50 protein-coding genes and 1 pseudogene (2 of these 51 only partly in view) are annotated in these 57,671 nt (G+C 61.6%); 30 read left to right on the top strand and 21 right to left on the bottom strand.

Annotation, left to right across the window (positions count from 1 at the left end; genetic code table 11):
- The 9 genes from H559_RS0102700 to astE form a co-directional block, all read left to right on the top strand.
- Positions 1 to 441, top strand: the 3' portion of a protein-coding gene (locus H559_RS0102700) for a dihydrofolate reductase (RefSeq protein WP_028451426.1). The gene continues 45 nt to the left of window position 1, outside the view; 441 of the gene's 486 nt are visible here — the last part of the coding sequence; its start codon lies off the left edge, out of view; it ends in the stop codon at positions 439 to 441.
- Between the two features lie 134 nt (positions 442 to 575).
- On the top strand, positions 576 to 2,069 hold the full coding sequence (locus H559_RS0102695) for an amino acid permease (RefSeq protein WP_028451425.1): 1,494 nt from the start codon (positions 576 to 578) through the stop codon (positions 2,067 to 2,069).
- Positions 2,070 to 2,494: 425 nt separating this feature from the next.
- Positions 2,495 to 3,586 carry a porin gene (locus tag H559_RS0102690; protein ID WP_028451424.1) on the top strand — a complete coding sequence of 364 codons (1,092 nt, stop codon included), beginning with the start codon at positions 2,495 to 2,497 and terminating at the stop codon, positions 3,584 to 3,586.
- A gap of 280 nt (positions 3,587 to 3,866) precedes the next feature.
- On the top strand, positions 3,867 to 4,937 hold the full coding sequence (locus tag H559_RS0102685) for a porin (RefSeq protein ID WP_028451423.1): 1,071 nt from the start codon (positions 3,867 to 3,869) through the stop codon (positions 4,935 to 4,937).
- 229 nt (positions 4,938 to 5,166) lie between these two features.
- Positions 5,167 to 6,246, top strand: coding sequence for a porin (locus H559_RS0102680; RefSeq protein WP_028451422.1), 1,080 nt, complete (start codon positions 5,167 to 5,169; stop codon positions 6,244 to 6,246).
- A 144-nt stretch (positions 6,247 to 6,390) separates the two neighbouring features.
- Positions 6,391 to 7,452, top strand: coding sequence for an arginine N-succinyltransferase (gene astA / locus H559_RS0102675; RefSeq protein WP_028451421.1), 1,062 nt, complete (start codon positions 6,391 to 6,393; stop codon positions 7,450 to 7,452).
- Positions 7,453 to 7,474: 22 nt separating this feature from the next.
- Entirely contained in the window at positions 7,475 to 8,950 is a 1,476-nt protein-coding gene (gene astD / locus H559_RS0102670; RefSeq protein ID WP_051278834.1) for a succinylglutamate-semialdehyde dehydrogenase, read from the top strand.
- 2 nt (positions 8,951 to 8,952) lie between these two features.
- On the top strand, positions 8,953 to 10,299 hold the full coding sequence (gene astB, locus H559_RS0102665) for an N-succinylarginine dihydrolase (protein WP_155845259.1): 1,347 nt from the start codon (positions 8,953 to 8,955) through the stop codon (positions 10,297 to 10,299).
- 199 nt (positions 10,300 to 10,498) lie between these two features.
- Positions 10,499 to 11,521, top strand: a complete 1,023-nt coding sequence (gene astE, locus H559_RS18505) for a succinylglutamate desuccinylase (protein WP_051278833.1) — start codon at positions 10,499 to 10,501, stop codon at positions 11,519 to 11,521.
- A 152-nt stretch (positions 11,522 to 11,673) separates the two neighbouring features.
- Here astE and H559_RS0102655 read toward each other — a convergent pair whose 3' ends face one another.
- The 4 genes from H559_RS0102655 to H559_RS0102640 are packed head-to-tail and all read right to left on the bottom strand — an operon-like array spanning position 11,674 to position 15,296.
- Positions 11,674 to 12,399 carry an ABC transporter ATP-binding protein gene (locus tag H559_RS0102655; RefSeq protein ID WP_034639340.1) on the bottom strand — a complete coding sequence of 242 codons (726 nt, stop codon included), beginning with the start codon at positions 12,397 to 12,399 and terminating at the stop codon, positions 11,674 to 11,676.
- Between the two features lie 12 nt (positions 12,400 to 12,411).
- Entirely contained in the window at positions 12,412 to 13,182 is a 771-nt protein-coding gene (locus H559_RS0102650) for an ABC transporter ATP-binding protein (RefSeq protein ID WP_028451417.1), read from the bottom strand.
- A complete protein-coding gene (locus H559_RS18500; RefSeq protein ID WP_308417168.1) occupies positions 13,175 to 14,356 on the bottom strand; it encodes an ABC transporter permease subunit in 1,182 nt (393 codons plus the stop codon). Before H559_RS18500 ends, H559_RS0102650 begins: the two co-directional genes overlap by 8 nt.
- 10 nt (positions 14,357 to 14,366) lie before the next feature.
- Positions 14,367 to 15,296 (bottom strand): branched-chain amino acid ABC transporter permease, encoded by a 930-nt coding sequence (locus tag H559_RS0102640; RefSeq protein ID WP_028451416.1) that lies wholly within the window; start codon positions 15,294 to 15,296, stop codon positions 14,367 to 14,369.
- Positions 15,297 to 15,839: 543 nt separating this feature from the next.
- Between H559_RS0102640 and H559_RS0102630 the strand changes: the two genes are divergently transcribed.
- The 4 genes from H559_RS0102630 (at position 15,840) to H559_RS18495 (ending at position 20,394) form a co-directional block, all read left to right on the top strand.
- Entirely contained in the window at positions 15,840 to 17,321 is a 1,482-nt protein-coding gene (locus H559_RS0102630) for a cobyric acid synthase (protein ID WP_028451414.1), read from the top strand.
- A 128-nt stretch (positions 17,322 to 17,449) separates the two neighbouring features.
- Positions 17,450 to 19,066 (top strand): methyl-accepting chemotaxis protein, encoded by a 1,617-nt coding sequence (locus tag H559_RS0102625; protein ID WP_051278832.1) that lies wholly within the window; start codon positions 17,450 to 17,452, stop codon positions 19,064 to 19,066.
- A gap of 498 nt (positions 19,067 to 19,564) precedes the next feature.
- Positions 19,565 to 20,002 carry a nucleoside deaminase gene (locus H559_RS0102620; RefSeq protein WP_028451412.1) on the top strand — a complete coding sequence of 146 codons (438 nt, stop codon included), beginning with the start codon at positions 19,565 to 19,567 and terminating at the stop codon, positions 20,000 to 20,002.
- Positions 19,999 to 20,394 (top strand): hypothetical protein, encoded by a 396-nt coding sequence (locus tag H559_RS18495; protein ID WP_034639337.1) that lies wholly within the window; start codon positions 19,999 to 20,001, stop codon positions 20,392 to 20,394. The genes H559_RS0102620 and H559_RS18495 overlap by 4 nt, the downstream gene beginning before the upstream one ends.
- A 307-nt stretch (positions 20,395 to 20,701) precedes the next feature.
- Here the strand turns inward: H559_RS18495 and fba are convergent.
- The 5 genes and pseudogenes from fba to H559_RS18485 all read right to left on the bottom strand — a co-directional run.
- Positions 20,702 to 21,748: pseudogene (gene fba / locus H559_RS18490) on the bottom strand (class II fructose-bisphosphate aldolase); the annotation flags it as partial.
- 12 nt (positions 21,749 to 21,760) lie between these two features.
- The gene (locus tag H559_RS0102605; protein WP_028451411.1) at positions 21,761 to 22,747 is read right to left on the bottom strand and encodes a class 1 fructose-bisphosphatase; all 987 of its coding nucleotides are present in this window, start codon (positions 22,745 to 22,747) and stop codon (positions 21,761 to 21,763) included.
- Between the two features lie 93 nt (positions 22,748 to 22,840).
- Complete coding sequence (gene tpiA, locus H559_RS0102600; RefSeq protein ID WP_211230875.1) at positions 22,841 to 23,689, bottom strand: triose-phosphate isomerase; 849 nt, start codon at positions 23,687 to 23,689, stop codon at positions 22,841 to 22,843.
- Between the two features lie 178 nt (positions 23,690 to 23,867).
- Positions 23,868 to 24,629: a DeoR/GlpR family DNA-binding transcription regulator gene (locus H559_RS0102595; RefSeq protein ID WP_034639497.1), complete on the bottom strand. Its 762-nt coding sequence runs from the start codon at positions 24,627 to 24,629 to the stop codon at positions 23,868 to 23,870.
- A 50-nt stretch (positions 24,630 to 24,679) separates the two neighbouring features.
- Complete coding sequence (locus H559_RS18485) at positions 24,680 to 25,525, bottom strand: helix-turn-helix domain-containing protein (RefSeq protein ID WP_051278831.1); 846 nt, start codon at positions 25,523 to 25,525, stop codon at positions 24,680 to 24,682.
- A gap of 122 nt (positions 25,526 to 25,647) precedes the next feature.
- Between H559_RS18485 and H559_RS0102585 the strand changes: the two genes are divergently transcribed.
- The 10 genes from H559_RS0102585 to H559_RS0102540 all read left to right on the top strand — a co-directional run bounded on the left by H559_RS0102585 (position 25,648) and on the right by H559_RS0102540 (position 36,449).
- On the top strand, positions 25,648 to 26,304 hold the full coding sequence (locus H559_RS0102585) for an HAD-IA family hydrolase (protein ID WP_028451408.1): 657 nt from the start codon (positions 25,648 to 25,650) through the stop codon (positions 26,302 to 26,304).
- A complete protein-coding gene (locus tag H559_RS0102580; protein WP_028451407.1) occupies positions 26,301 to 26,579 on the top strand; it encodes a SemiSWEET transporter in 279 nt (92 codons plus the stop codon). Before H559_RS0102585 ends, H559_RS0102580 begins: the two co-directional genes overlap by 4 nt.
- A 187-nt stretch (positions 26,580 to 26,766) precedes the next feature.
- Positions 26,767 to 29,292, top strand: a complete 2,526-nt coding sequence (mutS, locus tag H559_RS0102575) for a DNA mismatch repair protein MutS (RefSeq protein ID WP_028451406.1) — start codon at positions 26,767 to 26,769, stop codon at positions 29,290 to 29,292.
- 127 nt (positions 29,293 to 29,419) lie between these two features.
- Positions 29,420 to 29,878 (top strand): hypothetical protein, encoded by a 459-nt coding sequence (locus H559_RS0102570; protein WP_155845258.1) that lies wholly within the window; start codon positions 29,420 to 29,422, stop codon positions 29,876 to 29,878.
- 120 nt (positions 29,879 to 29,998) lie between these two features.
- On the top strand, positions 29,999 to 31,141 hold the full coding sequence (rluB, locus tag H559_RS0102565; protein ID WP_028451404.1) for a 23S rRNA pseudouridine(2605) synthase RluB: 1,143 nt from the start codon (positions 29,999 to 30,001) through the stop codon (positions 31,139 to 31,141).
- 11 nt (positions 31,142 to 31,152) lie between these two features.
- Entirely contained in the window at positions 31,153 to 31,731 is a 579-nt protein-coding gene (gene greB, locus H559_RS0102560) for a transcription elongation factor GreB (protein WP_028451403.1), read from the top strand.
- 9 nt (positions 31,732 to 31,740) lie between these two features.
- Positions 31,741 to 33,825, top strand: coding sequence for a sensor histidine kinase (locus H559_RS0102555; RefSeq protein WP_028451402.1), 2,085 nt, complete (start codon positions 31,741 to 31,743; stop codon positions 33,823 to 33,825).
- Between the two features lie 220 nt (positions 33,826 to 34,045).
- Complete coding sequence (locus H559_RS0102550) at positions 34,046 to 34,867, top strand: thymidylate synthase (protein WP_028451401.1); 822 nt, start codon at positions 34,046 to 34,048, stop codon at positions 34,865 to 34,867.
- Between the two features lie 8 nt (positions 34,868 to 34,875).
- Positions 34,876 to 35,952 (top strand): ABC transporter ATP-binding protein, encoded by a 1,077-nt coding sequence (locus tag H559_RS0102545; RefSeq protein WP_028451400.1) that lies wholly within the window; start codon positions 34,876 to 34,878, stop codon positions 35,950 to 35,952.
- Positions 35,952 to 36,449 carry a M48 family metallopeptidase gene (locus H559_RS0102540; protein ID WP_028451399.1) on the top strand — a complete coding sequence of 166 codons (498 nt, stop codon included), beginning with the start codon at positions 35,952 to 35,954 and terminating at the stop codon, positions 36,447 to 36,449. Before H559_RS0102545 ends, H559_RS0102540 begins: the two co-directional genes overlap by 1 nt.
- A gap of 17 nt (positions 36,450 to 36,466) precedes the next feature.
- Here the strand turns inward: H559_RS0102540 and H559_RS0102535 are convergent, their stop codons facing one another.
- A complete protein-coding gene (locus tag H559_RS0102535) occupies positions 36,467 to 36,817 on the bottom strand; it encodes a hypothetical protein (protein WP_028451398.1) in 351 nt (116 codons plus the stop codon).
- 323 nt (positions 36,818 to 37,140) lie between these two features.
- Between H559_RS0102535 and H559_RS0102530 the strand changes: the two genes are divergently transcribed.
- Positions 37,141 to 37,764, top strand: a complete 624-nt coding sequence (locus H559_RS0102530) for an Ivy family c-type lysozyme inhibitor (RefSeq protein ID WP_028451397.1) — start codon at positions 37,141 to 37,143, stop codon at positions 37,762 to 37,764.
- 100 nt (positions 37,765 to 37,864) lie between these two features.
- On the opposite strand, the gene H559_RS0102525 is transcribed toward H559_RS0102530, so the two are convergent.
- The 7 genes from H559_RS0102525 to H559_RS21255 form a co-directional block, all read right to left on the bottom strand.
- Positions 37,865 to 38,458 (bottom strand): acetate uptake transporter, encoded by a 594-nt coding sequence (locus tag H559_RS0102525; protein WP_028451396.1) that lies wholly within the window; start codon positions 38,456 to 38,458, stop codon positions 37,865 to 37,867.
- A 135-nt stretch (positions 38,459 to 38,593) separates the two neighbouring features.
- The gene (locus tag H559_RS21260; RefSeq protein WP_051278830.1) at positions 38,594 to 39,241 is read right to left on the bottom strand and encodes a hypothetical protein; all 648 of its coding nucleotides are present in this window, start codon (positions 39,239 to 39,241) and stop codon (positions 38,594 to 38,596) included.
- A gap of 82 nt (positions 39,242 to 39,323) precedes the next feature.
- Positions 39,324 to 41,357 (bottom strand): exodeoxyribonuclease V subunit alpha, encoded by a 2,034-nt coding sequence (gene recD / locus H559_RS0102515; protein WP_051278829.1) that lies wholly within the window; start codon positions 41,355 to 41,357, stop codon positions 39,324 to 39,326.
- A complete protein-coding gene (locus tag H559_RS18475) occupies positions 41,350 to 45,126 on the bottom strand; it encodes a UvrD-helicase domain-containing protein (protein WP_034639334.1) in 3,777 nt (1,258 codons plus the stop codon). Before H559_RS18475 ends, recD begins: the two co-directional genes overlap by 8 nt.
- Positions 45,127 to 45,259: 133 nt before the next feature.
- The gene (locus H559_RS0102505) at positions 45,260 to 45,670 is read right to left on the bottom strand and encodes a hypothetical protein (RefSeq protein WP_155845257.1); all 411 of its coding nucleotides are present in this window, start codon (positions 45,668 to 45,670) and stop codon (positions 45,260 to 45,262) included.
- Positions 45,671 to 45,784: 114 nt separating this feature from the next.
- Entirely contained in the window at positions 45,785 to 45,967 is a 183-nt protein-coding gene (locus tag H559_RS22100) for a hypothetical protein (protein WP_211230873.1), read from the bottom strand.
- Positions 45,968 to 45,982: 15 nt separating this feature from the next.
- Positions 45,983 to 47,038, bottom strand: coding sequence for a LacI family DNA-binding transcriptional regulator (locus H559_RS21255; protein ID WP_051278828.1), 1,056 nt, complete (start codon positions 47,036 to 47,038; stop codon positions 45,983 to 45,985).
- 274 nt (positions 47,039 to 47,312) lie between these two features.
- Here H559_RS21255 and H559_RS0102490 point away from each other — a divergent pair, with 274 nt between their 5' ends.
- The 5 genes from H559_RS0102490 to H559_RS18465 all read left to right on the top strand — a co-directional run bounded on the left by H559_RS0102490 (position 47,313) and on the right by H559_RS18465 (position 52,954).
- A complete protein-coding gene (locus H559_RS0102490) occupies positions 47,313 to 48,257 on the top strand; it encodes an ABC transporter substrate-binding protein (protein WP_028451393.1) in 945 nt (314 codons plus the stop codon).
- Between the two features lie 133 nt (positions 48,258 to 48,390).
- Positions 48,391 to 49,896, top strand: a complete 1,506-nt coding sequence (locus H559_RS0102485; RefSeq protein ID WP_028451392.1) for a sugar ABC transporter ATP-binding protein — start codon at positions 48,391 to 48,393, stop codon at positions 49,894 to 49,896.
- 28 nt (positions 49,897 to 49,924) lie between these two features.
- Positions 49,925 to 51,001, top strand: coding sequence for an ABC transporter permease subunit (locus H559_RS0102480; protein ID WP_245579323.1), 1,077 nt, complete (start codon positions 49,925 to 49,927; stop codon positions 50,999 to 51,001).
- A gap of 10 nt (positions 51,002 to 51,011) precedes the next feature.
- Positions 51,012 to 51,938, top strand: a complete 927-nt coding sequence (locus H559_RS0102475; RefSeq protein ID WP_028451390.1) for a carbohydrate kinase family protein — start codon at positions 51,012 to 51,014, stop codon at positions 51,936 to 51,938.
- Positions 51,926 to 52,954: a hypothetical protein gene (locus tag H559_RS18465; protein WP_051278827.1), complete on the top strand. Its 1,029-nt coding sequence runs from the start codon at positions 51,926 to 51,928 to the stop codon at positions 52,952 to 52,954. Before H559_RS0102475 ends, H559_RS18465 begins: the two co-directional genes overlap by 13 nt.
- Before the next feature lie 81 nt (positions 52,955 to 53,035).
- Here the strand turns inward: H559_RS18465 and H559_RS22890 are convergent, their stop codons facing one another.
- Positions 53,036 to 53,347 carry a DUF2917 domain-containing protein gene (locus H559_RS22890; protein ID WP_034639331.1) on the bottom strand — a complete coding sequence of 104 codons (312 nt, stop codon included), beginning with the start codon at positions 53,345 to 53,347 and terminating at the stop codon, positions 53,036 to 53,038.
- A 285-nt stretch (positions 53,348 to 53,632) separates the two neighbouring features.
- Between H559_RS22890 and H559_RS0102460 the strand changes: the two genes are divergently transcribed.
- A complete protein-coding gene (locus H559_RS0102460; RefSeq protein ID WP_028451389.1) occupies positions 53,633 to 55,153 on the top strand; it encodes a fumarate hydratase in 1,521 nt (506 codons plus the stop codon).
- A 436-nt stretch (positions 55,154 to 55,589) separates the two neighbouring features.
- Here the strand turns inward: H559_RS0102460 and H559_RS0102455 are convergent, their stop codons facing one another.
- The 3 genes from H559_RS0102455 to H559_RS0102445 all read right to left on the bottom strand — a co-directional run.
- Positions 55,590 to 56,429, bottom strand: coding sequence for an SAM-dependent methyltransferase (locus H559_RS0102455; RefSeq protein WP_211230872.1), 840 nt, complete (start codon positions 56,427 to 56,429; stop codon positions 55,590 to 55,592).
- Positions 56,430 to 56,473: 44 nt separating this feature from the next.
- Entirely contained in the window at positions 56,474 to 56,866 is a 393-nt protein-coding gene (locus tag H559_RS0102450) for a VOC family protein (protein ID WP_028451387.1), read from the bottom strand.
- Between the two features lie 160 nt (positions 56,867 to 57,026).
- Positions 57,027 to 57,671, bottom strand: partial view of a gluconeogenesis factor YvcK family protein gene (locus H559_RS0102445; RefSeq protein ID WP_028451386.1) — the 3' portion only. Its footprint extends 327 nt past the window's final position; the window shows 645 of its 972 coding nt (coding positions 328–972); its start codon lies beyond the right edge, outside the window; it ends in the stop codon at positions 57,027 to 57,029.

The following is a 57,671-nucleotide window of genomic DNA, read 5'->3' as shown; positions in this document are numbered from 1 at the left end:
GGCATCGAAAACCGTTTGCCTTTTCGCCTGCCGGGGGATCTGCAGCGCTTCAAGGCGCTGACCATGGGTTCGCCGATGATCATGGGGCGCAAGACCTTCGAATCCCTGCCCGGGCGTTTGCCGGGACGGCGGCATCTTGTCATCACCCGCAATCCGGCCTGGCAGGCCGAGGGGGCCGAAGTGTTTGCTTCGCTGGCGGAGGCCCTGCAGGCCTGCGCTAGATCGGAGCTGGCCTTCGTGATCGGCGGCGGCGAAATCTACGCGCTGGCTCTGCCGCAGGCCGATCTGCTCTATCTCACCGAGGTCGACGCCGAACCGGCGGGCGATACGCTGTTCCCGGCGTTCGAGCGCAGCGATTGGCCGCTGCTCAGCCGCAGCGATGTGCAGACGGCGCCGGATGGCACGCGCTACACCTTTGCCGATTACGTACGCGCCGGCTGAGTTTCTACGTACTCCATTGCCGCCGCCTTGCGGAAATCCCGCAAGGCGCAAACGTCCATACTCGGGCACTATTGCAGTCTTTATAAAAACTGGCGGAATTGCGGCCTGCCTGCAGCTTCCGCCCCGGGGAAGGAATGATGTCCAATACCAGCGAGACGGCGGAACAGCCGCACCTGCGGCGCAGCCTCAAGGCGCGTCACCTCACGATGATTGCGATTGGCGGCTCGATCGGCACGGGGCTATTTGTCGCTTCTGGCGCCACGGTGGCGAACGCCGGTCCCGGCGGCGCGATTTTCGGCTACATGATCATCGGGCTGATGGTGTATTTCCTGATGACGAGCCTGGGCGAGCTGGCGGCCTACATGCCGGTATCCGGCTCGTTTGCTACCTACGGCGCCAAATTCGTCGACCCGGCCTTCGGCTTCGCGCTGGGCTGGAACTACTGGTACAACTGGGCAGTGACCATCGCGGTGGAGCTGGTGGCCGCGCAGCTCATCATGGCCTACTGGCTGCCCGATGTGCCGGGCATCTACTGGAGTGCGGCGTTTCTCGCCGTCATGTTCGCGCTGAATTTCATCTCGGTGAAGGGCTTCGGCGAGGCTGAATACTGGTGTTCGCTGATCAAGGTGGTGACCGTGCTGGTGTTCATCGCTACCGGTCTGGCGATGATCTTCGGCATCCTGAAAGGCGGCGAGGGGGCTGGCTGGCATAACCTCACTACCGGCGAGGCGCCCTTTGTCGGTGGCCTGCAGGCGATGATCGGCGTAATGATGGTGGCCGGTTTCTCCTTCCAGGGCACCGAGCTGATCGGTGTTGCCGCCGGCGAATCGGAAAACCCGCACAAGACCATCCCTCGCGCGATCAAGCAGGTGTTCTGGCGGATTCTGCTTTTCTATGTCATCGCGATTTTCCTGATTGGCCTGCTGATTCCGTACACCGACCCGAAGCTGCTGAAGAACGGCATCGAGGACATCGGCGTCAGCCCCTTCACGCTGGTGTTCGAGCACGCAGGACTGGCATTTGCCGCCGCGCTGATGAACGCGGTGATTCTTACCGCCATCCTGTCGGCGGGCAATTCCGGCATGTATGCCTCGACGCGGATGCTCTACACGCTGGCCAGCAGTGGCCTCGCGCCGAAAATCTTTGCGAAGCTCTCGGCCAATGGCGTGCCGCGCAACGCGCTCTATGCCACGACGGCGGTCGGCATGCTGTGTTTCCTGACTGCACTGGGCAAGGATCAGACGATTTACCTGTGGCTGCTGAACATGTCCGGCATGACGGGCTTCATCGCCTGGCTGGGCATTGCTATCAGCCATTACCGCTTCCGCCGCGGCTTCATCGCGCAGGGGCACAGCCTGGATGAGCTGCCGTACCGCTCGAAGTTCTTCCCCTACGGCCCGCTTTTCGCGTTTGCACTGTGCCTGTTCGTGATGCTGGGGCAGAACTACCAGGCCTTCATGGCTGACCAGATCGACTGGGTGGGTATTCTGGCGATCTACATCGGCATTCCGCTCTTCCTGGCCATCTGGTGGGGTTACCGCCTGAAGCACAAGACCCGCTTCGTGCGTCTGCAGGAGATGCAGTTCGACGATGCTGACGAGAGCCAGCTGCACAGCGAGCGCCGCTGACAGGCCGGGGCAGCATGGCTGCCCCTGCTTATAACGAGGGTATTGCCCTGAAGCCCTTTCCTTGAAAGGGTTTTGAGGTAATACCCTTTGTTTTTGCTCTATGGTCCTATCTGTGAATTTGTCACATAACCGGTCGTGAAAATTACCCTTGCCACTTGCGGGCGATATGAATCGCTTTGGGTGCTGACTTATCCTGTTTTATATAATTGATTTATATGGATATTTAATCTGCGCATTACGCTTGTGTCACTGATCTTGCTTCCGATCATGCTTGTGGCAGCAATTCCGTCGTCATTATTGCTGGCCGGGTGCGTATTTTTTGCAACATCTGGCGTTTCGCATGCCGTGGTACTTTTCCGTCGAGGCGCCTGCGGGCTGCGTGCTCCAATGCATCACCTTTTCGATGTAACAGGAGTACACAAAAGATGTTCAAACGCATTCTGATTGCCAGCGCGGTTGCCGCTGCCTTTGCTGTACCGGCCATGGCCGAAGTGACCATCAGCGGTTCCGCTGAAATGGACCTGATGCTGGGAACCAATCGTGCCAAGGGTGGCTCCGGTGAAAATGGCACCCAGCTGTATGAAGAAATCGCGATCACCATCAATGTCGATGGCCGTGACAAGCTCGACAACGGTGATACCCTGAAGTGGCGTCTGGCCCAGAAAGTGGCCACCGACTGGAAGTACGACAGCTTTGGTCAGCGCGAAGCGTGGATCGGTTACGAAGGCGCTTGGGGTGACCTGCGCTTCGGTAACCAGTTCACCGATACCTATCTGATGATGGACTGGCCGTATGGCGTGAACGGTTCGGGCAATCTGATGGCTGATACCGGCTCGTTCGCGACCTGGACCGGTGCCAAGGATCAGGGCATGGGCGGTTCCATCCGCTACGCATCGCCGACCATGAGTGGTGTGAACTTCACTGCCCAGTACATTCTGGGTTCCTACGGCAATGACGGCTCGCTGGCGGATGGCTGGGATGCAACGCTGAATGGCAACTGGGGCGGCTTGCACCTGAACGCCGGTTACCAGTTGTTGAACAACCGCGCATTTACTTCTGATTCCTTCATGGACAACCCGGTTGACACCAACAACGTCCGTGCGAGCGGTAACGAAACCGAACTGTGGTATGTCGGTGGTCGCTACGTGAGTGGTCCGTGGAATGTTCGTGCCATGTACAAGAACAACTCGGTGAAGTACAACGGTGGTGCCAGCAAGGATGAGGCCGCGCAGTGGCTGGTGGGTGGCGGTTATTCCTGGGGCAAGAACTCGCTCAACCTGAGCTACCAGGAAATCATGGATGGCGATCGCACCCAGAATGGTTCGACTTCCAGCGTCAACAGCGGCGTGCAGCAGATCGCCGGTCAGTGGAACTACAGCCTGTCGAAGAACAGCATTGCCTTCGTGCAGGGCCGCTATCACATGTACGATTCGGCAGCCAGCAAGCACTTCGATGGTGCATCCTCGTCGGCCGACAACAGCTTCCGTCTGACCGTCGGTACCTGGACGTCGTTCTAAGCAGCGCTTTTGCCAACTGCAACAAAAAACCCACACTTTGCTGTGGGTTTTTTGTTGCCTGCCAGCTTTGCACGAGTGGTTGCCCCCCATTGGAAGCCAATGCCGGCGCGGCTTTGCGCATTTCCGGATGGCATATGCATGCCACGCATGGCGGCTATGCATGGCATGCAATTCCCCTGTTGTAAGCCGGGTAATACATTGGCCCTGTCATCTGAAGACATCGCAGCCTGCAGGGCCGGTGTCGATCAGGATGCCCCTTTTTTTGACAGGAGAGTAAGCAATGATCAAGCAAAGCGTTCTGGCAGTAGCCCTGGCTCTTGCCTTTGCTGCGCCGGCGATGGCCGAGGTGACCATCAGTGGTTCGGCCGAAATGGATTTGATGGTGGGCACCAACCGTGCGGAAGGGTCCGGTTCCGGCACCCAGATTTATGAAGAAATTGCCATCGTGCTGAACGTGGATGGCAAGGACAAGCTGGATAATGGTGACACCCTGTCCTGGCGCCTGGCGCAGAAAGTGGCTACGGATTACAAGTACGATTCCTGGGGGCGTCGCGAAGCCTGGATCGGTTATGAAGGCAGCTGGGGTAACCTGCGGTTCGGTAACCAGTTCACCGATACCTATCTGACGCTCGACTGGCCGTACGGCATCAACGGTTCCGGCAATCTGACTTCCGATTTTGGTGCGCTGGCCGTCTGGACCGGGCAGGGCATGGGCGGTTCCATCCGTTACTCGTCGCCGTCACTGAGCGGTTTGAACCTTACCGCACAGTATATTCTTGGCAGCTACAACGCCGATGGCTCCAACGCCGATGGCTGGGACCTGGGCCTGAATGGCTCCTGGGGCGGCTTCAACCTGAATGCCGGTTATCAGTTGCTGAACAATCGCGCTCTGGGGGCAAATGCCGTAGGCAACGAGCCGCAGGTTGCCTTCAATATCACCAACAATACTGCTGAAACCCAGCTGTATTTTGTCGGTGCCCGCTACAACTTCGGCGATTTCAACGTTCGCGGCCTCTGGAAGGGCAACAAGCACGAGGCTAACGGCATCAGCCTTGAATATGATCAGTGGCTCATTGGTGGTGGTTACAGCTTCGGCAAGAACAGCATCAATCTGTCTTACCAGCAGGTGATGGACGCCGATGTGAGTGGCGGCGCCCGTCCGGGTGATCGTGACAGCGGCTTGCAGCAGTTTGCCGGTGTGTGGAATTACAGCCTGTCGAAGAATTCGATCTTCTTCGTTCAGGGGCGCTACCACAAGTATGACTCCGCGGTTGCGCCGCGCATGGATGGTGCTGTTGCCTCCAAAGACAACAGCTTCCGCCTGACCGTGGGTACCTGGACCGGTTTCTGATCTGGTTCCCCGGTGGTAGTAACGTAGTATCCTAGACACGATTTGGCCCGCATTGACTGCGGGCCTTTTTTTTGCGGCATTTGGGCAACAGGAAAAACCGTTTGTTGACTTCAGCGTGGCGCAAGGCGGAAAGTGGGTCTATCGCTATAGATAGCAGTTCTGATGGTTGCAATGCTGCCCGGGCGCAGAGCCCTGCAGCCTCGCGAGATCGCAAGCAAAGGAGAAAAGCATGTTCAAGCGCATTCTGATGGCATCCGCACTGGCTGCCGCATTTGCCGTTCCGGCCATGGCTGAAATTACCATCAGCGGTTCGGCCGAAATGGATCTGATGATCGGCACCAATCGCGCCGAAGGCGCTGATTCCGGTACCCAGCTCTATGAAGAAATTGCCCTGATGATCAATGTCGATGGCAAGGACAAGCTGGATAACGGAGACATTCTGTCCTGGCGGCTGGCACAGAAAGTACAGACTGACTGGCGTTACAACGGCTGGGGCGAACGCGAAGCGTGGATCGGTTACGAAGGTGGTTGGGGAAATCTGCGTTTCGGTAACCAGTTCACCGACAACTACCTGTTCATGGACTGGCCAATCGGCATGAGTGGTGCCGGCAACATGACGGCCGACAGCGGCACATTGCTGGTATGGACCGGTGCCAAGGGTGAAGGGATGGGCGGGTCGATCCGTTACGCATCGCCATCTTTCAGTGGTGTTGACTTCAGCGCGCAGTACGTTCTGGGCAGCTATGCCGCCGATGGCGCCAATGCCGATGGCTGGGATCTCTTCCTGCATGGCGGCTGGAATGGCTTTGACCTCAATGCCGGTTATCAGGTGCTGAATAACCGGGCCTATACCCAGGTTGCCATCGGTAATGACACCGGCAACTACATCAATGTGAAGGGTGATGGCAACAAGACCGAGATGTATTACGTGGCAGCCCGCTATAAATTCGGTGATTTCAACCTTCGTGGCATGTGGCGTCACAATGATCTCACCGAGGGTAGTGTCAGCACCGAGGCCGACCAGTGGCTGATCGGTGGTGGCTACACCTTCGGCAAAAACAGCCTGGTGTTGTCTTATCAGCAGGTTATGGATGCCGATGTGAGCGGTGGCGCCAATCCGGGGTCGCGTGACAGTGGTGTACAGCAGATTGCCGGCGACTGGAAATACAGCCTGTCAAAAAACAGCGTGTTCTTCGTTCAGGGCCGCTATCACATGTACGATTCCAACCTCTCTCCGCATCAGGATGGTTCGGTGGCCTCGGCCAGCAACAGCTTCCGCCTGACCGTGGGAACGTGGACTGGTTTCTGAGTATTGCTTGATCTTCAGCCAACAGCCCCGGCTTTGTGCCGGGGCTGTTCTTTGTTGCATTGCAACATGGCTGGGGTTTATCCCGATAGGTGCTCTGAGCTTGCTTTGCTACAGTGAAATGCGACTCACTGTGCGGAATGCCCGATGCTCATTCGACCCATGCAGGCAGATGATCTGCCCGGATTGCTGCAACTGGCGGAAGCCGCCGGCATCGGTGTGACCACCCTGCAGCCCGATGCCGAGCGGCTGGCACGCCGCATTGCGGCCAGCTGCGACAGCTTCAGTGGTAAGCCGGAGCTGGGCGATGCCTGCTATCTCTTTGCGCTGGAAGATGAAACAAATGAACGGCTTGCCGGGATCTGCGCCATCGAAGCAGCAGTCGGCATGCATGACACCTGGTACAACTACCGGGTTGGCCTGTCTGTTCACGCCTCGCGCGAGCTGGGTATCTACAAGCGCCTGCAGACGCTGTTCCTGACCTCCGACCTGACCGGCGCTTCGGAACTCTGCACCCTGTTTCTGCACCCGGATTATCGTCGCGACAGCAATGGTGCGCTGCTGTCGAAATGCCGCTTCCTCTTCATGGCTGAGTACCCCGAACGTTTTTCGGATCGGGTGATTGCCGAAATGCGCGGTGTGTCGGATGAGGCCGGCCGTTCCCCCTTCTGGGAAAGCCTGGGCCGACATTTCTTCAAGATGGATTTTGCAAGGGCGGATTTCCTTTCTTACGTTGGCAGCAAATCCTTCATTGCCGAGCTGATGCCCAAATACGCCATCTACACCTGCCTGCTCTCAGAAGAAGCGCAGGCGTCGATTGGCGAAGTGCATCCGGGGACAAAGCCGGCGCGCAGCATGCTCGAAAGCGAAGGCTTCCGCTACCAGGGCTATATCGACATTTTTGATGGCGGGCCGTCGCTGGAGTGTTCCACCCGGGATATTCGCGCGGTGCGCAAGAGCGCCGTTTTCGATGCGCTGGCAGTGGCTGCCGAGCCACGGCAGGCCACGCTCTGGATGGTCAGCAATCGCAAGCTGGGCGAATTTCGTGCCACGCTGGCCTGGACGCGCCCGCTGGAAGATTCCCTGCCGCTGACCGACACTGTCCTCGCGCGGCTTGGTATTGCCAATGGCGACCAAGTGCGTGCCGTGCCGCTGTCGGCCCGCAGCCAGGGCGCCGCAGACACGACACGCAGTACCGAACAATCCTGACGCAAGCAAGAAGGGGTAATACATGCTGTTGATCGATGGAAACTGGCTGCCGGGCAGCGCCTCGCTGTTTGCCTCGCGCAATCCCGTCACGCAGGAAGTCGTGTGGCAGGGGGCTGCCGCGAATGCCACCGAGGTGAATGCGGCGGTGGCCGCCGCCCGTCATGCCTTTGCCGGCTGGCGCGATCTGGAGTACGGCGAGCGTCTGGCACTGGTGCAGAATTACGCCGAGCTGCTGAAAGGCAGTCAGGCCGAGCTGGCCGCGCTGATCGGGATGGAAACCGGCAAGCCGCGCTGGGAGGCGCTGACTGAAGTCACCACCATGATCAACAAGGTCGATATCTCGGCCAGGGCTTTCGAGGAGCGCACCGGACAACGCGAAAATGCCATGGGTGACGCGCAGGCCGTGCTGCGGCATCGCCCGCATGGGGTTGTGGCCGTGTTCGGGCCATACAATTTTCCGGGGCACCTGCCCAATGGCCACATCGTTCCGGCGCTGCTGGCCGGCAATACCGTGGTGTTCAAGCCTTCCGAGCTGGCGCCGGCAACGGCGCAGAAAATGGCCGAAATCTGGCAGGCAGCCGGGCTGCCGCGCGGCGTGCTCAACCTGCTGCAGGGCGCGCGTGATACCGGCGTGGCGCTGGCAGGACATCCAGACATCGATGGCCTGTATTTTACCGGCAGTGCTGCAACCGGCTATGCGCTGCACCGGCAGTTTGCCGGCAGCCCGCAGAAAATCCTCGCGCTGGAAATGGGCGGCAACAATCCGCTCGTTGTCGAGCCGCTCGACGACATTCCAGCGGCCTTGCATCACGTGATCCAGTCGGCCTTCATTTCCGCCGGCCAGCGCTGCACCTGCGCGCGCCGCCTGCTGCTGCCTTTCGGGGCATGGGGCGATGACTTCCTGGCCCGGCTGGTGGAAACCAGCCGCAACTTGCGCGTCGGTGCATGGGACTCTGATCCGCAGCCTTTCATGGGCAGCGTGGTTTCACTCGCTGCCGCACAGGCCTTGCTTGATGCGCAGGAGCGCTTGCTGGGCATGGGCGCGCAGGCCTTGCTGCCCATGCAGCGACAGGTGAATGGCACGGCTTTGCTCAGTCCCGGCATTCTGGATGTCAGCAATGTCACCAATCTGCCGGATGAAGAATATTTCGGCCCCTTGCTGCAGGTGCAGCGTTACCGCTCCTTCCCGGAGGCCATCAAGCTCGCCAATGCCACGCGCTTCGGGCTGGCGGCCGGCCTGCTGTCCGATTCCGCCGCGCGCTATGACGAATTCTGGAAGGCTTCCCGGGCCGGAATCGTGAACTGGAACAAGCCGCTGACCGGTGCCTCGAGTGCCGCACCGTTTGGCGGCATTGGCGCCTCGGGCAATCATCGCCCTAGCGCGTATTATGCGGCCGATTATTGTGCGTACCCGGTCGCCTCGCTGGAAGCGGCGCAGCTGACCTTGCCGGCACAGTTGCCGCCCGGCATGCAGCTTGGCACCGAGGCCGGAGGATGAGCATGAATCACGCATTTGAAGCCAATTTCGACGGACTGGTCGGGCCGACCCATCATTACGGCGGACATTCCTTTGGCAATGTCGCTTCGACCAGCAATGCCGCCCATATCGCCAACCCGCGTGCGGCAGCACTGCAGGGGCTGGCCAAGATGAAGGCGCTGGCCGATCTGGGCTACCGCCAGGGCGTACTGCCCCCGCAGGAGCGCCCCGCGCTGTGGGTGTTGCGTGATATGGGGTATACGGGTACTGACAATGAAATTATTGGGTTGCAGGCTAATACCCAGTCTGGTTTGTTTGCCGGCCTGTGCTCGGCATCCAGCATGTGGACGGCCAATGCCGCGACCGTCAGCCCTTCGGCCGATACCGCTGACGGGCGCGTGCACTTCAGCGTGGCCAACCTCACCAGCAAATTCCACCGCAGCATCGAAGCACCGCAAACCCGGCGCAGCCTTGCCGCCATCTTTGCCAGCGATGCGCATTTCACTATCCACGCCGCGTTGCCACAGCACGCCGCGCTGGGTGATGAAGGAGCGGCGAACCATACCCGCCTCAGCCACGCCTACGGCGAGCCGGGAACCGAGTTTTTTGTCTATGGCGCCCGCTTCTGGGGTGGCCAGCATGCGCCGCAGCGCTATCCGGCGCGGCAGACGCTGGAAGCAAGCCAGGCCATTGCCCGCCGGCATGGACTGGCCGCAGAGCGCACCGTGTTTGCCCAGCAGAACCCGGCGGTGATCGATGCGGGCGTGTTCCACAACGATGTGATTGCGGTAGGCAATCTCGATGTGCTCTTCTGCCACGAGCTGGCCTTTCTCGATGCGCCGGCTGTCTATGCCGAGCTGCGGCAGAAGCAGGCCGGCCTGCAGATCATCGAAGTGCCGGAAAGCGAGGTCAGCGTTGCGGATGCGGTGCGTTCCTACCTTTTCAACAGCCAGCTGCTCGACAAGGGGCAGGGGAAACAGCGCCTGATCGTGCCGGAAGAGTGCCGCTCGACTCCCGCTGTGTGGGCGTTTCTGGAAGAGCTGCAGGCCAGCGGCGGGCCGATCAACGAAGTGCTGGTGTTCGACCTGAAGCAGAGCATGCAGAACGGCGGCGGGCCTGCCTGCCTGCGTCTGCGGGTGGCGCTGACCGAGCGCGAAGCGGCCGCAGTCAATCCGGCGGTCTGGATGAACGATGCGCTGCACGAGCGCCTTACTCACTGGGTATGCCGGCATTACCGCGACCGCCTTGGCGTGGCCGATCTGGCCGATCCGGCGCTGCTGATCGAAGTGCGTACCGCACTGGACGAGCTGACGCAGCTGCTGGAACTCGGTAGCATCTATCCTTTTCAGCGCGACGGCAGCGACGCCTGAGAGCGTGTTTTAAACGTGCTGCGCATCCCGTGATCGTGGCTCGGGCGGTGGAAGCTAAAGCCTCAAATCCTCATGCACAAGCACGTACACTCCGGTTTTTGCGCTCCGGCCTCACCACGCTGACAGGCGCTCGCTACTTTTAAAACACGCTCTGAACTTCCTTGAGGTTTGGCTCATCGCTGCTCCGGAGAATTCACCCATGCATCCTTTCACCGAACACGGTTTTCTCGCACAGACTCTTGCCGGCAAGACCGCCATTGCGCTGCCGTTCACCCTGCCGGGCGGCACACAGGTGCAGGTGATGGACGAGGGCATCATCCGCTTCGAGCCGTCCGATGCCGGCAGCCGGCAGCTTGATCTGGTGGTGTCCTGCGGCGTGCATGGCAACGAAACCGCCCCGGTCGAGCTGGTCGACCGCCTGATCGGGCGCATCCTTGCCGGGGAGCTGAAGGTGCGCAACCGCATCCTGTTCGTGCTGGGCAATGTCGCCGCCTTGCGCCAGGGCAGCCGCTTTGTCGAAGAAGACATGAACCGGCTTTTCTGCCGTTCGACCGATAACGACGACGGCCCGGAGCGGCGGCGCGCCACCATGCTGGAAATGCACCTGCTGCGCTTTTTCGGCCGCTCGGTGGCCGATGCCAAGCCGCGTTATCACTATGATCTGCACACGGCGATTCATGGCTCGCTGATCGAGAAATTCGCCATCTATCCGCTGCCGCGCCAGGGTCGCCAGTTTTCCGTGCCGGAAATGGCCCGCCTGCATCTGGCCGGTGTCGAGGCCATTCTGCTGCAATCGACCACGTCGACGACTTTTTCCTTCTTTTCCAGCCGCTATTGCGATGCGACGGCGTTTACCGTCGAGCTCGGCAGTGCACGGCCCTTCGGCCAGAATTCCGGCGTCGACCTCTCGAAGATGGAAAGCTATCTCGCGGCGCTGGTGTCCGAAGGGTTGCCCGAATGCCAGCAGACTGGAGAGGGCTACGCCGCGCAGGTTGGCTGCCCGGTATTCCGCGTGTCGCGCGAAATCATCAAGCACAGTGACGCTTTCCGCCTGCTGATCGATGGCAAGACCGACAACTTCACGCCACTGCCGCAGGGCATGCTGCTGGCTGAAGATGTCAAAGGCCCGGTCGTGGTAACGGAAGACAGCGCGCGCATCATTTTCCCCAACCCGGACGTGGTGCCGGGGCAGCGCGCCGGGCTGATCATTGTTCCTGCGTGATGCTTTTCTTTGGGTATATGACTGCAGCCATTTTTCTTGGATGGCTATAGGCTGATACGGTGCTTGGTATTTTTTCGGCACCGGCCGTGGCGCTGCGGTAATAACAAAGGGCTGCCTGGGCAGCCCTTTGTGCTATTGCGCAATCCTGCAGCCTATTCGCCCAGATACGCGCTCTGGATGGCCGGATTGGCCAGCAGCGTTTTTGAATCGTCGGCAACCGTGATCAGGCCCGATTCCATCACGTAGCCGCGATTGGCCGTTTCCAGCGCCAGCTTGGCGTTCTGCTCGATCAGCAGCATCGTCACGCCTTCCGCGGCAATCATGCGGATGATTTCGAAAATCTTCTGCACGATGATCGGCGCCAGGCCCATCGAAGGTTCATCCAGCAGCAGCAGCTTGGGGCGGCTCATCAGTGCGCGCCCGATGGCCACCATCTGCTGCTCGCCGCCCGAGAGCGTGCCGGCGAGCTGCTTCATGCGTTCCTTTAGGCGCGGAAAGAGGTCATACACGCGAGCCAGATCGTGCGCGATGTCGGCCTTGTCGTTGCGGTAGTACGCACCCATCTGCAGGTTTTCCTCGACGGTGAGGCGCGGAAAAATGCCGCGACCTTCCGGTACCAGCACCAGGCCCTGGCTGACGAAGTCATACGGCGCCATGCGCGCAGTATCCTTGCCGTCAAAATTGATGCTGCCGGCAGCGGGTTTGACCATGCCGACCAGTGTTTTAAGCGTGGTGGTCTTGCCGGCGCCGTTGGCGCCGATCAGCGCCACCAGTTCGCCCTTGTTGATTTCGAGATTGATGCCTTTTACGGCATGAATGCCGCCATAGGCCACTTTCAGGTCTTGCACGGAAAGCAGCGGCGAAGTATTTGTCGTCATGTGCTTTCTTCCTTATTCGTGGGCAACGCCCAGGTAGGCTTCGATCACGCGCGGGTCGCGCTTCACGTCCACCGGCAGGCCTTCGGCAATTTTCCTGCCGTAGTCGAGCACGGCAATCCGGTCGCAGAGGCCCATCATCAGTTTCACGTCGTGTTCGATCAGCAGAATCGTGACTCCGTCGGCGCGGATTTTTTCCATCAGCGCCTTCAGGTCTTCGGTTTCCTTCGGATTCATGCCGGCGGCCGGCTCGTCGAGCGCCAGCAGCGTCGGACGGGTAGCCAGCGCGCGGGCGATTTCCAGCCGGCGCTGGTCGCCGTAGGACAGGTTGCGGGCTAGCTCGCCGGCATGGTGGCCGATGCCGACATAATCGAGCAGTTCTTGCGCGCGCAACTTGATTGCCGCTTCTTCGGCACGCGCCTTCGGCGTGCGCAGTACGGCCCCGAGTACGCCGGTGACGCTGCGCACATGCTGGCCGACCATGACGTTTTCCAGTGCCGTCATGTTGGCAAACAGGCGGATATTCTGGAAAGTCCGTGCAATGCCGGCTTCGACCACCTTGTTTGGCTTCTGGCGGAAGAGGTTGTGGCCGTCGAAGGTGAATTTGCCTTCGTCGGGCTGGTAGAGGCCGGTCAGTACGTTGAACAGCGTGGTCTTGCCGGCGCCGTTCGGGCCGATCAGTCCGTAGATTTCGCCACGGCGAATGGTCAGGCCAACCTCGTTGAGCGCAACCAGCCCGCCAAAGCGTTTCGTAATGCCATCAATGGCCAGCAGTACTTCACTCATGTTCGCGCTCCGCTTCATCGAGGGTTGCGTCTTCCTGTTTGGTGATGCGCTTGGTTGCCGGATGCAGCTCGTCCTTGCGGCGGCGCGACGGCCACAGGCCTTCGGGGCGCAGCAGCATGATGATGATCATGGCCAGACCGAACATCAGCATGCGCAGGTTTTCGGGATCGACCACACGTTTGCCAAGCAGCATGTCCTGCAGCGGGTTCACCACCTCGCGCAGCGCTTCCGGCGTGATGGAAACGATGATCGCGCCCAGAATCACACCCGGGATATGCCCCATGCCGCCGAGCACCACCATGCACAGCACCAGCACCGACTCCATCAGGATGAAGGATTCCGGCGAAATGAAGCCCTGGAAGCTGGCAAACAGCGAACCGGATACGCCACCGAAGCTCGCGCCCATCGCGAAGGCCAGCAGTTTCACGTTGCGGGTGTTGATGCCCATCGCCGCCGCGGCGATTTCGTCTTCGCGAATCGCCACCCAGGCGCGGCCGATGCGCGAGCGCTGCAGGCGGATCGACACGAAAATGATCAGCGCGCAGAAGGCCAGGATCAGGTAGTAATACTGGTGCACCATCGGAAACTGCAGGCCGAAGATTTCCAGCGGCTTGCCGAATTCATGACCGAAGAGCGACACGCGTTCGATATTGTTGATGCCCTGCGGACCGTTGGTGAGGTTGATCGGGCGATCGAGGTTGTTCATGAAAATGCGGATGATTTCACCGAAGCCCAGCGTCACGATGGCGAGATAGTCGCCACGCAGTTTCAGTGTCGGTGCACCCAGCATCACGCCGAAGCAGCCTGCAACGGCCGCCGCCAGCAGCAGCATCACCAGCAGCGGCGGATTCATCATCCACACCGGCAGATATCCTGCGATCTGCGGCGAATTCAGCAGCGCATACAGATAGGCGCCGACGGCGTAGAAGGCGATGTAGCCCAGATCAAGCAGGCCGGCGTAGCCGACCACGATGTTCAGCCCCAGCGCCAGCATGATGTAGAGCAGCGCGAAGTCGATCGTGCGCACCCAGGAATTGCCGCTGGCAAAGGTGCCCGAGAGGAAGAAGGGCAGCACCAGCATGCAGACAGTCAGCAGGATCAGCTGCAGCTTGGCGTGTTGGCCCTGTTTGCCGGCACCGAACCAGCCGGCAATGGTATTGGCCATGGTGGTCATTTCATTCTCCTTATGCGCGCTCGGCGACACGTTCGCCCAGCAGGCCGCTCGGACGGAACAGCAGCACCAGGATCAGCACGGCAAAGGCAAAAATGTCCTTGTAGCTGGAGGTCAGCACACCACCGGTGAGATCCGACAGGTAGCCCGCCCCCAGGCTTTCGATGATGCCGAGCACCAGACCGCCGAGCACTGCCCCGCCCAGGTTGCCGATGCCGCCGAGTACTGCCGCCGTGAAGGCCTTCAGCCCGATCAGGAAGCCCATGTAGGCATGCGCCTGGTCATAGTTCGCGGCGACCATCACGCCAGCCACGGCGCCCAGCGCCGAGCCGATCACGAAGGTCAGCGAGATGATGGTGTTGGTGTTCACTCCCATCAGCCTCGCCACGTCGATGTTCTGTGCGGTGGCACGCATGGCGCGGCCGAGCTTGGAGCGTTCGATCAGGAAAAACAGTGCGGCCATGATCACGATGGCCAGCACAATGATCGCAACCTGCAGATTGGTGATGACTGCGCCACCGATTTCGAAGGTCTTGATTTCAAGAATTGGCGGGAAGGGGCGGTAATTGCGGCCCCAGATCAGCGTGGCGACCTGCTGCAGCACGATCGAGAGGCCGATGGCCGTGATCAGCGGGGCGAGGCGCGGCGCATTGCGCAGCGGCCGGTAGGCCACGCGCTCGATGCCATAGCCGAGCGCCATCGAGACTGGAATCGCCATGGCAAGGCCGATGGTCAGCAGCAGGATGCCCGGCAGCGCCACATTGGCGCCCAGCAGCATGTTGATGCAGGTGATCGTTACCATGGCGCCGATCATCACGATTTCGCCGTGGGCGAAGTTGATCAGCTGCATGATGCCGTACACCATCGTGTAGCCCAGTGCGATCAGTGCATACACACTGCCGATCACCAGGCCATTGATCAGGTGTTGGAGGAGGTGGTCCACTTGTCAAAACCTCAAAGGAGGGAATCAGATTGCCGCAGATTATGCCGTAACAGTTGTACGGCATCGCAACCTTAGCGGCTTCTGCTGTGCATAACACTTGTGAAAATCCCTAACCCTGTATGCCCTGAGGCGGGGCGCGGCTGTGGTGCCATGGCAGGAATCCGGCGCTATCTGCCTGCCGGAAAAGGAAAAAGCCGGCAGGTGCCGGCTGATCTGCGGGGTGGATACTGCCGCTGGCTATCTTTGTGCCGCCAAGCGGGTAGTGGCCGGGCTGTTGTCTTCCTGCAACCGCAGAGGCATGTTGCTGATGCCTTCCAGCAGCCATTGAAAGGCAGTCTGCTGCTGGCGCGCCTGAAAACTGGGGTGGGGGCGTTTGTGCGCCGGTCTGGTGATCCGGTCTTGCGGATTTTGGTTCATGGCAGTTCCTCGGTTTAACAGGCAAGCCATCTTAGGCATGGCTGCATTGCAGCCCGATGACCATTACGTGCAGTGGCTGGCAGCTGCTGCGATAATCGCTCCCCCTTATTTGATACTGGCCAAGCCATGCCCACCTTGATGATCCAGGGTTGTACCTCGGATGCCGGCAAATCCACACTGACCGCCGCGCTGTGTCGCCTGCTGCTCCGCCGCGGCATCCGTGTGGCGCCGTTCAAGCCGCAGAACATGGCGCTCAATTCGGCGGTCACTGAAGATGGCGGCGAAATCGGCCGTGCGCAGGCCGTGCAGGCCGTCGCCTGCGGCCTTCCCGCACATTCGGACATGAACCCGGTACTGCTCAAGCCCTCCAGCGATTGCCGGGCGCAGGTCATCATCCAGGGGCACAGCATCGGCAACCTGGATGCGGTGGATTATCACCACTACAAGCGCACTGCGCGCAGCGCCGTGTTCGACTCGTGGCAGCGCCTGGCTGCGCAATATGACTGGGTACTGGTCGAAGGCGCGGGCAGTCCGGCCGAAGTGAATTTGCGCGAAGGCGATATTGCGAACATGGGATTTGCCGAAGAGGCCGACTGCCCGGTTTGGCTGGTCGCCGACATCGACCGCGGTGGCGTGTTCGCCCACATCGTCGGCACCCTGGCCTGTCTGTCCGCCAGCGAACAGGCCCGCGTGCGCGGCTTCCTCATCAACCGCTTCCGGGGTGATCTTGCGCTGCTGCAACCGGGGCTGGACTGGCTGGAGCAGCAAACCGGCAAGCCGGTGCTGGCGGTGGTGCCCTATCTGCACGGGCTGGAGATCGCGGCCGAGGATGCGCTGCCACAAGCGCAGGCTGCGGGGGGCGCGGCGGCATTCCGCATTGTGATCGCCACGCTGCCACACATCTCCAACCACACCGATTTCGACCCGCTGCGGCGCGTAGAAGGCATTGATTGCCGCTACGCCACACCGGGCAAGCCATTGCCGCCGTGCGATCTGCTCATCTTGCCGGGCAGCAAAAACACGATCGGCGATATGCAGGCGCTGCGCGAGTGGGGCTGGGATGCGGAAATTGCCCGTCACCTGCGCTATGGCGGCAAGCTCATCGGCATTTGCGGTGGCTATCAGATGCTGGGCGAAACCATTGCCGATCCGCAGGGTATCGAGTCACAAACCAATGAAATAAAAGGCCTTGGGCTGATACCCATGCGTACGGTGCTTGAGTCCGGTAAAATTCTGCGCCAGCGTCACGGCGTGCTGTGTGCCGGCGGCGCAGCGGTGCGCGGCTATGAAATCCATCAGGGGCGCAGTCGCGTGAACGCCGACTGGCCGTCGCTGGCGCGGCTGGCGACAGCTGATGAAGGCGGGCAGGGCTTTGAGCCCGAAGGCGTCGTTTCACCGGACGGCCAGCTCATTGGCAGCTACCTGCATGGCCTCTTCGATGAGCCGGAAGCCCTGCAGGCGCTGCTGCGCTGGGCAGGCTGGCAGGGTGATGCGACGGCGATTCGCGACCCCGAGGCGCTGCTGGAAGGCGAAATCGACCGGCTGGCCGACGCGCTGGATGCCGTGCTGGACTGGGACAAGGCGCGACAGGCCGGACTTATCGTGTAAGCTTTACCGCATGCCGGGCATGAGGAAATACAGGCGAACAGGCCCGGCCGTGCAAGTTTTCCAGTGCAAGCATGCTTTTCATTGCTTAAGCTGAGTAAGTCGCAATCTAGTATTTACCGGGTGAAATCATGACCATCAAAATGAAAGCATGGCTGCTGTCAGTATTTGTGCTGTTTGCACTGGTTGGCGTAATGCTGGTGGGGCTGTCGACCATGAAAACGGCGGCCAATCAGGATAACAAGGCGCGCATCGAGCAACTGCTGCGCAGCACATACCTGACCATCGCCCAGCTGGAAGACATGGCGGCCAGCGGCAAGCTCAGTGAAGAGCAGGCCAAGGCAATTGCCACGCAGATACTGCGTGAAAACAAATACCACAAGTCAGAGTATGTGTACGTCGTCGATGAAAAACTCAACTTCGTTTCCACGCCGCTCGACCCGCAACTGCACGGCACCAGCTTCAACGATTTCAAGGATGCCCAGGGCAAGAGCGTCGGCGCGCTGGCGGTTGATGCGCTGCAGAAGTCCGGCGGCAAGCTGACCGAATACTGGTGGACTTCCGAGCGCGAAGGCAAGGTGGTTGACCTGCTGTCGGTGGCCGTCCAGACGCCGCGCTGGAAATGGATTGTCGGCAACGGCGTTAGCTTTGCCGAGGCCGATGCGCGCTTCTGGGCCAATGCCCGCTGGCAGGTGGTCATCTGTCTGGCCATTGCCGCTTTTGTTGCCCTGATCCTGATGACGACCGTGCGCCGGCTGCTGCTGCAGCTCGGCGGCGAGCCTGCCTACGCCGCCGAAGTCGCGCAGGCGATTTCCCAGGGCGATCTGGGGCGCAAGGTGCAGGGCGACGTCCGCCCCGACAGCCTGCTGGGCGCGGTGGCGAGCATGCAGACCAGTTTGCGCGAAATGATAGAGAGCATTCAGCGTGGCGCCGACCAGCTGCGGCAGGCAACAGGCAGCCTCGCGCACCAGATGGAAGCCATCAATCATGCGTCGCGGCAATCCTCCGATGCCACCCAGTCCAGCGCAGCGGCCATCGAGGAAATGTCGGTCAGCATCGATCATATCTCGCAAGGCGCCCGCGAAACCGAGCAGAATTCCTCGCGTTCGACGCAGCTGGCCAATGAGGGCGAAGGGCTGGTCAACAAGGCCGCGCAGGAGGTTCAGCTGGTGGCAGAACAGATTTCCAACGCCTCCGGCCTGATCGGCGGGCTGGTCGAGCGCTCGCGCGAAATCGATGGCATTGCCAGTGTGATCAAGGACATCGCCGACCAGACCAATCTGCTGGCGCTCAATGCCGCCATCGAGGCCGCACGCGCCGGCGAGCAGGGGCGCGGCTTTGCCGTGGTGGCCGATGAAGTGCGCAAGCTGGCCGAACGCACCACGCAGGCCACCGGACAGATCACCAGCATGATCCAGGCCGTGCAGACCGACACGCTGTCGGTCGTCGCCAGCATGGAGCAGGCAACGCCGCAGGTGGCGCGCGGGGTCGACATGGCCGACCGTGCCGCGACCATGCTGCGCGAAATCAGCAGCGGTGCCTCGGAAACGCTGCACAAGATCCGCGAAGTTGCCACTGCCACATCAGAGCAGAGCCAGGCCAGCAGCAGTCTGGCGGTCAATGTCGAGCGCATTACCCATATGGTCGAGGAATCGGCCGAGTCGGTACGCGCTGCCAACGAAAATGTGCGCGCGCTGGAGCAGCTGGCCGGCAAGCTGCGTGCGGATGTCGCCCGCTTCCGCCTCTGACCGTCCCCGGCCCTGCTCAGGGCTGCAATGCCAGAACAGCCTGCCAGACCGGCAGGCTGTTTTTTTGAATGCATGCCATGGTTGCAGGCCGCCGTGACTGCGGCGCTGCCCGCAGTCCCGCTGCTCCTTTCGGATAGCGATGTACCTGAACTGTGTTGCGGCCTTTTCTGACGTCACTCCGGCGAAGGCCGGAATCCAGGACTTCCGGTCGCAGATGCAGTTTGGATGCTGGCTTTCGCCGGTATTACGGATGGCTGGAGCAGTTAGCTGCTCATGTTGTTTAGTAGGGTATTGGCCTGTAGCCATTTCAAATAAAAGGCTATGGCTTTATACCTGATGCAGTACTCCGGTGTTGCCCGATTTCTGCCGTGATGCACTTCAGCGCGTCGGCATCGGCAAGCCTGCGCACAGCTCGCGCGCCCCGCCGTGAATGGGCTGGCCCTGTAATCCCGGCAGGGCTACAGTGTCAGCATCACTCTTGCGCTGACAGGAAACACCATGGACGAATTCATGCAGGCCGCCATTGCAGAAGCACGCCTCGGGCTCAGCGAAGGCGGCATTCCGATTGGCAGCGTGCTCGTGCATCAGGGGCGCATCATCGGCCGCGGGCACAACCGCCGCGTGCAGCAGGGCAGCGCCATTCTGCATGGCGAAATGGACGCGCTGGAAAACGCCGGCCGCCTGCCCGCGCAGGTGTATCGCGAATCGGTGCTCTACACCACGCTCTCGCCGTGCGCGATGTGCAGTGGCGCCATTCTGCTCTATGGGATTCCGCGCGTGGTGATCGGTGAAAACCGCAGCTTTCTGGGCGAGGAGGCCTTGCTGCAAAGCCGTGGCGTGGCGCTGCAGGTGCTCGATGATGCCGACTGCATCGCACTGATGCAGCAGTTTATAGTCGAGCAGCCCGCGCTGTGGAACGAGGATATTGGTGAGTGAGGCAACAGGCCGATCTGCGACACGCCAGCCGGCAAGGGCTCGAAGCCGGCTTGCTTGTGCTGTCGGGTGAAGCGATCCGTGCGTATTTTCCTGAGCCGGATGAACCCCATCCGGCGTTGTGGACTAACCGTGTTATCCAGCAACTGCGGAGTGGCATCCGTGCTGAGGAAGCCGTCGCCATCGGGCTGGCCTGTCAGCTGCTTGCTGCCGATGCAATGCTGCCTTTTGGCAAGCTGATCAAGAGCAACCTGGCTCGCGCCCTGAAACAGAAAGCCGCCTTGCTGACGCCCGCCCAGCGCGCAATGCTGATCAGCGTGACACAACGGCTGGCTGTGCTCCCTTATGCGCCGCGCGAACTGGAGGATTACCGCAAGCTGGTTGGTAAGCTGTAGTTCTGCGGAAATGGGGGGAGAGGAGCGTAATCTTCCGGGTGCTTGCTTCGGGGCTTGCGCTCATGCCACTATCAAATGAATGTGAAGTGTATACGCTTGCAACCATTTTAAATAAAGGGCTGCAAGCATATACCTATCATTTATGGCTGAGTGCGGTTTTGCTCTCGCCGCCTCAGTAGCAATCCGGCAGCAGCCAGCTTTCGTTTCTGATGTGCAGCGCCTGCGGAGCGGCAGCGCTGCTTGTACCGCCGCGCTGCGGTGCCGGTGCCGGTGCCGGTGCGCGGTTGCCCGGTGTGCTGCGCACAGCAAGTTCGCCACTGGCGTAGCGTGCCGCCATCGTGTCGAGCGGCAGCGCGCGGATGTGGCCGGCCTGGCCGACGCAGCCGAAGGCGGCAAAGCGCGCGATGCAGATGTCGCGCATGGCAATCACGGATTCCTGCAGGTATTTGCGCGGGTCGAATTCCGCCGGGTTGGCGGCCATGAAGCGGCGGATGGCGCCGGTGGCAGCCAGCCGCAGGTCGGTGTCGATGTTGACTTTTCTCACGCCGAAACGGATGGCGCGCACGATTTCTTCGACCGGTACACCCCAGGTGGGCGGAATGCTGCCGCCGTTGGCATTGATGATGGAGAGCCATTCCTGCGGTACCGACGAGCTGCCGTGCATCACCAGATGCGTATTGGGCAGGCGCTCGTGAATCTCGCGCACCCGCTCGATGGCCAGCGTTTCGCCGGTGGGCGGGCGCTTGAATTTGTACGCTCCATGGCTGGTGCCGATCGCAATCGCCAGCGCGTCGACCTGGGTAGCGGCAACAAAGGCGGCGGCCTCGATCGGGTCGGTCAGCAAGCGGCCATGATCAAGCCTGCCGGCAGCGCCGATGCCGTCTTCCTCGCCGGCTTCGCCGGTTTCCAGGCTGCCGAGGCAGCCGAGTTCGCCTTCGACCGAGACGCCGCAGGCGTGTGCCATCTCGACGACCTGCCGGGTGACGTCAACGTTGTAGTCGTAATCCGCCGGGGTCTTGCCGTCGCTTTCCAGTGAGCCATCCATCATGACTGAGGTGAAGCCGAGCTGGATCGCGCGCTGGCATACAGCCGGGCTGGTGCCATGATCCTGATGCATGACGATGGGGATGTGCGGGAATTCCTCGGCGGCAGCGAGCATCAGGTGGCGCAGGAAGGGGGCGCCGGCGTATTTGCGCGCGCCGGCCGAGGCCTGCACGATCACCGGGCTGTTGGTGTGGTCGGCCGCTTCCATGATGGCGCGCATCTGCTCCAGATTGTTCACATTGAACGCGGGCAGGGCGTACTGGTATTCGGCGGCATGGTCGAGCAGCTGGCGCATGGAGACGAGTGGCATGGTGCGGAGTCCTTAGTGGGAGAGGTGGTAGCTGGCAAGGCGTTCAACTTCGTTCCTGGCGCCCAGCACCACGCCGGTGCGCTGGTGCAGGCGTTCGGGATTCATGTCGAGCAGGCGCTCGCTGCCATTGCTGGCAGCTCCGCCGGCGGCTTCGATCAGCAGCGCCATCGGGTTGGCTTCATACAGCAGGCGCAGCTTGCCGGCTCCCGGTGGCTGGCGCGCATCGCGCGGGTAGAGGAATACGCCGCCGCGCAGCAGAATGCGGTGCACGTCGGCCACCATGGCGGCCACCCAGCGCATGTTGAAATCCTTGCCGCGTGGGCCTGCGCTGCCGGCCTGGCATTCCGCGATATAGCGCTGCACCGGCAGCTCCCAGTGCCGTAGATTGGCGGCATTGATGGCGAACTCGCTACATTCCGGCGCAATTTGCAGCTGCGGGTGCGTCAGCAGGAATTCGCCACGCGCTTCGTCGAGCGTGAAGCCGTTGACTTCGCTGCCCGTGGTGAACACCAGCATGGTGGCCGGGCCGTAGAGCGCGTAGCCGGCGCAGCACTGTTCGTGACCGGGGCGCAGGAAGCTTGCTGTGGTGACCGAGCCGGCTGTGGCCGGCAGCAGCGAGAAAATGCTGCCGACCGTCATGCCGATGTCGAGGTTGCTGGAGCCATCCAGCGGGTCGGTCAGCAGCAGCAGGCTGTCCGCGGTGCTGGCGTTTAGCTGGACGATGTCGTCGAGTTCTTCGGAGGCGAGCGCAGCAATCTGCGGGCAGCGCCGGGCGGCTTCGATCATCAGCTCGTTGCTGATCACGTCGAGTTTCTGCTGCGCTTCACCCTGGATATTGTCGCTGCCGGCGAGGCCCTGGCTGCCGGTGAGCGCGGCTTGCCGGATGGCGCGGGCAATGGCGATGCAGGCGCCGGCAATGTGCTGCAGCGCTGGTGCAAGGCGTGCGACCGTCGGCTCGTGTTGCTGGCTGGCGAGAAAGGTGGCGAGGCTGGGGGGCATGGTCTGCTTCTTGGTCCGTAGTTTGTGCTGAAAATGGTGGTGGGGGTTTGCCGTGGCCGGGTTTGTCGTTCCGGCCGCATTGCTGGCGTGTTTTCAGCGATAGTGGCGCGGACGGTGACGCTCGACGAGCGCTGCGGTATAGATCTGCAGGAAACCGGTGACATCCAGTGAAGCGCCGCCGACCAGTACACCGTCGATGTCGGGCATGCCAAAGAGTGCCGCGGCGTTGTCGGCCTTGACACTGCCACCGTAGAGCAGCGGCATGCTGGCCGCAGCTGCGGCATCCGATTGCGCCAGATAATCGCGGATGAAGGCGTGTGTGGCCTGCGCGAGTTCCGGCGTGGCCGGGCGGTTGCTGCCGATTGCCCACAGCGGCTCGTAGGCGATGATGGCATCGCGCCAGTGCGGGGTGGTCAGCAGCCAGTCGAGCTGGTTGCGCAGTACGCGGGCGGTTTCGCCTTTTTCGTGTTCGTCCTGGCTTTCGCCGATGCACACGATCGGCGTGATGCCGGCTGCCGCACAGGCGCGAGCCTTGCCGGCAATCAGCGCGTCGTTTTCATAATGATGCTGCCGGCGCTCGGAGTGGCCTACGAGCGCAAACTTGCAGCCGATTTCGCCCAGCATGGCTGCCGACCATTCGCCGGTGCGCGGCCCGCAGGCGAGTTCGCCGACATCCTGTCCGCTGAATTCGACCCGGGTTCCCTGTGCCAGTCGTGCCATTTCGCCAAGATACGGTGCGGGCGGGCAGAGCACGATGCCGACTGCGGGGCTGGCGACTGCTGCCAGTGCCGGTACCGATTCGCGGCAGAGCGCGAGGCTGCCGTGCATTTTCCAGTTGCCCACTACCAGCCGGCGGCGGCGCGGTATGGCGGGCCAGGGGTAATCCATCAGGACAGGGGCGGGATCAGGGTGGCTGATCTGGCGGGGCATGGCGCTGTTCATCGCTGTTCGTTCTCCGTGCTGGCCGGTGGTGCCGCGAAACGGAGCTTCTGGCCCGTTTCATCAGGTATGGCCGTATGGTAGGCGCGGTTGATGATCGAAATCAATCAAAAACGAAAATAAAACGATGAATGGCGAAAATATATCGAACAATTAATGCGCGAATCTGCGCGAGCGGATATTACTCGGCCACGTAGAGCTCGCAGTCACTCTCGGCGATGACCGCCTGCATGGCCGCGTCCGGCATGCGGTCGGTAAACAGTGCCGTGATCTCGCGCAGATGCCCCATCTGCACCAGCGAAGGCCGGCCGAACTTGCTGTGATCGGCTACCAGAAAGACGTGTCGCGCCAGCGCCATGATGGCAGTCGACGTTTTCACTTCGCGCATTTCAAAGTCGCGCAACGTGCCGTCGGCTTCGATGCAGGCCACGCCCAGTACGGCGTAATCCACCTTGAACTGCCTGATGAAATCAATGGTGGCCTCGCCGACAATGCCGTGGTCCTTGGCGCGCATCACGCCGCCGGCAAGGATGACCTCGCAGTCGGGGTAGTGGCACATCGTCATCGCGATGTGCGTGTTGTTGGTGATCACGCGCAGGCCCTCGTGCCGGTTGAGTGCGCGCGCGACGGCTTCGCTGGTCGTGCCGAGATTCATGAAGACCGAGGCGTGGTTCGGGATGTGCTCGGCGACCAGTTGCGCGATGCGCTCCTTTTCCGCGCTGCACAGGATCTGGCGTGCAGAGTAGGCGACATTCTCGACGCTGGAATGCGCGCTGGCGCCGCCGTGCACGCGGTGCAGCCGGCGCTCGTCGGCCAGCTGGTTGATGTCGCGGCGTATGGTTTGCGGCGTGACGCCGAAATGGTGGGCCAGCTCGTCGACACTGGCGTGCCCGGTGCGCTGTACCCATTCGAGCAATTCCTGCTGGCGCTGGTTCAGGATCATGATGTTCACTTTTTGTTCGTTTGCGAAATTATAGGTGCATTGAAGCCTGTTCAAGTGCCAATGCGGTACTGCCGGCGAAATGCCGCCGGTGTGCAACCCTTCTGCGCTGCGAAGCTGCGGTAGAACTGGCTGAGCGATGGAAATCCGCTGCTGCTGGCGATCCAGGGAATGGAATGTGCGCTGGTCAAGAGCAGATTGCAGGCGTGGCCAATGCGCAACTCGGCCAGCAGGGCGCTGAAGCAGGTGTGCATCTGTTGCGCGAAAAGCCGCTTCAGTGTAGCCGGACTGGCGGCGGAGGCATTTGCAAGCGCATCAAGCGTCACCGGTTCTGCATAGTGCGCCTGCAGGTAATCCAGCGCCAGCTGCAGGCGGCGGTCGGTGATGTGTCCGCTCAGCCCTTCGAGCTGCCGCGCGGTCGTGTCCTGTCGCAGTCTGTCCAGCAGGCCCAGCAGGCAGTTCAGGCGGGGCAGACCGCGCAACTGGTGCAGCTCGGCAAATTGCGGCGCCAGGTCTTCGGCACATTCCGGGCTGAACACGATGCCCTTGCGGATGCCGGCGAGCCAGCGGCACAGCGCATGCAGCTCGGGCATGCCCTGCGCTTCAAGGCCCTGCAGCCATGCGAGGGTAAAAAACACGACTTGCACTTCTTGCTGGCCGCCGTCAGCGCGCGGCTCGGCATGCCAAGTGTGTGGCTGGTTGGGGGCGACCAGAACCAGATCGGGCGAGGCAAAGCGTTCGACGTCGCTGCTGATGTAACGCAGGCCGCTGGCGTTGCGCGTGTAGGTCAGCTCGAATTCGGGATGGTAATGCCACAGAAACGGGCAGAGCGTATCGGCGTAATACTGGTACTGCCAGCCCTGGCCTTGCGTGCTTCCCACCCATTCTCTGACCAGCATCGGTACAACCTTGCGATTATGTGTGAGCTGATTGTAGAAGAAGTGCAGCTGTCATGCGAAACCTGTGTCCGGCATGGCAGCAATAATGCAATTCCCGACAGCGCCTCATTCAGGACCCGACAATGCAAACACTCAAGGCCCCCGCCTTCCTTTTCGACATGGACGGCACCTTGCTGGACTCCACTGCCAATATCGAGCTGATCTGGGGTATCTGGTGTGCCCGCCACGGTATCGCACTCGAGCACGTGCTGGCTATATGCCATGGCGTACCGTCCAGCGCCACCATTGCCCAGGTTGCGCCGCATCTCGATATTGCCACTGAATCGGCCTGGCTGGACGAGCTGGAAGTGGCAAACTGCGATGGCGTGATTGCCATCCCCGGCGCGGCCGCAATGCTGGCCGGTCTGCCTGCTGATCGCTGGGCTCTGGTGACGTCGGCCACGCGCCCGGTACTGGAAAAGCGTCTGCGCCATTGCGGCCTGCCGCTGCCCGCGCGCATCGTTTCTGCCGAAGATGTCAGCCACGGCAAACCCGACCCTGAGCCGTACTTGCGTGGCGCAGCCCTGCTTGGCGTGCCGGCGGCCGAGTGCGTGGCATTCGAGGATGCACCGGCCGGTTTGCGCAGTGCCGCAGGCGCCGGTGCCCGCCTCGTGCAGGTGGGGGGCAATGCGCCCTTGCATCCCGATCTCGTTCTGAGGATTCAGGACTGGCGCGGCGTAACAGCCACGGGCGAGGGCAATGGCGTGATGATGATTTTGCCGCAGGGAGCGCAGCGATGATGTATCAAGATCTGCTTGGCCTTGCTGCCGCCATTTGCACCACCGTCGCCTTTGTTCCGCAGGTATGGCAGGTGTGGCGCAGCCGCTCGGCGAAGGACATATCACTCGGCATGTACCTGATTTTCATCACCGGCGTGGCGCTCTGGCTGGTGTACGGCATTCTCGGGCGCGATCTGCCGCTGATTCTCGCCAATAGTGTGACCCTGCTGCTGGCCGGTTCGGTGCTGGTGATGAAGCTGGTGTTCGAACGTCGCGCGGGGAAACCGGCAGCCTGATCCCCGACGCCGGTGCGGCGGGCTGGATGCGGCCATTGCATCGGCCCCATTTGTTGCCAACTCCGGTAGAATTCCGCGCCTGTCCTTCTATTCAGGGGGCCACGCGCAGCGGGGCCCGTTCAAGGTATACCCCATGGCCCGTAAGCCTGCAGCCAAAGAAAATAATGCTGTTCCGCAGCATACCCCGATGATGGTTCAGTACCTTGCGCTGAAAGCCGAGCACCCGGACAAGCTGCTGTTCTACCGCATGGGCGACTTTTACGAGCTCTTCCACGAAGATGCGGTAAAAGCAGCGCGGCTGCTCGATATCACGCTGACCACGCGCGGGCAGAGCGCCGGCGTGCCGATCCGCATGGCAGGCGTGCCCTATCACGCTGCCGAACAGTATCTGGCGCGGCTGGTACGACTTGGTGAGTCGGTGGCAATCTGCGAGCAGGTGGGCGATCCGGCGACGAGCAAGGGCCCGGTCGAGCGCAAGGTGGTGAAGGTGGTCACACCCGGCACGCTGACCGACCAGGCATTGCTGGACGACAAGCAGGAAAACCGCCTGCTGGCGCTGTGCATCCATCGCGGCCGCCTGGGGCTGGCCTGGCTGTCGCTGGCGTCCGGCGATTGCGCGCTGATGGATTGCGAGGTCGACAAGCTGCTCTCCGAGATCGAGCGGCTGCGCCCGGCGGAAATCCTGCTGCCGGAAGAGTCGGCACCGCCGGTGCTGGCCAGCCTGGGCATTCCGGTGCGCCAGCTGCCGCCCTGGCAGTTCGATGCGGATACCGCCACCCGCAAGCTCAATCAATTGTTCGGTACGCACGATCTGGCTGGTTTCGGCGTCCAGGAAGGCATGCTGGCCGTGGGTGCGGCCGGTGCGCTGATCGACTTCGTGAAGCTCACGCAGGGCGGCAATCTGCCGGCACTGGCCGGCTTGCGCGTGGAGAACAGCAGCCAGTACATCGAACTCGACGCCGCGACGCGCCGCAATCTGGAAATTTCCGAGACCATTCGCGGCGAGCGTGCGCCAACGCTGTTCTCCGTACTGGACCATACCGCGACCAGCATGGGCGCGCGCCTTCTGCAGCACTGGCTGCATCACCCTCTACGCGATCACCGGCAGATTCTCGAGCGCCAGCAGGGCATCAGCCAGCTGCTTGATGCGGCTTGTGAAGAGGCACTGCAGGCGATCTTGCGCGAAATTGCCGACATCGAGCGCATCGCCGGGCGCATTGCGCTGAAAAGCGCGCGCCCGCGTGATCTGTCCAGCCTGCGCGACAGCCTTGCGCAGCTGCCACAGCTGGTTGCCACCCTGCCGCAGGGCGGGCTGTTTGCCGCGCTGGGATCGGCGTTGACGGTGGATGACGCACTCACGGCACTGCTGCAGGCGGCCATCCTGCCCGAGCCCTCGGTCGTGCTGCGCGAAGGCGGGGTGATTGCCGCCGGTTACAGCGCGGAGCTGGATGAGTTGCGCGCGCTGCAGTCCGATTGCGGTGCGTTCCTGGCTGCGCTGGAGGCGCGCGAGCGCGAAGCGACCGGCATCGCCACCCTGCGCGTCGAATACAACCGTGTGGCGGGTTTCTTCATCGAAATCAGCAATGCCAATACGGCGCTGGTGCCGGCGCACTATCGCCGCCGGCAGACGATGAAAAATGCCGAGCGCTACATCACGCCGGAACTGAAGGAATTCGAGGACAAGGCACTCTCGGCGCAGGAGCGCGCACTGGCGCTGGAAAAGGCGCTGTTCGATGCCTTGCTTGACGAGCTGCAGCCGCACATTCCGGCGCTGCGTCTGGCTGCGCAAGGCGTGGCGACTGTCGATGTGATGGCCTCGCTGGCCCTGCATGCGCGCGAGTGGCGCTATGTGGCGCCGGTTTTCGTTGATGAGGTGGTGCTCGACATCCGCGCCGGCCGTCATCCGGTCGTGGAAGCGCAGATTGCCGATTTCATTCCCAACAGCGCGCAGTTTGCACCGACGCGCAAACTGCTGCTGATCACCGGCCCGAACATGGGCGGTAAATCGACCTATATGCGCCAGACCGCGCTGATCGTGCTGCTGGCGCACATCGGCAGCCTGGTGCCGGCCGATCAGGCGGTGATCGGGCGGGTTGACCGCATCTTTACGCGCATCGGCGCATCGGACGATCTGGCAGGCGGGCGCTCGACCTTCATGGTGGAAATGAGCGAAACCGCCAACATTCTCAATAATGCTTCTGAACACAGCCTGGTGCTGATGGATGAAGTGGGGCGCGGCACCTCGACCTTTGACGGGCTGGCGCTGGCTTGGGCGATCGCCCGTGCGCTGATCGAAAAAAATCGCGCCTACACGCTGTTTGCCACGCACTATTTCGAGTTGACAAGGCTGGCGCAGGATTATGCGCAGGTCGCCAACGTGCATCTTGATGCGGTCGAGCACAAGGACAGGATCGTGTTCCTGCACGCGGTGGAAGATGGGCCGGCTTCGCAGAGCTACGGTGTGGCTGTGGCGCAGCTTGCCGGTGTGCCGCGCGAGGTGGTGCGGCAGGCCAAGCGCAAGCTGGTCGAGCTGGAGCAGGCCAGTGTGTTGCGCGACGGGCAGTCCGATCTTTTTTCCGCAATTGCTATTTCGGATGTCATGGCTGAACCGGAAATCCATCCGGTTGTCGAACAGCTTGCGGCCATCAATCCGGATGATCTGACACCAAAGATGGCGCTGGAACTGGTGTATGCGCTGCATCGCGCGCTGTGAAGTGCAACAAAGTGTAAATTGCCTGTTATTGATCAAATTTCGCGTTATAAATCATCTTTAAGGCGGCGGATGCTTTGCTAGGATGGTTTGGGTAAGCCCGCCGCGAATCAATCAAGAGGACATTATCGTGAATACCGTATCGGCACCTGATGCACCGTATGTCGATGATCAGGGAAGTACCCTTCTGGATCTGGCCCGGTTCCTGCAGCAGGGCGGCGCAGATGCCACCCTCGAGCTGGACGGTATCCGCCGCAAGGCGGCCAATGAGCTGCAGCGTTATGGCCAGGACATCGGCAGTCACCTGGCGGTACTGGGTATCCGCATCCCGCCAGCCGTGCAGCTGACCATGCTGGCTGACGGCAGCCGGCTTCACGTTGAAAACGATCACCCGCAGAAAGCCGAGATCGAGGCCTTTCTGCAGAAGGAATCGCGGCTGGTAAAGTGGTTCAAGGAAATCGAAGTGTTGCATGAAATCCTGCGCCGCATCGACCTGCGCCGCAGTCTGAATCCCGATGAGGCCAGCCTGGAGAACTTCAGCATTGGTCTGACCAGCGTCGGTTGCATTGCTTTTTTTACCAGCAAGTAAGCCTTGCTTCCTGACCCGGCAGGGCCGCCTTGATGGCGGCCCTGCGTTTTTCTGCCTTGCGATGGCATGCGTGATGCCGCATACAGGTATAATCAGCCGATTTTTCCCGGAGTCCGCCCAATGAAAGACCAACGCGCTCGCCGGCCGCAACCGGCCATTCGAGAACGCAACGCCAAGCAGCAGCAGGCTGCCGTTGCGGGCGGCCGCAAGACCGCGCGTGATGATTCCTGGCAACCTCTGGGCAACAAGGCCCGAGCCGAGCTGGCCAGGGCAAAGGCCGGCACGGCCCGCAAGCCGGCCGCTGCGGGCGAAGAGGCTGTTGCGGCAAGCACAGAGGGCGGCAAGGATGTATTGACCGGGCATAGCGCGCGCCACGGCGGGCGTGTCAAGGCGGCTCGTGGCGATGTCTCGCGCGCCAAGCGCATGAAGCAGCGCAAGGGTTCACAGAAGGAAGTCGCCATCCAGCGCCAACTGCGTGAAAAGCGTGTACCGAGCAAGCATCTGGGCGAAGAACGTCTGCAGAAGGCGCTGGCCTTCACCGGTCTCGGTTCGCGTCGCGACATGGAAGAAGTGATCGCCGCCGGCCGTGTCAGCATCAACGGGCAGGTCGTCGGACTGGGGGCCAAGGTCAAGCCCGATGACGATGTGCGCCTTGATGGCAAGCGCATCCAGCTCAAGTGGGAAGACCGCCTGCCGCGCATCATGATGTATCACAAGCAGGAAGGTGAACTCGTCAGTCGTGATGACCCGGAAGGCCGCGTGACCGTATTTGATCGCCTGCCCCGTCTTGGCTCCAGCAAATGGATCGCCATCGGCCGTCTGGATTTCAATACCTCGGGTTTGCTGCTGTTTACTACATCCGGTGATCTGGCCAACCGCATGACGCATCCGAGTTTCGGTGTCGAACGCGAATATGCGGTGCGCGTGCTGGGCAAGCTCGACGATGATCAGATGAAGGCGCTTGCCAAGGGCATCGAACTTGATGATGGCCCGGCGCATTTCGACCATATCGTCGAGCGCGGCGGCGAAGGCAAGAACACCTGGTATCACGTCATCCTGCGCGAAGGACGCAATCGTGAAGTACGCCGCATGTTCGAGCATTTCGAGCTGCAGGTATCGCGTCTGATGCGAGTGCGTTTCGGCATGTTTGCACTGCCGGGGCGACTGAAGCGTGGCCAGTTCTACGAACTGAGCGAAACCGAGGTGCTGGCCGCGATGAAATGGGCCGGTCTTGGCTTCAACGGTACCGAAAACGACGCATAAGCAGTTGCCAGATGAGCAAAGCCTTTACCCGGGAAAACGAGCACGCGGATGACGACGAGCTGCCGGCTGAGCTGAAAGTGCCAGTCGGCAGCCGCAACTACATGACGCCCGGCGGCTGGCAGCGCCTGAAAAACGAGCTCTACCAGCTGGTGCACAAGGAGCGCCCGGAGCTCACTGTCCTCATCAACTGGGCGGCCAGCAATGGCGACCGGTCGGAAAACGGCGACTACATTTATGGCAAGAAGCGGTTGCGCGAAATCGACCGTCGCATCCGTTTTCTGCAGAAACGGCTGGAAAATGCCGAAGTGGTCGATCCGGTGACACGAGAAGCATCGGATCAGGTGTTTTTCTCGGCAACGGTCTCGTATCTGCGCGAGAATGGGCGCGAGGAAACCGTGGCCATCGTCGGGCTCGATGAAACCGATGTGCGCCGCAACTACATCAGCTGGACGTCACCGGTCGCCCGTGCGCTCATCAAGGCGCGCGAAGGCGATGTGGTGCTGCTGCGCACGCCACAGGGCGTGGAAGAGCTGGAAATCCTCGAAGTTCGCTATCTTGCGCTGGAAACCGGCACTGAGCCCCGAGACTGACACGCAGCCATGAACACCATCGCGCCGGAACTCGTCCCACCGCCCCCCGCCAGGGAAAGCCTGTTCCGCCGTGTTTTGCGCAATATGGGTCTGCGCATTGCCGTGGTTTCCATCCTCCTGTCGGTGGCCAGTTACTACTACAGCTACAATCGCCTGCAGGATGAGGCACTCGCCAATCTGTCCAAATACCTGGAAGCGCGCAGCCAGCTCGAAAGCGATCTGTTCCTGCAGGCCGAAACGAATACTAGGCTGATCCGCGACGAATTCCAGCGCCGCTATGAACTGCCTGTGGCTTACGACCCGGATGCCGAATTCAGCCGCCTTCTGGGGCAGGACCGTGAAGGCACATGGCGGGTGCGCATCGCGCTGGACGATTTCGAGCGCAAGGCAACGGTCGCGATCCTGCCCGAAGCCCGCCTGACCCGGGATTTCAAGCGCCAGGTTCTGCTGGGCTATGAGCTTCTCAGCCAGTACGGGCCTGCGTTTCGCAACCGCTATTACGACACCTTCATCGACCTGAACGGCTCGGACGCCTCGCTGATGTTCCTGCCGGACCTCAACTATGCGCGCAACGGTTCGGCTGCCGATTTTCGGGAAGAGCTCGAAGCCGAACGGCTTGGCATGCCGCAGAACAATCCCTCGCGGCGCAGTGCCTGGACCGGCATCTACTTTGATCGGCAGGCCCAGCAGTGGATGATTTCTGTCGTAACGCCACTCGACTATACCGGGCGCTTCATCGGTGCCGTGGGGCAGGATGTACTGCTTGACCAGCTGATCCAGCGTACCAACACCGTCAATATTCCGGGAACCTGGAATTTCATCATGACACGCGAAGGGATGCTGATCGCGCACCCCGAGCACATGGACCACATCAAGGCCGCCAGCGGGCGCTTCAGGATCGAGGGCAGCGATGATGCATTCCTGCGCGATGTTTATCAGACCCTGAAATCGGCCCCGCCGGGCGCGCGCTTTGTCGATACGCGTGACGGCAAATACTGGCTGGGTGTGGTGCCCATCCAGGGGGCAAACTGGCAGTTCGTGACGGTCTATCCGAAATACCTGCTGCAGAAGCAGGCGGCCATTGCGGCCAGCCTCGTATTGCTGCTGGGGCTGTTTGCGCTGGTGGTCGAACTGGGGCTGCTTGCCGCCGTGCTGCGGCGCGATGTGGCGAACCCCTTGCGCGAATTGCAGTCCGCGATTCGCGGCCTAGCGCATGGGCGGGCCGTGCCGGAAAAACTCAATGGCGAGCGCAATGACGAGCTGGGTGAAGTGACGCGCAGCTTCCGTGCCATGGCCGATGTGGTCAATCGCCATCGCCAGCATCTGGAAGACCAGGTTGCGCTGCGCACGCAGGAGCTGGCCGAACGCAATCAGGCACTGCAGGAGGCCAACGAATCGCTGCGCCAGCTCAATAACGAAAAGAACGAACTACTGGCCATTGCCGCACACGATCTGAAAAACCCGGTCGGCAGCATGCTGGGCATGGCGCAGATTCTCGAACGCAAGCTGGACGAATGGCCTTCCGAGAAGGTGCGCGACCGTTTGCGTGGCATCGCCACGCTGGGCAGCCGCGTGCTGAACATTCTGGGCAATCTGCTGGATCACCACGCGCTGGAGACCGGCAATGTGCGGTTGACCATCGAGGCGGTGCCGCTGGATCGCGTGCTGTCCGAGCTGCTGGACAGCTGGCAGGAGCGGCTTGAGGGAAAACGCCAGCATTGCCACTTCACCATTACCGGATTGAGCGTGCGCGCCGACCGGCAGGCCCTGTGGCAGATCCTGGAAAATCTGCTCTCGAATGCGGTGAAATATGCGCCGCAGCATAGCCGGATCACGATCGTGGTTAGCCGCGAAGATGATCAGGTGGCGATTGCCTTCAGTGATCGCGGCCCGGGTATTGCGCTGCACGAGATGCCGTTGCTGTTCCGCAAGTTCAGCCGCCTGTCCGCAGTGCCAACCGGCGGCGAGCATGCGACCGGTCTTGGCCTGTCAATCGTGAAGCGGCTGGCGGAGGCCATGGGCGGTTCGGTGCGCTGTGAAAGCCAGCTCGGCAACGGCGCCACCTTCATTGTCTGCCTGCCGCAGGCTGACTGAATCAAAGCCCGGCTTGGGGTATGTAGTCAAAGCCATTTGATTTTAATGGTTTTGGTAATATACCTTGTTGTGTATAGGGCTGTTCCATGGCAGCCTTGCCATTTTCCCGCATTCCTTCCGCTACCGCCCTGCCTGTCGGGACGTTACAATCTCTTTTTTGCTCAGGCGCAGCGCCGCCCGGCCTGTCTCTCTTGCCCACGCGCACAAAGGATTCCACACGATGCAGCAATATCACGACCTCCTGCTCCATGTGCTGCAGCATGGTGTCAGAAAGGAAGACCGCACCGGCACCGGTACCGTATCGGTGTTCGGCCACCAGATGCGCTTTGACCTGTCAAAAGGTTTTCCGCTGGTTACTACCAAGAAAGTCCATCTCAAGTCGGTGATCTACGAGCTGCTGTGGTTCCTGCGTGGCGAAACCAACAACAACTGGCTGAAAGAACGCGGTGTGTCGATCTGGAACGAATGGGCCGCCGAAGATGGCGAATTGGGCCCGATTTACGGCTATCAGTGGCGCAACTGGCCGACGGCTGACGGCCGGCACATCGACCAGATCAGCGACGTCATCCGTACCCTGAAAACCAACCCCGATTCGCGCCGCATCATCGTCTCTGCCTGGAATGTCGGCGAAATCGAGAACATGGCGCTGCCGCCGTGTCATGCCTTCTTCCAGTTCTATGTGGCACCGGCGCAGCCGGGTGAAGCTGATCAGCGCGGCAAGCTCTCGTGCCAGCTGTACCAGCGCAGTGCCGACCTGTTTCTCGGCGTGCCGTTCAATATTGCGTCCTACTCTCTGCTGGTGCTGATGATGGCGCAGGTCTGCGACCTGCAGCCCGGCGACTTTGTCTGGACGGGTGGGGATTGCCACATCTACAGCAATCATTTCGAGCAGGTGAACGAGCAGCTGTCGCGCGAGTGCCGTCCCTTGCCGCAGATGAAGCTCAATCCGGCAGTCACCGATCTCTTTGCCTTTGACTACAGCGATTTCACGCTGGAAAACTACGACCCGCACCCAGCCATCAAGGCTGCGGTGGCGGTGTGAGGCCAGCCGTGAACTGTCTGCAGCTGGACGACATCCACATCAGCTATGGCTCGACTGCCGTGGTGCAGGGCCTGGGCTTCAGTATTGCGAAGGGCGATATTGCCTGCCTGCTTGGCCACTCCGGCTGCGGCAAGACCACGGTACTGCGGGCGATTGCCGGACTTGAGCGCATCCGCAGCGGGCAGATTGTGCTGGCTGGGCGCACGGTCAGCAGCAGTAGCGAGCATCTTGCGCCGGAAGCGCGCGGTATCGGCATGGTATTCCAGGACTACGCGCTGTTTCCGCATCTCACAGTGGCCGGGAATATCGCTTTCGGGCTCAAGGGCCGGACGCCGGCGCAGCGTGACGCGCGCGTGAGCGAGTTGCTTGAACTGGTGGGCCTCGCCGGCGTGGCGGCACGCTATCCGCATGAGCTTTCCGGAGGCCAGCAGCAACGCGTGGCGCTGGCGCGTGCGCTGGCCCCTGAACCGGAACTGCTCCTGCTTGACGAGCCATTTTCGAATCTGGATGTCGAATTGCGCGAACGGCTGGCGCAGGAAGTACGCACCATTCTCAAGCAAACCGGCACAACGGCGCTGCTGGTCACGCACGACCAGCACGAAGCCTTCGCCATTTCCGATGTGGTCGGCGTCATGCACCAAGGCGTGATTCGCCAGTGGGCGACACCATACCAGCTCTACCACGAGCCGACCGACCGTTTTGTCGCCAATTTCATCGGCGAAGGCGTGCTCTTGCCCGGCAAGGTGACCGGCCCGCAGTGCGTCGAATTCGAGCTGGGCGAAATCTGCTCGGTCGTGCCGCGGGCCTGCTGCCCGGATTGCCATGCGGACGGGCAGATCGACGTGCTGGTGCGCCCGGATGACATCCAGCACGACGATGCCAGCCCGCTCAAGGCCACCGTGCTGGCGCGAGCATTCCGTGGCGCGCAGTTCCTCTATACGCTGGGGCTGCCATCCGGGCACAAGGTGCTCTCGCTGGTGCCCAGTCACCATGATCACCGCATTGGCGAGGCCATTGGCATCCGCATGGAAATCGACCATGTGATTGCCTTTCCGCGCCAGAGTACCGCGCACGGGCACGCCTGATGGGCAAGCCGAATTACCTGGCCGCGTATCCGCTGGAGCTGCAGCAGCAGGTGCAGGCGCTGCTCGAATCCGGCCGGCTGGCCACGCATCTGGCGAATAAATACCCGCAGCGTCATGCGGTGCAAAGTGATGCCGCGCTGTATGACTATGTAAACGAACTCAGGCAGCGCTACATGCGCAATGCACCGCCAGTGAGCCGCGTACTCTACGACAGCAAGATCCGTGTCGTGCAGCATGCGCTGGGTACCAATACCCATATTTCCCGCGTGCAGGGTGGCAAGCTGAAGGCCAAGAACGAAATCCGCATCGCGACGGTATTTCGTGACGCACCGGCCGAGTTCCTGCGCATGATCACGGTACACGAGCTGGCGCACCTGAAAGAAAAAGACCACGACAAGGCCTTCTATCAGCTCTGCATGCACATGGAGCCGGCCTATGCCCAGCTCGAATTCGATGTGCGTGCCTGGCTGATGGTGCGCGAAACAGTCGTTGAGTAAGGGGCGCAGCCAGCTCCCTACGCACCGATGGCTACCTGGCCAAGTGCCTGGCGCTGTGCCCAGGCAAAGCGCGGTGCGGTCTGTGAAAGTGCATTGCTTTGTGCTACGCAGCCTTCCTTGTGTGGCATGCGATAGATACCGGTGATCGTCCCCTTGCCATCGCTGACGACGTAAAGCCCCAGCCAGGTGCGGGCCTGCTCGCGCTGGATGCCTGACAGGCTGGCCAGATCGCCGTTGTCAAAAAGCCGCGATGCCCCAGCCAGCCGCGGCTGGGCAAGCAGTTCGAGCACGGGGAAGGGAACGTTCAGTGCAAAGCGCTGGGCGCGGGCGTTGTCGCTGAGGCGAAAGCGGGGGCAGGTGTGGCTCATGGCAGGGGCTCCTGATGATGTAGAACGATTGTTCTGTATCATAATCGCGCCGTCGTAAAAGTAAAGTAGAACATCCGTTCTACTGATGGGCGGTGTGGCGAATTTGCAATTGCACGATCCGGTCAGTCATGTGCTTGATGGGTATTGGTCTATAACCCTTTTATTTAATGGGACGTAGTTGAATACATTGGGTTGTATGCAAATGCTGGCCGCATGGCGGCCTGCGCGGATAAAGTGGCGGGTACCGGCAATCATGCGGGTGTACCGGAACCGCTGCCGCCCGTGCTGGTCGAAGCGTCATTCATTCACAAGGAGTCAGGACAATGCCGAATCGCAGTCTTGCTGTTATCCCGCTGGCGCTGCTGGCCGGTTTTGCGCTTACCGCCTGCGAGCAGGCCAAGGAGCTGGGCCAGAATGCGGCGTCTGCAGTGGCAGGCCATGTCGTCAGCGAGGTAAAGAACCAGGCCAATCAGGCCATCGACCAGATAGCCAGCGAAGCTGATCAGGCGCTGGCGCCGCTTGGTATCGACAGTAGTGCCGTCGCGAGCCAGGTGAAATCCAGGGCCGCTGATCTGGCTGCGCAGATGCTGAAAGCCGGCAGCGACTGGAAGGTGCTTTCAACGCTGGCGGGTGAAACGCCGCAGGCGCTGGGGCTCTTTACCCCGGTCAGCCCCGTCATGCCCGAGCTGAAAGCACTGCTGGGTGAGCAGCTGCCGGCGTATCTGGCGATCATGCAGGGGGCCGGCACCCTGCAGGCTGATGCCAGCGGTGTGCTTTATACGCTGGCGCCGGGCAAGAAGGGCGAGCTGGGCTGGTTGCTGATCGACCCGGTGAACCGTAAGCTGGAGGCCGGCATTCGCCAGGGCGGCAAGGATCAGGTCTTTGCCAGCAAGGGCGAACCCATTGCCCGTCCGGCGGCGCTGCAGCAGCAGCTGGCCGCGAAGTAGGCGCGGTCCCGCCCCGGTTCTGGTGGTGTCAGCAAATAAAAACGGTGGCCGTGGCCACCGTTTTTATCTGGTCCGCGTCAGTGCGCGGGAGAGGAACCGCTCAGTGTGCGCCCTGGCCCAGCGGCAGTACGTCGCGGCCGTGGACTTCGTTCATGATCTGGGCTACGGCCGAATAGAATGCCGAGCCGCCGCAGAAGAGGCCGATCCAGCCGGCTACGTGCTGCAGTGCTTCATTGCCGGTGAATTTCTCGACTGCCAGCACCAGGAACAGCAGCACCAGCGAACCGAAGATCACCTGCGTTGCGCGGTTCATGCGCAGCGTGCAGATGAAGAGGGCGGCAGTGAAAATGCCCCACATCAGCATGTAGGAACCCATGGCCGCGCCGTCATTGGCACCGCCAACACCGTACTGGCCCATCAGGAGCAGTGCCACCAGGCTCAGCCAGAACAGGCCGTAGGAGGTAAAGGCTGCGGTGCCGAAGGTGTTGCCCTTCTTCCATTCCATCACACCGGCTATCACCTGGGCGATGCCACCGTAGAAAATGCCCATGGCCAGAATCATGCTGGACAGGCCAAACAGGCCGACATTGTGCAGATTCAGCAAAATGGTCGTCATGCCAAAACCCAGCAAGCCCAGCGGGGCGGGGTTGGAAGTCTGGTCGCGAACGATTGTTTCCTGCTGTGTGGAAGCCATATCCGGTGTTTCCTGCCGTATTTATGTAAGAAGGTGGCGGAATTTATACGCATATCCGGCAGTAGTCACCTTGCATCGCGTCAAACAAATGTACAGGGAAGGCCAAATTGGCGCACAAAGATGAAGAATGGGGCTTCAGTGCCTGGATGCAGGGCAATCCGCGGTCAGCCAGCGCCAGCGGCCCTGTATTTTCTGCAGCGTAGCGGTGCTCTGGGCTGAATCTGCCAGACAGAGCTGCGTGGCCTGCAATGCGCCGGAACTGGTCCAGCGCGGGTTTTCCAGCGTGGCCCGGATTTCGCCCTGTTTGCCGGGGATGTTCGATGTGCCCTGCCAGAGCAGCAGACCCCGGGCCGTTGCCAGCAGCCACTCCTCGCCATCGAGCCCATCGGGCTGCCTGCTGGCAAGAAAGTGCCTGCGATCAGGCGACAGCACCACCACTTGCCCGGCTGGAATCACTCTGCCGCTCTTTTGCTCCAGCAATACGCCGGTAAAAAGGCTGCCATCGGCCTTGGCTACCAGATGCAGGCCGCTGGCACTGTCGAAGCCGCAGTATTGCCAGTGCACGCCGGCCAGTGCCTCGTCGTGCGGCGGTGTATCCCTGAAGCGCTGCTTGCCGTGCAGCCAGGCGATCTCCAGTGTGAGGGCATCCAGCCGTGTTACCCCGGTCGGGGCGTGCGCCAGTGTGTTTGCTTCCTTGCCACTACAGCGCAGTGTGGTTTGTTGTGCGGCGCTGGCCGCAACAGGCAGTACGCTGCAGAGCAGGAGGAGGGCGAGCCTGTTCATCGGGATTCCGGAGCAATAAATGGAGCGGCCAGCTTGCACGGCGGCCGGCAAGGCGGCAAGCAGGATGACTGTGACTGGCCTCTCAACGCCAGGCCCGGTCGAGCTGCACGCCAAGCCCGCTGCTGCGTTGCGTGACGCGGGCGATGGTTTCCGCGATCAGCGCCGGGTTCGGGCAGGCCAGCGTAAAGCGCGTTTTCGCGCGCGTAATTCCGGTGTAGAGCAGTTCACGCGTCAGCACCGGGTTGCTGCGCTCGGGCAGCACCAGCAGCGTGTGGCCGAATTCCGAGCCCTGCGACTTGTGCACCGTCATTGCCCACGCGGTTTCGATACCCGCCAGCCGCCCCGGCATGACCAGCCGTACGCCGGCGTCGGAATCATCGGGAAACGCCACGCGCAGCGTCGTGCCATTTCCCTGCGGATCGGGCAGCGCCACCGTAATCCCGATATCGCCGTTCATCAGGCGCAGCGCGTAGTCGTTGGCCTGCACCAGCACCGGCCGGCCGGCGTACCAGACGTTGTGCGCATGGGGCGGCAGCGTCAGCAAACCGGCATCGGCCAGCCATTCGGCAATACGCTGGTTCAGCCCGGCCACGCCCCACGGCCCCTGGCGCAGCGCGCACAGCACGCGGAAATCGTCAAAGCGGGTGAGGATGGTTTTCAGCCAGGCAGCCCAGTCGCTGGTCAGCCGATGGCTGCTTGTCGGGTCACCTGTCTGCCAGCACGGTGTCGCGGGCGGAGCCGTCAGCAGCTCCAGAAACGCGCGATAGCTGTCAGTAGCGGCGCCGACGAGCCCGGCCAGCTCGCCAGCTTGCGGGCTGAGTGGCAACAAGGCCAGATCGTCGCGGCTGGCATTGAGCCAGCCGAGCGCGTCTTCCGCGCGATTGGCATTGACCGCCTGTGCGAGCTGGCCGATGCCGCTGTCGCCGGCAAAGCGGCGCGATTCGCGCAGCATCACCGTCTGCTGTGCCAGCGGCGAGCCTGATCCGGCAAACTCGCCTGGCAAAGTCTGCCCGGTGGCAGTTTGCAGCCAGCCAAGCGTTGCCGTGCTATAGGCACCGGCCTGCGCCTCGCGGCACAGCTCGGAAAGCACCGCGCCGGCCTCGACCGACGCGAGCTGATCCTTGTCGCCCAGCAATACCAGCCGCGTTTCCGGCGCCAGCGCGGCAAACAGCGCCGCCGCGAGGTTGAGGTCGATCATCGACGCTTCATCGACCACCACCACATCGGCGGCCAGCGGATTTTGCGCATCATGGCGGAAATGCCGCGTGCCGGCTTGCGCGCCCAACAGGCGGTGCAGGGTTGATACATTGCTGGGTATTGCTTCCTTGACCTTTTTATCAGAGGGTAGACGGGCAATACCCTTTGCAATGGATTCGGAAAGTCGCGCCGCTGCCTTGCCGGTGGGTGCGGCCAGGCGGATTTGCAGCGGCAGGCCACCCCGCGCCGGATCCGCCAGCGCGTCAGCCTGCAGCAGGGCCAGCAGCCGCAGGACGGTCGTCGTCTTGCCGGTGCCCGGCCCGCCGGTAATAACCTGCAGGCGCGAGCGCGTGGCCAGCGCCACGGCGATGCGCTGCCAGTCGGGATTTTGCGGATTGTCGGCAAACAGCTCATCCAGTCGCGCCCGCAGGGTTGCGGTATCAACGTCAATACCGTCGCCCAGCCGCGCCGCCACACCACGCGCCACATCACGCTCCATGCGCCAGTTGCGCAGCAGATAAAGCCGCGTGCCGTCGAGCACCAGAGGGGTGGTGGTGTTGCCGTCGCCCACGCACAGCGGCTCGGCTGCAAGCGCGGCCTGCCAGCATGCGAGCGTTAGCCCGTCCAGCCACGGCGCCAGTTCCCGTGACGGAGGCTCGGACGCCTCATCCGCGCTTTCTGCCGCCAGCAGCAGGCTGTCCGGATCGGCGAGCAGACGGTCAAGCTCCAGACAAACATGCCCGCGCGCCAGCACGGCGCTGGTCAGCGCCGCAGAGAGCTGTACCAGCTCGCTGGCGCTGGCTTCGTCCTTCAGTAACTCGGCCAGCGCTAGGTCGAGGGGGGAGAGAAAGGCTATGCTGCTGAGTGCCGGGTGGTTTGCGGTGATCTGCAGCGCTTCGGTCGGTGTGATTTCAGGCATGGCTTTTCTCCGCACAAGTTTCCGGCCAGAAAATGCCGTCCAGTTCCTCAATCAGTGCCTTGGGCGGTTTCTCGAAATGCACGCCATGCCCGTGTTCAGGGTGCGCCGGGTCGAGCCCGCGCAGGAACAGGTAGACCGCGCCACCGATGTGCGTGTCGTAATCGTAATCCGCGATGCGGTGAAGAAGCAGGCGGTGCAGGGCGAGCAGGTAGAGCGTGTATTGCAGCTCGTAGCGGTGGTCTGCCACGGCGTGCCTGAGCGCGGCCGGCGCGTAGTCGGCCAGTGTGTCGCCCAGATGGTTGGATTTGTAATCGACCACGTAATAACGGCCGCCGTGTTCCAGCACCAGATCCATGAAGCCTTTGAGCATGCCCTTGAGTGAACCGGGTTCCAGCGCAGGTCGCTGAATACCCGGTAGGGTACTCGCCGTTACGATTTTATCCAGTTTGGCTGTGGGGCAATACCCTGCGGGTAGCCAGAATTCCATTTCTGGCCGCAGCGTAGCGCATTCGCCAAGGATCAGTGGTGGAGAATCGGGAAGGTGAATTGGCTGACTGACGAAACCGAGCAGCCATTCGGCGAGCCGCTCGCCCCAGTCGGCCATGCTGCGGCGCTGGCAGAATTGCTGCACCTGCTGGCGCGTGCGTTCCGGCCGCTCCAGCAGCCGCGAGAAGCCTTCATTGGCGGCCCATTCCAGCAACTCGTGCAGAAAAGTGCCGGGTGAGGCACCGCGCGGGATTTCGCGCAACAGCGACGGAATCTGCACACTGACCAGCGGCGCCTGTGTGTCGGCCAGCAGTTCGCCCATCACCGCGTGTGCGGGAATGTCGGTGGGGTTGAAAATCGCAGCCGGGGCTCGAACGCTGTCGGCAATGGTGAGCGCGCTGTAGCTGGCAATCCACCAGTTCGAGTCGATGCGCCCGCTGAAGCGGCGTACTTGGCCGGTGGCATCCGCATCGTGCCCGGGGGGCAGCGGGCAGGCGGGTGCGGGCAGCGGCTGGCAGCGGTAGTGCGAACCGAGTGCAGCAATGGCCGTGCGCACTGCATCAGGCGTATCGAGCGGGCCGCCCAGCAGGTAGCCGATGGCACTTTGCGGCAGGCCGGCATTCTTGCGGTGCAGGTAGGGGTTCAGCCCCAGCCAGCAGGCTTCGCGCGCGCGGGTCAGCGCCACATACAGGATGCGCAGCGCTTCCTGCTCTTCCGCGCTGCTGCGCTGTGCTTTCGCAAAGTCATTGGGCGCGATGTCGAGGATGGTTTCGCCATTGAAATGGTACCGCGCCGCACCCTTGCCCCCTTCGCTGAAGCCACCGATGCACGGCAGAAAGACCAGCGGATATTCCAGCCCTTTCGACTTGTGGATGGTAATCACCTGCACCAGCTGCGCATCGCTTTCCAGCCGCACGATGTGCGCATCGTTATTGGATTCGCTGTCCCTCTGTTCGGCCAGCCAGCGCAGCAGCGCGTGTTCGCCGTCGAGCTTCTCCGCCGCGCCCTGCAGGAGTTCGGCCAGATGCAGGATATTCGTGAGCATTCGTTCGCCGCCGGGCGCGGGCAAGAGGCGTGCCGGTAGCGCAAAATCAGCAATCAGTCGCGTCAGCATCGGCAGCACGCCCTGCGTCTGCCAGAGCTGGTGATAGTTGCGAAAGCGCGCCAGATCGTCTTCCCAGGCCTGCTCGTCGGTAAGCAAGCGGGCGAGCTCCGTGTCGCTGCGGCCGAGGAGTGGCGTGGCAATCGCCGCACGCACCTGTTTTTCATTGCCCGGTTCAGCAGCGGCTTGCAGCCAGCGCTGCAACTGCGCGGCTTCATCGCTATCGAACACCGAATCGCGGTCCGACAGAAATACCGAGCCCACATTCAGCGCCGCCAGTGCCGCGCGCACGCCTTGCGCTTCCTTGCGGCTGCGCACCAGCACGGCGATGTCGCCGGCTGTCAGCGGGCGGCCGTCGAGCCGCGCGCGGCCTGTGCTGGACAGCTGCAGCAGGCGCGCGATTTCGCTGGCGCAGGCGGTGTTCATTGCCTGCTGGTAGTCCTTCTGTGAATCAAGCACGTCGTCTCCCACCCAGCAGGTCAGCGCCGGCGGGATTTCGCCGTCGATCTGCAGCGTGCTGGCGCGGCCAGTGTGGCCGACCGGGCTGAAGGGCAGGGCATCGGCGTCGTCCTTGCCGCAGCGGAAGGCGCCGGCAGAAAGCTTTTCTTCGCCGTGCGCAAACAGCGCATTCACGCCTTCGATGAGCGCGTGGCTTGAGCGGAAATTGGTGCCCAGCATCCACGGTACGCCGCCGGCCTCGCGCCGCGCGCGCAGGTAGGTGTGGATGTCGCCGCCGCGGAAGGCGTAAATCGCCTGTTTCGGATCGCCAATCATCACAAAGGTCGAACCTGCTGCGCAGCCGAATTGCTGCTTGCCCTGCATCCCTGCGGGAGTGTCCTCGCTCAAGCCGGAATGATCCATTCGGTCGATTCCGGTATTCGCTGCGGTCACGCCTTGCCCTTCGCCTGCTCGCGACGGTTCGGGTGTGTTGATCCCGTACACCCGCCGGAAAATCGCATACTGCACCGGATCGGTATCCTGAAATTCGTCGATGAAGGCGACCGGGAACTGCTGGCGGATCAACCGCGCCAGCTCATCGCCGCCATCGCCTTCCAGTGCGGCGTGCAGCTTCTGCAGCAGGTCATCAAAACCCAGCAGCGCGCGCTGCGATTTGGCCTGCTCGATGTGCTGGCGCACCCAGGTAGCAGCGTGGGCGTAGAGCTGCGGCAGCGGGATATCCGGGCGGCAGGCCAGATGCGCGGCGAGCGGATTCAATACCGCAAAGGCCTTGTGCTCGGGCGGAGCCTTGTCCTTGTTCAGCTTGAAACCGCTGGCGCTGTACTTCAGCACCAGCTTGTCCGGCAGTGGCGCGGCGCCGCCCGCCCATTGCGCGAGCTGCGCCAGATCGGCGTCGAGGTTCGCCAGCTTGTACGACGCGCCATTGAGCTGCTTGCCCTCGATGGCGCTGGTGAGTGCGTGGCGGATGCCTGCCGCATCGTCCTGCCAGTGCGCCAGCCAGGTGCTGCGGGCTGCGGCTTCCCGCCTGGTGAATTCGTCCTGCCAGTTTTGCAGCGCAGCCAGCTCGGGTGCGCTGGCGTCGAGCGTGCTGCCGCCAGCCTGCCAGCGCGTTTGCGGCGGCGTGTTCAGCAGGGGCTTCAGGTGCAGCAGGAAATCATCCGGCGCGCCGGTCTTCTCGCCCAAAAGCGCAGTCAGCAGGCTCGCTGGCAGCGGGTAGAAAAACTGCCGCCAGAAATCACGCACGGCCGTGGCCAGCAGCTCGGCCTCGTCGCTATCCAGTTCGAGCTCCAGCAGGCTGCCCGATGCAAACGCGTGCTCGCGCAGCATGCGGTAGCACCAGCTGTGAATCGTCGACACCGCTGCTTCGTCCATCCAGTCCGCCGCCAGTTCCAGTTTGGCAATGGTGGCAGGGTATTGCGCTACAGGTATTTCATTTAAAAGGCTGCAGAGGAATACATCCTTTTCCGGTGCTTTCTGCTCGCGAAAAACCTGCGCCGCAGCACGGATGCGCGCGCGGATGCGCTCGGCCAGCTCCTTCGTCGCCGCGTCGGTAAACGTGACCACGAGCACCTCGGGTGGCAAACGCGCCTCGCAGCCCAGCCCCAGCATCAGGCGCACATACAGCGCGGCAATCGTGTACGTCTTCCCCGTCCCCGCACTCGCCTCGATGAGGTTCATGCCGGAGAGCGGGAAGGAGAGCAGATCAAGCGGGCGAGGGGTCATGGGCGGGTATCGCAGGGTGAGAAAATCCCGCAAAGGATTTGCGCACCGGGATTTCGGTTCAGAAACGGGCGAGTTGGTTTTTCGATGTTGGGTTTCGCTGTGCTCAACAGTATTTACATTCTTGCTATTAAATTTAGCGATTATTATCTGTTTTAACAAAATTCCATTTTTTGTTGATCAGAACCTGCTCAATATAGTTAAAATCAATCGGCTCGTATTTTTTCAAGGTTAAATTAACTAACCAACTCATCCCAAATCGCTGCAGCATGAATTTTGCATCAATAATGTATGCATCAAAGCAAGACTCAACCGGGAAAAAATTATTGAAATCAAAATCAGAAAAGTCAACGCTGAAATATTCGTGCATAACTTGAAAATCATCGGAAATATCATCACCATACATGCCAAGGTCATGCAGAAGGCGAGTCGATCCACTCCAGTTGAGTATGTCTGAAGATTGATAGCCGCAGAAATTCAAAAATTTGGTTGCATGTGGGCCAACATCGCAAAGAATTGAGTTATTGCGTGCACTCTGCCGCATCATAATTGGGTACCTCAAATCCTCGGCCTTTTCAGCGTCAACTCTTGAACCTTACAAATTAGCAGCTCGTAGGTTGGGTTGAGCGCAGCGAAGCCCAACATGCCTCCCGCGCCGATGTCATTTGCCAAATTCACCATCCATCCCCCAGTCATACCCCCAATCTTCCGGCAAGATACCCGCACGGATATAGCGGTGGATTGATGAATACGGCCAGTCACTGGCCTTGCTGACCAGACCATGTTTTACCGGATTGTGCCTGTTCCCGTCGATGCCCGGCAGGGCGGCGTCGCTGTTGCGCAACGCGCGGGCACTGCGTCAGGCGGATTCGCGGATGACCAGGCGGCCGGGGAAGCGGCGCTGGAAATGGCCGCTGCCGGCCAGCACGTCGTCATCGAGCTGCAGGCAGTCGACCGCGGCCTGGCCGATCTGGTCGATGTCCTGGTGAACAGTAGTCAGCATCGGGTCGAGGTATTCGCAGATGTCGATATTGTCATGCCCGGCGAGCAGGATGTCCTGCCCCGGGTGGCGGCCGAATTTGCGCAGAGCCTTGGCCGCGCCGATGGCGAGACGGTCGGTGGCACAGACCAGCGCGGTGGCGCCGCTTTGCGCCAGCCCGCCGCCGGCACACCAGGCCAGTACCTGCTCGTAGGCATACGCTTCGAATTGCCAGGTGATGGCCGCCGGGTTGTCGGGGATGACCACCGGCGCATGGCCGGCGGCGCGCATGGCGTTTTCATAGCCGGCCAGGCGCTCGGGGCGCGAGGGGTTGGCAACGTGTGGTGCGGCCAGATAGGCGGGAATGCTGCCGCGGCTGAGCAGGTAATTGACCGCCAGCGCGATGCTCTGGCGGTTGTCGTTCATCACGAAATGGCAGTTGTCATCGAAGGTGCTGTCGAGAAACACCATGCGCAGCTCTTGTTGCAGGCTGCGGATCAGTGGCAGGTTGGTTTGCGAATCGATGGGGGTGAAGATGATGCCGTGCACCTTCATCGCGCGCAGCGTCAACAGTGCGGCGGCTTCGCGCGCCGGGTCGTTGTTGCTGGCCTGGATCACCACCTGCTGGCCGTAATGCGCGGCCCGGCGTTCGATCACTTGCAGCACCTTGCCGAAAAAGGGCTCGCTGATGAAGGGCAGCACCACGCCGATCAGATTGCTGCGCCCCTTGACGAGGCTGACGGCGTGCATGTCCGGCACATACTGCAGTTCGCGGCAGGCGCGCTCGATGCGCTCGCGCGTGGCGGGCTTGAGGCTTTCGCTGCCGTTGAAATACTTGCTGACGGTGGCGCGCGACAGGCCGGCGGCCAGCGCCACATCGTTCATCGTGGCATTGCCGCCCAGCGGCAGGGCGGCAGGGGCTTCATCCTGGTGCATGGCTTGATCTCTACACGTGTAGAGACAGCATAAGCGCAAATGCCGGTTTTGCCTATTGCTGCGCGCAGTGCGCACTTGATGCAGGTCAGTCAAGTCATTGAGTGCACTACAATAAACACCTTATACCGTTTGTCAGCTCCTTTTTGGTGCACCTTGCCTTGTGGAAATTTACACGTGTAAATTACCAACAAGCGGAACAAAACAGCAAACCGCTGCTGTGGCAAAACCGGCAAGCCGGTGCCACACATTCATCGACAAGGATTAGGAGTCCGACATGCGTATCACTGCAACCCTGCTGGCCACCCTGTGTGCCACCTCGCTGACCCTGCCGGCCATGGCCGCGCCGCGCCAGCTCAAGACCATCGGCGTGACCGTGGGTGACCTGGCCAACCCCTTCTTTGTTGCCATCGGCAAAGGTGCGCAGGATTCGGCCAACAAGGTCTCCGGCGGCAATGTGAAGGTGACGACTGTCTCGAGCAAGTACGACCTCAATACGCAGGTTGGCCAGATCGAAAACTTCATCGCCAACAAGACCGACATGATCATCGTGAATGCGGCCGATCCGAAGGGCATCGCCCCGGCGCTGAAAAAGGCGCGTGATGCCGGCATCGTCGTGCTGGCCGTGGACGTGGGCGCCGAAGGGGCCGACATCACCGTGATGTCGGACAACGTGATGGCCGGGGTCGAGTCCTGCAAGTACATGGCCGAGCAGATCAAGGGCAAGGGCAATGTGGTGATCGTGAACGGCCCGCCGGTCACCTCTGTCATCGACCGCGTGAACGGCTGCAAGAAGGTGCTGGCCGGCTATCCGGGCATCAAGGTGCTGTCGCAGAACCAGGATGCCAAGGGCAGCCGTGACGGCGGCATGGAAGTGATGGCCAATCTGCTCACCGCCTATCCGAAGATCGACGCCGTGTTTGCCATCAACGACCCGTCCGCCATCGGCGCCGAGCTGGCCGTGAAGCAGGCCGCCCGCAGCGATGTGAAGCTGATTGCCTCGGTCGATGGCGCGCCGGATGCCGAAGTGGCGCTGAAGGACAAGAGCAGCCTCTTTGCCGTCTCCACTGCGCAGAACCCCTACAAGATGGCCTCCGTCGCCGTGCAGATGGGTTATGAGCTGATGCAGGGCAAGAAGCCGGCACAGACGACCGTGTTGCTGGCTACCCCGCCGATCACCAAGGCCAATGTCGCCAGTTACAAGGGCTGGACGAAGAACTGAGCGATGCCTCGATCAGGCAGGTATTGATACTTGATGGTGTATCAGGCTGCAGCCTATTTATATGAATGGCTGCAGGCTGATACCCGGGTTCTGATTGTGCCGCTGCGGTATTCCCGGTGGCCAGGAGAATGCAATGAGCCAGATCGTTCTGGAAATGAGCGGCATCTGCAAGCGCTTCGGTGCGACCAGGGCGCTCGACCAGGTGCAGCTGCAGGCGCGCAGCCATGAAATCCTCGCGCTGATGGGCGAAAACGGCGCTGGGAAAAGCACGCTGATGAAGGTGCTCTCCGGCGTGTACCAGCCCGACGCCGGCGAAATCCGCCTTGGTGGTGAGGCGATCCGCGTGCACTCGCCGCTTGATGCCCGCAAGGCCGGCATCAACCTGATCTATCAGGAGCTGTCTGTCGCGCCGCACATGACGGTGGCGCAGAACGTGTTCATGGGCAGTGAGCCGCGCGGCAGCTTTGGCCGGGTTGACCAGAAGGCCATGCGCGAACGCACGCAGGCCGTGCTCGACAGCCTCGGCGCGCGTTTCAGCCCCGATGTGCTGGCAGGTAGCCTGTGCATAGCCGACCAGCAGCAGGTGGAAATTGCCCGCTCGCTGATCCACAAGAGCCGCGTGCTCATCATGGACGAGCCGACCGCCGCGCTGTCCGATCGCGAAACCGAGCGCCTGTTCGAGGTGATCCGCAAGCTGCGTTCGGATGGCATCGCCATCATCTACATCAGCCACCGCATGGCTGAAATGACCGAGCTGGCCGACCGCGTTACCGTGATGCGCGATGGCGGCTATGTCGGCACGCTGGAGCGCAGCGAGGCCAAGCCCGATCGCGTGATCCAGATGATGGTGGGCCGCCCGCTGGGCGACTTTTACCAGCACAAGAACGGGCGCACGCCGGGCGCGGTGCGCCTCGAAGTCCGCAATCTGGCCAGCCGCAAGATTCGTGATGCCTCGTTTGCGGTGCGCAGCGGCGAAGTGCTGGGGCTGGCGGGCCTCGTTGGCGCCGGGCGCACTGAACTCGCTCGGCTGATTTTCGGCGCTGATCGCGCGCAGGGCGGCCAAATCCTGATCGATGGCGAGCCGGTGAATATCCGCGAGCCGCTCGACGCCATCCGGCGCGGGATCGCCTACGTGCCGGAAGACCGCAAGGGGCAGGGGCTATTCCTGCAGCTCTCGGCGCTGGCGAACACCAGCATGAACGTGCTGGCGCAAAATGCGCGCGGTGGCGTGCTGCAGCACAAGGCGCTGAGGAAGCTCACCGAAGACGCAATCAGACAGCTGGCGGTGAAGGTGCCGGGGCCGGATGGCATCGTCGGCGGCCTCTCGGGTGGTAACCAGCAGAAACTGCTGCTGGCGCGCTGGCTGGCGATCAGGCCGCGCGTGCTGATCCTGGACGAGCCTACGCGCGGGGTGGACATCGGTGCCAAGAGCGAGATCTACCGCATCATCCACGAACTGGCGATGAGCGGCGTGGCGGTGATCTGCATTTCCAGCGAGCTGCCCGAGGTCATCGGCATTTGCGACCGCGTGCTGGTCATGCGCGAAGGGCATATCAACGGCGAGCTGTCGGGTGATGCCGTCAGCCAGGAAGCCATCATGGCATTGGCGATCCAGTCGCCGGTCGCCACCGTGCAGTAAACGGCAAAACGCTGAGGAGTAACAAATAATGAACCAACTCTTTGCCCGTCTGGGCCTGATCAAGAGCGCGATGCCGGCTGCCGCCACGCTGCAGTCGCCCGCGCCGAACCGCCCTGTGGAGCCCGCCATGAATGCATTGTCGGCACGCGAAATGTTCAACAGGGTCGGCATGCTGCCCGTGCTGATCATGATGTACATCGCCTTCTACTTCCTCACCCGCTATTTCAGCGAGGATGGCGTATCGAATTTCATGAGCATGGCCAACAGCATGAACATCCTGCGCCAGACGTCGATCAACCTTGTGCTGGCCTGCGGGATGACCTTTGTCATCCTCACCGCCGGCATCGACCTCTCGGTCGGCTCAGTCCTGGCTGTGGCCGCCGTGCTGGGCATGATGACCTCGCTGCCGCAGAATTTCCCGCACCTGGCACTGCCGGTGTTTCTGATTGCCGGGCTCTTGATGGGCATGCTCAACGGCGTGATGGTGGCGGGTTTCAAGATCAACCCCTTTGTGGTGACGCTGGGCACGATGACGGCCCTGCGCGGCGCGGCCTATCTGTTTGCCGACGGCACGACCATCCTGAACCGGGACATTCCGAGCTTCGAATGGCTGGGCAATGGCGACTTTCTGGGTATTCCGTGGCTGATCTGGATCGCCGCCGCGGTTGTGCTGATTTCCTGGTTCATCCTGCGCCACACCGTGCTCGGCCTGCATCTGTATGCGGTCGGCGGCAATCCGCAGGCGGCGCGGCTGACCGGCATCAAGGTGGGCGCGGTGCTGATGTTCGCGTATTCGATCAGCGGGCTCTTCGCCGGCGTCGGCGGTGCGATGAGTGCATCGCGGCTCTATGGCGCCAACGGCAACTGGGGCAGCGGCTACGAGCTGGACGCAATTGCGGCGGTGGTGCTGGGCGGCACCAGCCTGATGGGCGGTGTGGGTACGATCTGGGGTACCGTGATCGGCGCGCTGATCATCGGTGTGCTCAACAACGGCCTGACCATTCTCGGCCTGTCGTCCTTCTGGCAGTACGTTGCCAAGGGTGTGGTCATCGTGCTTGCCGTGATGCTCGACAAGTGGCGCCAGCAGCAAGCCAGCACCAACTGAGGCCGACATCATGAACAAGCAAACCCTGCCGCGCTGCGTGGTGTTCGGCGAAGCGCTGACCGACTTCATCCTGCAAAAGGACGGCCGCTGGCTTGCCCAGCCGGGCGGCGCCTGCTGGAACGTGGCGCGTGTTGTTGCCCGCCAGGGCGCCAGCACCGGCTTTGCCGGCGCCGTCAGCAGCGATTTGTTCGGCCAGCAGCTGTTCGACGAGGCTGCTGCTGCCGGCATCGATACGCGCTTCATGCAGCAGTTGCCGTATTCGCCCCTGCTGGCGATGGTGCCCTCCGGCAACCCGCCGCAGTATTTCTTCGTGGGTGACGACAGTGCCGATTTACATTTCGATCCGGCTGCATTGCCGGTCGGCTGGCGTGATGCGGCCTCGGTGCTGCATTTCGGCTGCATCAGCCTCGCCCGTCAGCCGCTTGCCGGGGTATTGCTCGCTGAAGCTTGCAACGCAAAGGCTGCAGGCAAATACATTGCCTTTGATCCGAACTGGCGCATTGCCATGCAGCATCCGACCTATCGCGGCACGATGGTGGTGATGTGCAAGCTGGCCGATTTCATCAAGGTGTCCGACGAAGACCTGCACGGCATGTTTCCGGGGCTGTCGGTTCCGGCTGCACTGGCCGAGTTGCGCGCGCTGGCACCGCTGGCGACCATTCTGCTTACGCGTGGTGCCGAGGGCATGATGCTGTTTGACCGCAGCGGGCTCTGGGAGCAGTCCTCGCTGCCGGTGCACGTCGCCGATACGGTGGGCTGCGGCGATGCCGTGATGGGGACCTGGCTGGCGCAGCGGATTCTGGCGCCCGATGCCGAGCCGCGTTCTGTACTGCAGCGGGCCGCTGCCTGTGCCGCGCTGGTGGCAGGGCGGGCTGGCGCCTATGCGCCGACAGCGGCCGAGCTGCAGAGCCCGGAGCCCGAATCATGTCCGGCCTGAGCTGCGTGGCGCAGGACGTGATCCGCGACGCCGGCTGGCGGGTGGACTGGGCGCACGGCTCGGCGCGAGTCAGTGCGCTGGGCGGCATGCTGGGGCCGGTGGATTTTCGCCTGCCGGGCGGGCGGATTTTCCAGCCCTTCTATCAGGCGCCCTGGCAGCCCGATCCGGCCTTGCCGCCGATTTTGCAGCAGATGCACGGCGAATGGCCTTGCGTGCCGTTTACGCGCAATCAGGCACCCGAGCAGCTGCCGCCGGGCTGGCGCGAGCTGCCGGGCAATGCGCCGCAGCGCAGCAGCGAGATTCACGGCGCCGGCGCCAATCGCTACTGGCAGGCCATCGAGCAAGCTGCCGGATGCCTGCTGCTGGAGCTGCACTATCCCGAAGATTCGCCCATTGTCTGGTTGCGGCGCGAAATCAGCGCCGATCCGCATGCTGCGCGCGTACTGATCAGCCTGGAAATCATGCCGCGTGCCACGCTGCAGCTGCCCATTGCGCTGCACCCCACGTTTCGCATGGCCGGCAATCCGGGCAGCATGCGGCTGGACATGGGCACTTACCGCAGCGTGCACACCTATCCGCTGCCTTTCGAGCAAGCCTCGCGCCTGCCGCCCGGTGTATCGGCTGCCCGGCTGGAAGCCTTGCCCGCAGTAAATGGCACTCTCGACCTGACGCGGCTGCCTCTGCCGGGGCAGACCGAGGAGCTGGTGCAGGTGAAGGATTGCAGCGGGCAGGCCAGGCTGGATTACCTGTCGTCCGGTGTGCGGGTGGTGCTGGACTGGGATGCCGCGCAGTTGCCGGATTGCGTGCTGTGGGTCAGCAATGGCGGGCGCTCGCACGCCCCCTGGTTGGGACGCAATTATGCGCTGGGCATCGAACCGGTGAATGGCCTGTTCGAACTGGGGGGCGTGGCCGAGCCTGAATCCGGGCACCCGCTGGCGCAGCGCCGGGGTATTGCCTTGCAGCAGGGTATTGCCTTGAAGCTCAATTACAGTATTGGTGTTGAGCTTATACCCTGATTGCTATTGAAATGGCACGCAGCAAAAAGCCCGGCCGGAATGACTTAACGTCATCCGGGCCGGGCTTTTCGTTTTGCGTGCTTAGTGTGCGTGGCGGCCGAAGAAAGGCAGCGCGGTGCGGGCTTGCTGCAGGCTTTCGCGCATGATGCTGGCGAACTGGCGCAGCAGCGCGAACTGCTGGGCATAGCGGGTATGCAGCGTATAGCTGCTGTCCTCCAGCGATTGCATCACCACCGGCGCATCCGCCTGGACGAGCCAGCTTTCGTTTTTCTGCAGCACGATGTCCTCGCCACCGGCAGTCAGCCACAGCTGACCATGATGACATTCGATGCGGCAACCCTGTGCGTTCTGCAAGGTGAGCAGATGATCCTGCAAGAGATGTGAGCCGGACATGATGGCCTCCGTGAAAAATATGTTATCCGATGCAACACATCTTATGCTTTCGCGACAAGAAATATCAGCTACAGGGCATAACAGTTTCGGGGAATCCACCATAACAGTGTAGTGTACTGTTATGGCATATTTTGCAAAACTGTTATGGTGTTTGGGGTGCGCCCGGTTTGCCCGAGCAATTTGCCACGCCATCGGCCCCGCTGCAGCCCGCATGCTAGAATCGCGCGTATGAACGCTAGGGCTGCACGCCCGGGCGGATCAGCAAAACAATACCGAGGAGTCCACATGGCCAGCATCAAGCAGGAAGACCTGATTGCGAGCATCGCCGATGCGCTGCAGTACATCAGCTATTACCACCCGAAAGACTATATCCAGGCGCTGGGCAAAGCCTATGAAGCCGAGGAAAGCCCGGCCGCCAAGGATGCGATTGCACAAATCCTGACCAATAGCCGCATGTGTGCCGAAGGCCATCGCCCGATCTGCCAGGACACCGGCATCGTGGACTGTTTTGTGCGCGTTGGCATGAATGTGCAGTGGGCCGACGCGACGATGAGCGTGACGGACATGATCAATGAAGGCGTGCGCCGCGCCTACCTGCACCCGGACAACAAGCTGCGCGCTTCCGTTCTGCTCGACCCGGCTGGCAAGCGCCAGAATACGAAAGACAACACCCCGGCGGTGATCAACTACGAAATCGTCGCCGGTGACACGGTGGAAATCGACATCGCGGCCAAGGGCGGCGGTTCGGAAAACAAGTCCAAGTTCGTGATGCTCAACCCGTCCGATTCCATCGTTGACTGGGTGCTCAAGACCGTCCCGACCATGGGTGCCGGCTGGTGCCCGCCGGGCATGCTCGGCATCGGCATTGGCGGTACCGCCGAAAAGGCCATGGTGATGGCCAAGGAAGCGCTGATGGACGAGATCGACATCCACGAGCTGATCGCCCGTGGCCCGCAGAACCGCGTCGAAGAGCTGCGCATCGAGCTGTATGAAAAAGTGAACGCGCTGGGCATCGGCGCACAGGGCCTGGGCGGCCTCGCCACCGTGCTCGACGTGAAAATCAAGGATTTTCCCACGCACGCCGCCAGCCTGCCGGTGGCGATGATTCCGAACTGTGCTGCTACGCGCCACGTGCACTTTATTCTGGACGGTTCCGGCCCAGCGCAACTGGAAGTGCCGAAGCTGGAAGACTGGCCGGATGTGCACTGGCATGCCAGCGAACAATCGCTGCGCGTTGACCTGAACACCGTTACCCGCGAGGACGTGGCCAGCTGGAAGCCCGGCCAGACGCTGCTCTTGAACGGCAAGATGCTCACCGGCCGCGACGCCGCACACAAGCGCATCGTCGACATGCTGAACAAGGGCGAAAAGCTGCCGGTGGATTTCACCAACCGCTTCATCTATTACGTTGGCCCGGTCGATCCGGTGCGCGACGAAGTCGTCGGCCCGGCTGGCCCCACCACCGCCACGCGCATGGACAAGTTCACCGACCAGGTGCTGGAACAGACCGGCCTGCTCGGCATGATCGGCAAGGCCGAGCGCGGCGCAGCCGCCTGTGAGTCGATCAAAAAGCACCAGTCCGTCTACCTGATGGCGGTGGGCGGAGCCGCCTACCTGGTCTCGAAAGCCATCAAGGCCAGCAAGGTTGTCGGTTTTGACGACCTCGGCATGGAAGCCATTTACGAGTTCGACGTGGTCGACATGCCGGTGACGGTGGCGGTGGACAGCAAGGGCACTTCGGTGCACGCGATTGCACCGAAGGAATGGCAGGCCAGGATTGGCAAGATACCATTGACGACGGTGTAAATTTGTTTTTTCAAAAAAGCCCTGGCGTTGCCAGGGCTTTTTTGTGGTTGTCATTCATTTAATGAAATACTATTTTCGATGCCGAAAAAGCAAATAATAAATACGATGTATAGGCAAACGGCGGAAAGTAGATGTAGTAGGCACAAGAAGTTAAGAATGTAATCCTTTTCGTCAAGGAATTCGAAATATATCAAGAATTGGAATAACTTCTTCCTGCCTCCTTCATGGTAGCCAATCCCGAAGCGTGGTTTATCAAGTCGTTCGTAAACGGGGGGTATGAAATTTCTTTAATCGCTGAATAATGATGAAATCGAAGATAAATAAGAATAGCGCATTGACAATAAATGCATTGACCATGTCATTTTTCATTGTGGAACCGCCATATGGCCGGCACTGCGGCAAGTACGATTGGCATAATGTAATTGTGCGTATGCAATTAGCGCTGCATCAGCGCGAATACTCCCCAGCCCAGATATTCCCGAATGTAAGCAGCATAGCGCTCCGGCCTGGTTGCCAGACGAGTGCGAATCTCCTCTGCCAATTCGTCGTCGGGATTGGCGTCCAGCCAGCGGCGCAGGGTAAGCCATTGGGCTGCCTCGTATCTATCCCAGCTATCCTGATTTGCCAGCACCATTTCCACGACGTCGTAGCCAAGATGGCTAAACGAAGCAAGCAGCGCGGGCAGCGTCAAAAATTCTGCTATCGATTCGGCAAGACAGGCTTGGGCAATGTCTTCCGTTGCCGGTAGCTGTCGCCAGTAAGGTTCGCCGATGAGGATGATCCCGCCGGGGCGCAGGCTTTGGGCCAGCAGTTTGATCGTGCCTGCGACGCCTCCGCCAATCCAGGTGGCGCCCAGGCAAGCAGCTACATCTACCTTGTCTGCCGAGACATAAGCAGCTGCGTCGGCATGGATGAAGTTGACTTGATGCGCGACGCCGAGAGCTTCAGCACGTTGCCTTGCCTGTTCAGAGAACAATCGGCTGAGGTCGACGCCGGTTCCGGTGATGCCGTGATCGCGAGCCCAGGTGCACAGCATTTCGCCCGAGCCGCTGGCAAGATCGAGCACCCGGCTTCCCGCTTCCAGATGCAAGGCAGCGCCAAGCGTGGCGAGTTTGTCAGGGGTAAACGGATTATGAATGCGGTGTGCGCTTTCACTGATATTGAAAATGCGTGGTATGTCCAACACCAAACTCCTTGAAGGAGAAATATCCGTTGTCGACTGTTTTGCAATGCCGCGTGCGTATTTCCTGATTTTCGCTTGCGGGCAGGTTTTCAAACCAGCACCCTGGCCATTTTGCAGTGCTTTCTAGTTCACTCGCACTACGGTGCCTCGCTCCCATGAAACACCGCCTCGATATTGTAGCCATCGGGGTCGAGCACAAAGGCGGCGTAGTAGCGCGGGTGGTAGTGCGGGCGCAGGCCGGGCCCGCCGTTATCCGAACCACCGGCTGCCAGCGCGGCTGCGTGGAAGGCTTGTACTTCCGCTTCGCTGCGGGCGCGAAAGGCGATGTGGGTGCGCGGGGTGGCAGGGGTGCCCTGGCTGATCCAGAAATCGCCACCAGGGTCATCGCCGCTGGCGGCAGTGTCGTCGCCAAAGCCGATGGCCTGCGGAAATTCGAGGCGGATGGTGTAGCCGAGCGCGGCCAGGGTTTGCAGGTAGAAGGTCTTGCTGCGGGCAAGATCGCTGACAGTGAAGCCGGTGTGGTCGATCATGGCGTTTCCCGGTTTTGCTGGCGCAGTTCGCGCGGGGCGAATCGCGCAGCCTTGTCACATGCATGCCGCCTGGCCTGTGGTCTTGCCGGGCGAGTGAATTGATACAATAAAAGGTATTGCCATACGGCCATTCATTTTATTTGGCCGTGGCCATATACCCCTAGTTCTGATGCCGCAGTGCAATGCTGTAGAGGCTGGCGGCGGTCTTGATCGAATCATGCCGCACGCCTTCTTCGCGCAGATCAGCGATGCGCGAGCGGATCACGTCGATGCCCATGGCCTCCAGCGCGCCGTAATCATTGACGACCGGGTCGGCGTCTTCTGCGTGGTAGCGGTCGAGGTAATCCTGCGGGATGGATTCGTCGTTGACGATGATCTTGTCGATGCGGCTGATGCCGTGGTCGAGGATGGCCTGCAGGTGCTGGCTGGCGCTCATGCCGTCGGTTTCGCCGTGCTCGGTCATGATGTTGCAGATGTAGACCTTGTCGGCGCTGGTGTTGGCATTGATGGCGGCGGCGATTTCCTTCAGCAGCAGGTTGGGCATCACGCTGGTATAGAGGCTGCCGGGGCCGAAGACGATGACGTCGGCATCGAAAATGGCGTCAATCGCCTGCGGTTCGGCCAGAAAGGGCTGGTCGTAGAATACGCGGTGGATTTTCGAGCCGTGGCTGGCCAGTTCGGATTCATGGCTGACAAGGCGGCCGTCTTCGAGTTCGGCATGCAGCACGGTGGCATGCGGGCAGACGGGCAGCACGCGCCCCTTGATCTGCAGCACGCGCCCCATGTGCTCGACGGCTTTGACAAA

Source organism: Chitinilyticum aquatile DSM 21506 (assembly GCF_000430805.1).
GTDB lineage: Bacteria > Pseudomonadota > Gammaproteobacteria > Burkholderiales > Chitinibacteraceae > Chitinilyticum > Chitinilyticum aquatile.
Note: the sequence above shows the minus strand (reverse complement) of the source record. Positions and strands in the feature narration are given on the sequence as shown.

Excerpts from the sequence above, each read along its gene's own strand:
- greB (WP_028451403.1), top strand. The coding sequence starts at position 31,153 with ATGAGCAAAGCCTTTACCCGGGAAAACGAGCACGCGGATGACGACGAG.
- H559_RS0102540 (WP_028451399.1), top strand. The coding sequence starts at position 35,952 with ATGGGCAAGCCGAATTACCTGGCCGCGTATCCGCTGGAGCTGCAGCAG.
- H559_RS0102680 (WP_028451422.1), top strand. The coding sequence starts at position 5,167 with ATGTTCAAGCGCATTCTGATGGCATCCGCACTGGCTGCCGCATTTGCC.
- H559_RS0102555 (WP_028451402.1), top strand. The coding sequence starts at position 31,741 with ATGAACACCATCGCGCCGGAACTCGTCCCACCGCCCCCCGCCAGGGAA.
- astA (WP_028451421.1), top strand. The coding sequence starts at position 6,391 with ATGCTCATTCGACCCATGCAGGCAGATGATCTGCCCGGATTGCTGCAA.
- recD (WP_051278829.1), bottom strand. The coding sequence starts at position 41,357 with ATGCCTGAAATCACACCGACCGAAGCGCTGCAGATCACCGCAAACCAC.
- H559_RS0102585 (WP_028451408.1), top strand. The coding sequence starts at position 25,648 with ATGCAAACACTCAAGGCCCCCGCCTTCCTTTTCGACATGGACGGCACC.
- mutS (WP_028451406.1), top strand. The coding sequence starts at position 26,767 with ATGATGGTTCAGTACCTTGCGCTGAAAGCCGAGCACCCGGACAAGCTG.
- astD (WP_051278834.1), top strand. The coding sequence starts at position 7,475 with ATGCTGTTGATCGATGGAAACTGGCTGCCGGGCAGCGCCTCGCTGTTT.
- H559_RS0102505 (WP_155845257.1), bottom strand. The coding sequence starts at position 45,670 with ATGATGCGGCAGAGTGCACGCAATAACTCAATTCTTTGCGATGTTGGC.
- rluB (WP_028451404.1), top strand. The coding sequence starts at position 29,999 with ATGAAAGACCAACGCGCTCGCCGGCCGCAACCGGCCATTCGAGAACGC.
- H559_RS0102530 (WP_028451397.1), top strand. The coding sequence starts at position 37,141 with ATGCCGAATCGCAGTCTTGCTGTTATCCCGCTGGCGCTGCTGGCCGGT.
- H559_RS0102650 (WP_028451417.1), bottom strand. The coding sequence starts at position 13,182 with ATGAGTGAAGTACTGCTGGCCATTGATGGCATTACGAAACGCTTTGGC.
- tpiA (WP_211230875.1), bottom strand. The coding sequence starts at position 23,689 with ATGAACAGCGCCATGCCCCGCCAGATCAGCCACCCTGATCCCGCCCCT.
- H559_RS0102450 (WP_028451387.1), bottom strand. The coding sequence starts at position 56,866 with ATGATCGACCACACCGGCTTCACTGTCAGCGATCTTGCCCGCAGCAAG.
- H559_RS0102630 (WP_028451414.1), top strand. The coding sequence starts at position 15,840 with ATGCCCACCTTGATGATCCAGGGTTGTACCTCGGATGCCGGCAAATCC.
- H559_RS0102685 (WP_028451423.1), top strand. The coding sequence starts at position 3,867 with ATGATCAAGCAAAGCGTTCTGGCAGTAGCCCTGGCTCTTGCCTTTGCT.
- H559_RS18475 (WP_034639334.1), bottom strand. The coding sequence starts at position 45,126 with ATGACCCCTCGCCCGCTTGATCTGCTCTCCTTCCCGCTCTCCGGCATG.
- H559_RS0102695 (WP_028451425.1), top strand. The coding sequence starts at position 576 with ATGATGTCCAATACCAGCGAGACGGCGGAACAGCCGCACCTGCGGCGC.
- H559_RS0102490 (WP_028451393.1), top strand. The coding sequence starts at position 47,313 with ATGCGTATCACTGCAACCCTGCTGGCCACCCTGTGTGCCACCTCGCTG.
- H559_RS0102460 (WP_028451389.1), top strand. The coding sequence starts at position 53,633 with ATGGCCAGCATCAAGCAGGAAGACCTGATTGCGAGCATCGCCGATGCG.
- H559_RS0102485 (WP_028451392.1), top strand. The coding sequence starts at position 48,391 with ATGAGCCAGATCGTTCTGGAAATGAGCGGCATCTGCAAGCGCTTCGGT.
- H559_RS0102475 (WP_028451390.1), top strand. The coding sequence starts at position 51,012 with ATGAACAAGCAAACCCTGCCGCGCTGCGTGGTGTTCGGCGAAGCGCTG.
- H559_RS0102605 (WP_028451411.1), bottom strand. The coding sequence starts at position 22,747 with ATGCCCCCCAGCCTCGCCACCTTTCTCGCCAGCCAGCAACACGAGCCG.
- H559_RS0102525 (WP_028451396.1), bottom strand. The coding sequence starts at position 38,458 with ATGGCTTCCACACAGCAGGAAACAATCGTTCGCGACCAGACTTCCAAC.
- H559_RS18465 (WP_051278827.1), top strand. The coding sequence starts at position 51,926 with ATGTCCGGCCTGAGCTGCGTGGCGCAGGACGTGATCCGCGACGCCGGC.
- H559_RS0102690 (WP_028451424.1), top strand. The coding sequence starts at position 2,495 with ATGTTCAAACGCATTCTGATTGCCAGCGCGGTTGCCGCTGCCTTTGCT.
- H559_RS0102535 (WP_028451398.1), bottom strand. The coding sequence starts at position 36,817 with ATGAGCCACACCTGCCCCCGCTTTCGCCTCAGCGACAACGCCCGCGCC.
- H559_RS0102625 (WP_051278832.1), top strand. The coding sequence starts at position 17,450 with ATGACCATCAAAATGAAAGCATGGCTGCTGTCAGTATTTGTGCTGTTT.
- H559_RS21255 (WP_051278828.1), bottom strand. The coding sequence starts at position 47,038 with ATGCACCAGGATGAAGCCCCTGCCGCCCTGCCGCTGGGCGGCAATGCC.
- H559_RS0102655 (WP_034639340.1), bottom strand. The coding sequence starts at position 12,399 with ATGACGACAAATACTTCGCCGCTGCTTTCCGTGCAAGACCTGAAAGTG.
- H559_RS0102580 (WP_028451407.1), top strand. The coding sequence starts at position 26,301 with ATGATGTATCAAGATCTGCTTGGCCTTGCTGCCGCCATTTGCACCACC.
- H559_RS22890 (WP_034639331.1), bottom strand. The coding sequence starts at position 53,347 with ATGTCCGGCTCACATCTCTTGCAGGATCATCTGCTCACCTTGCAGAAC.
- astB (WP_155845259.1), top strand. The coding sequence starts at position 8,953 with ATGAATCACGCATTTGAAGCCAATTTCGACGGACTGGTCGGGCCGACC.
- H559_RS21260 (WP_051278830.1), bottom strand. The coding sequence starts at position 39,241 with ATGAACAGGCTCGCCCTCCTCCTGCTCTGCAGCGTACTGCCTGTTGCG.
- H559_RS18485 (WP_051278831.1), bottom strand. The coding sequence starts at position 25,525 with ATGCTGGTCAGAGAATGGGTGGGAAGCACGCAAGGCCAGGGCTGGCAG.
- H559_RS0102595 (WP_034639497.1), bottom strand. The coding sequence starts at position 24,629 with ATGATCCTGAACCAGCGCCAGCAGGAATTGCTCGAATGGGTACAGCGC.
- astE (WP_051278833.1), top strand. The coding sequence starts at position 10,499 with ATGCATCCTTTCACCGAACACGGTTTTCTCGCACAGACTCTTGCCGGC.
- H559_RS18500 (WP_308417168.1), bottom strand. The coding sequence starts at position 14,356 with ATGACCACCATGGCCAATACCATTGCCGGCTGGTTCGGTGCCGGCAAA.
- H559_RS0102480 (WP_245579323.1), top strand. The coding sequence starts at position 49,925 with ATGAACCAACTCTTTGCCCGTCTGGGCCTGATCAAGAGCGCGATGCCG.
- H559_RS0102550 (WP_028451401.1), top strand. The coding sequence starts at position 34,046 with ATGCAGCAATATCACGACCTCCTGCTCCATGTGCTGCAGCATGGTGTC.
- H559_RS0102620 (WP_028451412.1), top strand. The coding sequence starts at position 19,565 with ATGGACGAATTCATGCAGGCCGCCATTGCAGAAGCACGCCTCGGGCTC.